47 protein-coding genes (1 of these 47 running past the window's edge) are annotated in these 57,671 nt (G+C 74.2%); 31 read left to right on the top strand and 16 right to left on the bottom strand.

Going from position 1 to position 57,671, the window contains the following annotated elements; all coding sequences use genetic code 11:
• Positions 1-738, top strand: the 3' portion of a protein-coding gene (gene mdh / locus ACI79G_RS18925; RefSeq protein ID WP_091213256.1) for a malate dehydrogenase. The gene continues 216 nt to the left of window position 1, outside the view; 738 of the gene's 954 nt are visible here — the last part of the coding sequence; its start codon lies beyond the left edge, outside the window; it ends in the stop codon at positions 736-738.
• Between the two features lie 38 nt (positions 739-776).
• Positions 777-1,991: an NADP-dependent isocitrate dehydrogenase gene (locus ACI79G_RS18920; RefSeq protein WP_456882646.1), complete on the top strand. Its 1,215-nt coding sequence runs from the start codon at positions 777-779 to the stop codon at positions 1,989-1,991.
• Between the two features lie 163 nt (positions 1,992-2,154).
• Here ACI79G_RS18920 and ACI79G_RS18915 read toward each other — a convergent pair whose 3' ends face one another.
• Positions 2,155-4,545, bottom strand: a complete 2,391-nt coding sequence (locus ACI79G_RS18915) for an ATP-binding cassette domain-containing protein (RefSeq protein ID WP_456882645.1) — start codon at positions 4,543-4,545, stop codon at positions 2,155-2,157.
• 211 nt (positions 4,546-4,756) lie between these two features.
• Positions 4,757-5,584: a CAP domain-containing protein gene (locus tag ACI79G_RS18910; protein ID WP_456882644.1), complete on the bottom strand. Its 828-nt coding sequence runs from the start codon at positions 5,582-5,584 to the stop codon at positions 4,757-4,759.
• A 287-nt stretch (positions 5,585-5,871) separates the two neighbouring features.
• On the opposite strand from ACI79G_RS18910, the gene ACI79G_RS18905 reads away from it, so the two are divergent.
• Entirely contained in the window at positions 5,872-7,206 is a 1,335-nt protein-coding gene (locus ACI79G_RS18905) for a hemolysin family protein (protein ID WP_456882643.1), read from the top strand.
• A gap of 91 nt (positions 7,207-7,297) precedes the next feature.
• Here ACI79G_RS18905 and galE read toward each other — a convergent pair whose 3' ends face one another.
• On the bottom strand, positions 7,298-8,254 hold the full coding sequence (galE, locus tag ACI79G_RS18900) for a UDP-glucose 4-epimerase GalE (protein WP_456882642.1): 957 nt from the start codon (positions 8,252-8,254) through the stop codon (positions 7,298-7,300).
• A gap of 69 nt (positions 8,255-8,323) precedes the next feature.
• Between galE and hisC the strand changes: the two genes are divergently transcribed.
• From hisC to ACI79G_RS18880, 4 genes are all read left to right on the top strand, one after another.
• Positions 8,324-9,436 carry a histidinol-phosphate transaminase gene (gene hisC / locus ACI79G_RS18895; RefSeq protein ID WP_456882641.1) on the top strand — a complete coding sequence of 371 codons (1,113 nt, stop codon included), beginning with the start codon at positions 8,324-8,326 and terminating at the stop codon, positions 9,434-9,436.
• Between the two features lie 60 nt (positions 9,437-9,496).
• Positions 9,497-10,519, top strand: a complete 1,023-nt coding sequence (gene trpS, locus ACI79G_RS18890) for a tryptophan--tRNA ligase (RefSeq protein WP_456882640.1) — start codon at positions 9,497-9,499, stop codon at positions 10,517-10,519.
• The gene (locus ACI79G_RS18885; RefSeq protein WP_456882639.1) at positions 10,516-11,082 is read left to right on the top strand and encodes a 2'-5' RNA ligase family protein; all 567 of its coding nucleotides are present in this window, start codon (positions 10,516-10,518) and stop codon (positions 11,080-11,082) included. The genes trpS and ACI79G_RS18885 overlap by 4 nt, the downstream gene beginning before the upstream one ends.
• Before the next feature lie 170 nt (positions 11,083-11,252).
• A complete protein-coding gene (locus ACI79G_RS18880; RefSeq protein WP_456882638.1) occupies positions 11,253-12,284 on the top strand; it encodes a YihY/virulence factor BrkB family protein in 1,032 nt (343 codons plus the stop codon).
• Here the strand turns inward: ACI79G_RS18880 and ACI79G_RS18875 are convergent.
• Positions 12,166-13,485 (bottom strand): D-alanyl-D-alanine carboxypeptidase family protein, encoded by a 1,320-nt coding sequence (locus ACI79G_RS18875; protein WP_456882637.1) that lies wholly within the window; start codon positions 13,483-13,485, stop codon positions 12,166-12,168. The two genes, ACI79G_RS18880 and ACI79G_RS18875, sit on opposite strands and share 119 nt — an antisense overlap.
• Positions 13,486-13,730: 245 nt before the next feature.
• On the opposite strand from ACI79G_RS18875, the gene ACI79G_RS18870 reads away from it, so the two are divergent.
• From ACI79G_RS18870 to ACI79G_RS18825, 10 genes are all read left to right on the top strand, one after another.
• Positions 13,731-14,795 carry a BMP family lipoprotein gene (locus ACI79G_RS18870; RefSeq protein ID WP_456882636.1) on the top strand — a complete coding sequence of 355 codons (1,065 nt, stop codon included), beginning with the start codon at positions 13,731-13,733 and terminating at the stop codon, positions 14,793-14,795.
• 242 nt (positions 14,796-15,037) lie between these two features.
• Positions 15,038-16,603: an ABC transporter ATP-binding protein gene (locus tag ACI79G_RS18865; RefSeq protein WP_456882635.1), complete on the top strand. Its 1,566-nt coding sequence runs from the start codon at positions 15,038-15,040 to the stop codon at positions 16,601-16,603.
• Entirely contained in the window at positions 16,600-17,811 is a 1,212-nt protein-coding gene (locus ACI79G_RS18860; RefSeq protein ID WP_456882634.1) for an ABC transporter permease, read from the top strand. The genes ACI79G_RS18865 and ACI79G_RS18860 overlap by 4 nt, the downstream gene beginning before the upstream one ends.
• A 55-nt stretch (positions 17,812-17,866) precedes the next feature.
• Entirely contained in the window at positions 17,867-19,144 is a 1,278-nt protein-coding gene (locus tag ACI79G_RS18855; protein ID WP_456882633.1) for an ABC transporter permease, read from the top strand.
• Positions 19,144-19,578, top strand: coding sequence for a cytidine deaminase (locus tag ACI79G_RS18850; RefSeq protein ID WP_456882632.1), 435 nt, complete (start codon positions 19,144-19,146; stop codon positions 19,576-19,578). Before ACI79G_RS18855 ends, ACI79G_RS18850 begins: the two co-directional genes overlap by 1 nt.
• Positions 19,575-20,858: a thymidine phosphorylase gene (locus tag ACI79G_RS18845; RefSeq protein ID WP_456882631.1), complete on the top strand. Its 1,284-nt coding sequence runs from the start codon at positions 19,575-19,577 to the stop codon at positions 20,856-20,858. Before ACI79G_RS18850 ends, ACI79G_RS18845 begins: the two co-directional genes overlap by 4 nt.
• 70 nt (positions 20,859-20,928) lie before the next feature.
• The gene (locus ACI79G_RS18840) at positions 20,929-21,834 is read left to right on the top strand and encodes an ABC transporter ATP-binding protein (protein WP_456882630.1); all 906 of its coding nucleotides are present in this window, start codon (positions 20,929-20,931) and stop codon (positions 21,832-21,834) included.
• The gene (locus tag ACI79G_RS18835; RefSeq protein ID WP_456882629.1) at positions 21,831-22,649 is read left to right on the top strand and encodes an ABC transporter permease; all 819 of its coding nucleotides are present in this window, start codon (positions 21,831-21,833) and stop codon (positions 22,647-22,649) included. The genes ACI79G_RS18840 and ACI79G_RS18835 overlap by 4 nt, the downstream gene beginning before the upstream one ends.
• 44 nt (positions 22,650-22,693) lie before the next feature.
• On the top strand, positions 22,694-23,770 hold the full coding sequence (locus ACI79G_RS18830) for an adenosine deaminase (protein ID WP_456882628.1): 1,077 nt from the start codon (positions 22,694-22,696) through the stop codon (positions 23,768-23,770).
• 212 nt (positions 23,771-23,982) lie between these two features.
• Positions 23,983-25,500 (top strand): DEAD/DEAH box helicase, encoded by a 1,518-nt coding sequence (locus ACI79G_RS18825; RefSeq protein ID WP_456882627.1) that lies wholly within the window; start codon positions 23,983-23,985, stop codon positions 25,498-25,500.
• Between the two features lie 255 nt (positions 25,501-25,755).
• On the opposite strand, the gene ACI79G_RS18820 is transcribed toward ACI79G_RS18825, so the two are convergent.
• The 5 genes from ACI79G_RS18820 to ACI79G_RS18800 form a co-directional block, all read right to left on the bottom strand.
• Positions 25,756-27,171: a hypothetical protein gene (locus ACI79G_RS18820; RefSeq protein ID WP_456882626.1), complete on the bottom strand. Its 1,416-nt coding sequence runs from the start codon at positions 27,169-27,171 to the stop codon at positions 25,756-25,758.
• A gap of 126 nt (positions 27,172-27,297) precedes the next feature.
• Positions 27,298-28,164, bottom strand: coding sequence for an aldehyde dehydrogenase family protein (locus tag ACI79G_RS18815; protein WP_456882625.1), 867 nt, complete (start codon positions 28,162-28,164; stop codon positions 27,298-27,300).
• Complete coding sequence (locus ACI79G_RS18810; protein ID WP_456882624.1) at positions 28,161-29,603, bottom strand: aldehyde dehydrogenase family protein; 1,443 nt, start codon at positions 29,601-29,603, stop codon at positions 28,161-28,163. The genes ACI79G_RS18815 and ACI79G_RS18810 overlap by 4 nt, the downstream gene beginning before the upstream one ends.
• A 2-nt stretch (positions 29,604-29,605) precedes the next feature.
• Positions 29,606-31,369: a deoxyribose-phosphate aldolase gene (gene deoC, locus ACI79G_RS18805; RefSeq protein ID WP_456882623.1), complete on the bottom strand. Its 1,764-nt coding sequence runs from the start codon at positions 31,367-31,369 to the stop codon at positions 29,606-29,608.
• The gene (locus tag ACI79G_RS18800) at positions 31,366-31,827 is read right to left on the bottom strand and encodes a GNAT family N-acetyltransferase (RefSeq protein WP_456882622.1); all 462 of its coding nucleotides are present in this window, start codon (positions 31,825-31,827) and stop codon (positions 31,366-31,368) included. The genes deoC and ACI79G_RS18800 overlap by 4 nt, the downstream gene beginning before the upstream one ends.
• 168 nt (positions 31,828-31,995) lie before the next feature.
• Between ACI79G_RS18800 and upp the strand changes: the two genes are divergently transcribed.
• From upp to ACI79G_RS18785, 3 genes are all read left to right on the top strand, one after another.
• A complete protein-coding gene (upp, locus tag ACI79G_RS18795; protein WP_456882621.1) occupies positions 31,996-32,619 on the top strand; it encodes a uracil phosphoribosyltransferase in 624 nt (207 codons plus the stop codon).
• 2 nt (positions 32,620-32,621) lie between these two features.
• Positions 32,622-33,512 carry a Gfo/Idh/MocA family protein gene (locus ACI79G_RS18790; protein ID WP_456882620.1) on the top strand — a complete coding sequence of 297 codons (891 nt, stop codon included), beginning with the start codon at positions 32,622-32,624 and terminating at the stop codon, positions 33,510-33,512.
• Positions 33,513-33,615: 103 nt separating this feature from the next.
• A complete protein-coding gene (locus tag ACI79G_RS18785; RefSeq protein WP_456882619.1) occupies positions 33,616-34,017 on the top strand; it encodes a DUF805 domain-containing protein in 402 nt (133 codons plus the stop codon).
• A 173-nt stretch (positions 34,018-34,190) separates the two neighbouring features.
• Here the strand turns inward: ACI79G_RS18785 and ACI79G_RS18780 are convergent, their stop codons facing one another.
• The 6 genes from ACI79G_RS18780 to ACI79G_RS18755 form a co-directional block, all read right to left on the bottom strand.
• Positions 34,191-34,679, bottom strand: a complete 489-nt coding sequence (locus ACI79G_RS18780; RefSeq protein ID WP_456882618.1) for a hypothetical protein — start codon at positions 34,677-34,679, stop codon at positions 34,191-34,193.
• A 422-nt stretch (positions 34,680-35,101) separates the two neighbouring features.
• Positions 35,102-35,653 carry a DUF6318 family protein gene (locus tag ACI79G_RS18775; RefSeq protein ID WP_456882617.1) on the bottom strand — a complete coding sequence of 184 codons (552 nt, stop codon included), beginning with the start codon at positions 35,651-35,653 and terminating at the stop codon, positions 35,102-35,104.
• 195 nt (positions 35,654-35,848) lie between these two features.
• Positions 35,849-36,541, bottom strand: a complete 693-nt coding sequence (locus ACI79G_RS18770; RefSeq protein ID WP_456882616.1) for a haloacid dehalogenase type II — start codon at positions 36,539-36,541, stop codon at positions 35,849-35,851.
• Entirely contained in the window at positions 36,541-38,166 is a 1,626-nt protein-coding gene (locus ACI79G_RS18765) for a phospho-sugar mutase (protein ID WP_456882615.1), read from the bottom strand. Before ACI79G_RS18765 ends, ACI79G_RS18770 begins: the two co-directional genes overlap by 1 nt.
• On the bottom strand, positions 38,163-38,987 hold the full coding sequence (locus ACI79G_RS18760; RefSeq protein ID WP_456882614.1) for an NAD-dependent epimerase/dehydratase family protein: 825 nt from the start codon (positions 38,985-38,987) through the stop codon (positions 38,163-38,165). The genes ACI79G_RS18765 and ACI79G_RS18760 overlap by 4 nt, the downstream gene beginning before the upstream one ends.
• The gene (locus tag ACI79G_RS18755) at positions 38,984-39,793 is read right to left on the bottom strand and encodes a purine-nucleoside phosphorylase (protein WP_456882613.1); all 810 of its coding nucleotides are present in this window, start codon (positions 39,791-39,793) and stop codon (positions 38,984-38,986) included. The genes ACI79G_RS18760 and ACI79G_RS18755 overlap by 4 nt, the downstream gene beginning before the upstream one ends.
• A 130-nt stretch (positions 39,794-39,923) precedes the next feature.
• On the opposite strand from ACI79G_RS18755, the gene ACI79G_RS18750 reads away from it, so the two are divergent.
• The 8 genes from ACI79G_RS18750 (at position 39,924) to ACI79G_RS18715 (ending at position 51,708) form a co-directional block, all read left to right on the top strand.
• Entirely contained in the window at positions 39,924-41,444 is a 1,521-nt protein-coding gene (locus tag ACI79G_RS18750; RefSeq protein ID WP_456882612.1) for a hypothetical protein, read from the top strand.
• A 99-nt stretch (positions 41,445-41,543) separates the two neighbouring features.
• Positions 41,544-42,749 (top strand): glutamate--cysteine ligase, encoded by a 1,206-nt coding sequence (locus ACI79G_RS18745; RefSeq protein WP_456882611.1) that lies wholly within the window; start codon positions 41,544-41,546, stop codon positions 42,747-42,749.
• A 64-nt stretch (positions 42,750-42,813) separates the two neighbouring features.
• A complete protein-coding gene (locus ACI79G_RS18740; RefSeq protein ID WP_456882610.1) occupies positions 42,814-44,061 on the top strand; it encodes an amidohydrolase in 1,248 nt (415 codons plus the stop codon).
• A 111-nt stretch (positions 44,062-44,172) separates the two neighbouring features.
• The gene (locus ACI79G_RS18735; RefSeq protein ID WP_456882609.1) at positions 44,173-46,071 is read left to right on the top strand and encodes a methylmalonyl-CoA mutase subunit beta; all 1,899 of its coding nucleotides are present in this window, start codon (positions 44,173-44,175) and stop codon (positions 46,069-46,071) included.
• On the top strand, positions 46,068-48,278 hold the full coding sequence (scpA, locus tag ACI79G_RS18730; protein WP_456882608.1) for a methylmalonyl-CoA mutase: 2,211 nt from the start codon (positions 46,068-46,070) through the stop codon (positions 48,276-48,278). The genes ACI79G_RS18735 and scpA overlap by 4 nt, the downstream gene beginning before the upstream one ends.
• 151 nt (positions 48,279-48,429) lie before the next feature.
• Positions 48,430-49,422: a methylmalonyl Co-A mutase-associated GTPase MeaB gene (meaB, locus tag ACI79G_RS18725; protein WP_456882607.1), complete on the top strand. Its 993-nt coding sequence runs from the start codon at positions 48,430-48,432 to the stop codon at positions 49,420-49,422.
• A gap of 88 nt (positions 49,423-49,510) precedes the next feature.
• Complete coding sequence (locus ACI79G_RS18720; protein ID WP_456882606.1) at positions 49,511-50,566, top strand: alpha/beta fold hydrolase; 1,056 nt, start codon at positions 49,511-49,513, stop codon at positions 50,564-50,566.
• 233 nt (positions 50,567-50,799) lie between these two features.
• Positions 50,800-51,708: a hypothetical protein gene (locus ACI79G_RS18715; RefSeq protein WP_456882605.1), complete on the top strand. Its 909-nt coding sequence runs from the start codon at positions 50,800-50,802 to the stop codon at positions 51,706-51,708.
• Between the two features lie 129 nt (positions 51,709-51,837).
• On the opposite strand, the gene ACI79G_RS18710 is transcribed toward ACI79G_RS18715, so the two are convergent.
• Entirely contained in the window at positions 51,838-52,311 is a 474-nt protein-coding gene (locus ACI79G_RS18710; RefSeq protein WP_456882604.1) for a gamma-glutamylcyclotransferase, read from the bottom strand.
• A 116-nt stretch (positions 52,312-52,427) separates the two neighbouring features.
• Here ACI79G_RS18710 and ACI79G_RS18705 point away from each other — a divergent pair, with 116 nt between their 5' ends.
• The 3 genes from ACI79G_RS18705 to ACI79G_RS18695 all read left to right on the top strand — a co-directional run.
• Positions 52,428-53,831: an NAD(P)H-quinone dehydrogenase gene (locus ACI79G_RS18705; RefSeq protein ID WP_456882603.1), complete on the top strand. Its 1,404-nt coding sequence runs from the start codon at positions 52,428-52,430 to the stop codon at positions 53,829-53,831.
• A 135-nt stretch (positions 53,832-53,966) separates the two neighbouring features.
• Positions 53,967-55,703 (top strand): reprolysin-like metallopeptidase, encoded by a 1,737-nt coding sequence (locus tag ACI79G_RS18700; protein ID WP_456882602.1) that lies wholly within the window; start codon positions 53,967-53,969, stop codon positions 55,701-55,703.
• A gap of 68 nt (positions 55,704-55,771) precedes the next feature.
• Positions 55,772-57,671 (top strand): reprolysin-like metallopeptidase (locus ACI79G_RS18695; protein ID WP_456882601.1); only part of this gene is annotated, 1,900 nt, incomplete at its 3' end.

Genomic DNA, 57,671 nt, shown 5'->3' with positions numbered 1-57,671 from the left:
TACGAGGGCACCGAGGGCTCCGACGTCGTCGTCATCACCGCGGGCCTGCCCCGCAAGCCCGGCATGAGCCGGATGGACCTCATCGAGACCAACGCCAAGATCGTGCGCCAGGTCGCGGAGAACATCGCGCAGACCTCGCCGGACGCCGTGGTCATCGTCGTGTCCAACCCGCTGGACGAGATGACCGCGCTGGCCCAGCTGGCCACCGGCTTCCCCAAGAACCGGGTGATGGGCCAGGCCGGCATGCTCGACACCGCCCGGTTCACCAACAACGTCGCCGAGGAGCTCGGCGTCCCGGTGGGTTCGGTGCGCACCCTGACCCTCGGCTCGCACGGCGACACGATGGTGCCGGTGCCCTCGCGCTGCACCGTCGACGGCAAGCCGCTGTCCGACGTCCTGCCGGCCGACCGCATCGAGCACCTCGTGGACCGGACCCGCAACGGCGGGGCCGAGGTCGTGGCGCTGCTCAAGACCGGCTCGGCCTACTACGCCCCGTCCGCGGCCGCTGCGCGCATGGCCCGTGCGGTCATGGACGACTCCGGTGCGGTCATGCCGGTGTGTGCCTGGGTCGACGGCGAGTACGGCATCTCCGGGGTCTACCTCGGGGTCGAGGCCGAGATCGGCCGCGAGGGCGTGCGCCGGGTGGTCGAGGGCGACCTGACCGAGAGCGAACTGGCCGGGCTGCGCGAGGCGGCCGAGGCCGTGCGCGCCAAGCAGGCCGATGTAGCCGACCTCTGAGCCGAACCGGCTCGGAGCATGTAGAGAGGGACCCGCACGTGGCAAAGATCAAGGTCGAGGGCACCGTCGTCGAGCTCGACGGCGACGAGATGACCCGGATCATCTGGCAGTTCATCAAGGACCAGCTGATCCTCCCGTACCTCGACGTCAACCTCGAGTACTACGACCTGGGCATCGAGAAGCGCGACGAGACCGACGACCAGATCACCGTCGACGCCGCCAACGCGATCAAGCGGCACGGCGTCGGGGTCAAGTGCGCGACCATCACCCCGGACGAGGCCCGCGTCGAGGAGTTCGGCCTCAAGAAGATGTGGCGGTCCCCCAACGGGACGATCCGCAACATCCTCGGCGGCGTCATCTTCCGCGAGCCGATCATCATGCAGAACGTGCCGCGGCTGGTGCCGGGCTGGACCAAGCCGATCGTCGTCGGCCGTCACGCCTTCGGTGACCAGTACCGCGCCACCGACTTCCGCTTCCCCGGCGAGGGCACCCTGACGGTGACCTTCACGCCCAAGGACGGCTCCGCGCCGATCGAGCACGAGGTCTTCCAGGCGCCCGGCGCCGGTGTCGCGCTGGCGATGTACAACCTCGACGAGTCGATCCGCGACTTCGCCCGGGCCTCGATGAACTACGGCCTGCAGCGCGGCTACCCGGTCTACCTCTCCACCAAGAACACGATCCTCAAGGCCTACGACGGCCGGTTCAAGGACCTGTTCGCCGAGGTCTTCGAGGCGGAGTTCAAGGACCAGTTCGAGCAGGCCGGCATCACCTACGAGCACCGGCTCATCGACGACATGGTCGCCGCGTCCCTCAAGTGGGAGGGCGGCTACGTCTGGGCCTGCAAGAACTACGACGGCGACGTCCAGTCCGACACCGTGGCGCAGGGCTTCGGCTCGCTGGGCCTGATGACCTCGGTGCTGATGAGCCCCGACGGGCGCACCGTCGAGGCCGAGGCCGCCCACGGCACGGTGACCCGCCACTTCCGGCAGCACCAGCAGGGCAAGGAGACGTCGACCAACCCGATCGCGTCGATCTTCGCCTGGACCCGGGGTCTGGCCCACCGCGGCAAGCTGGACGACACGCCCGAGGTGACCCGCTTCGCGGAGACCCTGGAGAAGGTCTGCATCGACACCGTCGAGAGCGGCCAGATGACCAAGGACCTCGCGCTGCTCATCTCCAAGGACCAGCCGTGGCTGACCACCCAGGACTTCTTGGCGGCCATCGACGGCAACCTGCAGAAGGCCATGGGGTAAGTACCCCGTCCTCCTCACCGTGGGAGGACCCCGTCCTCCCCACCCCTCGCTCCGCTCGGGGCGGTGCCCTGGACGGGGCCGGCGGTGAGCCTCTGGGCGGGCCAGCCCCGGGACGAGGCCTGACGACGGCCCCCTCACCTCGCGGTGAGGGGGCCGTCGTCCGTCAGGCGACGTAGGCCGCGAGGTGCTCGCCGGTGAGGGTGGAGCGGGCGGCGACGAGGTCGGCGGGTGTGCCCTCGAAGACGACCCGGCCGCCGTCGTGACCGGCGCCGGGGCCCAGGTCGATGATCCAGTCGGCATGCGCCATGACCGCCTGGTGGTGCTCGATGACGACGACCGACTTCCCGGAGTCGACGAGCCGGTCGAGCAGGCCGAGCAGGTTCTCGACGTCGGCGAGGTGGAGGCCCGTCGTGGGCTCGTCGAGCACGTAGACGCTGCCCTTCTCGGCCATCTGGGCGGCCAGCTTCAGGCGCTGCCGCTCACCGCCGGACAGCGTCGTCAGCGGCTGACCCAGGCTGAGGTAGCCGAGCCCGACGTCGGCGAGCCGGTCGAGGATCGCGTGCGCGGCCGGCGTGCGCGCCTCGCCGGCTCCGAAGAACTCCTCCGCCTCGGCGACCGACATCGCGAGCACCTCGGCGATGGTGCGGCCACCCAGCGTGTACTCCAGGACCGCGGCCTGGAACCGCCTGCCCTCGCACTCCTCGCACGGCGACTCGACCGTGGCCATGACGCCCAGCTCGGTGTAGATGACACCGGCGCCGTTGCACGTCGGGCAGGCGCCCTCCGAGTTCGAGCTGAACAGCGCGGGTTTCACGCCGTTGGCCTTGGCGAACGCCTTGCGGATGGGCTCGAGCAGTCCGGTGTAGGTCGCCGGGTTGCTCCGCCGCGAGCCGCGGATGGCCCCCTGGTCGACCACCACCACGCCGTCCCGGGGCGCCACCGAACCGTGGATCAACGAGCTCTTCCCGGAGCCGGCGACGCCGGTGAGCACCACCAGCACGCCGAGCGGGATGTCGACGTCGACGTCCCGGAGGTTGTGGGTGGCCGCGCCGCGCACCGGGAGGGCTGCGGAGGGGGTGCGCACCGACGGTTTCAGGGACACCCGGTGGTCGAGGTGCCGGCCGGTCGTGGTGCCGCTCCCGCGCAGCCCGTCGACGGTGCCCTCGAACACCACCTCCCCACCGCCGGTCCCGGCACCCGGGCCCAGGTCGACGACGTGGTCGGCGATCGCGATCGTCTCCGGCTTGTGCTCCACGACGAGCACCGTGTTGCCCTTGTCCCGCAGCTGCCGCAGCAGGTCGTTCATGCGCTCGATGTCGTGGGGGTGCAGTCCGATCGTGGGCTCGTCGAAGACGTAGGTGACGTCGGTGAGCGCCGAGCCGAGGTGGCGGATCATCTTCGTGCGCTGCGCCTCGCCGCCCGACAGCGTGCCCGCCGGCCGGTCGAGCGAGAGGTAGCCGAGCCCGATCTCCCGGAACGAGTCGAGCAGGTTCTGGAGGCCGGTGAGCAGCGGCGCCACCGACGGCTCGCTCAGCTCGCGCACCCAGTCGGCCAGGTCGCTGATCTGCATCGCGCAGAGGTCGGCGATGTTCCTGCCCCGGATCTTCGACGACAGGGCCTCCGGGGTGAGCCGCGTTCCGTCGCACTCGGGGCAGGTCTGGAACGTGATCACCCGCTCCACGAAGCGCCGGACGTGCGGCTGCAGCGCGTCGACGTCCTTGGAGAGCATGGACTTCTGGACCTTGGGGATCACGCCCTCGTAGGTGAGGTTGATGCCCTCGACCTTGATCTTCGTCGGCTCCTTGTAGAGGAGGTCGTCCATCTCCTTCTTCGTGTACTTCCCGATCGGCTTGTCCAGGTCCAGGCCGATGCCTTGGAAGAGGCGGCCGTACCACCCGTCCATGCTGTAGCCCGGGACCATCAGGCCGCCCTCGTTCAGCGACTTCGACTCGTCGTAGAGGGCCGCGAGGTCGAAGTCGGAGACCGAGCCCATGCCCTCGCACCGCGGACACATGCCGCCCATGTAGACGGCGTCGCGCACCACGTTCTTCTCGACGCGGCCGCCGGCCTTCTCCCGGCTCATCACCCCGCTCGCCTTGCGCGTGGGGACGTTGAAGGAGAACGCGGTCGGCGGACCGATGTGCGGCTGCCCGAGCCGGCTGAACAGGATGCGCAGCATCGCGTTGGCGTCGGTGGCGGTGCCGACGGTGGAGCGGGGGTTGGCGCCCATCCGCTCCTGGTCGACGATGATCGCCGTCGTCAGCCCTTCGAGCAGGTCGACCTCGGGCCGGGCCAGCGTCGGCATGAAGCCCTGCACGAAGGCGCTGTAGGTCTCGTTGATCAGCCGCTGCGACTCCGCGGCGATCGTGCCGAACACCAGCGAGCTCTTGCCCGAGCCGGAGACGCCGGTGAACACCGTCAGCCGGCGCTTCGGGATCTCGACGCTGACGTCCTTGAGGTTGTTCTCGCGGGCACCCTGCACGCGGATCAGGTCGTGGCTGTCGGCGGCGTGCAGTGCCGGCGGCTGCGTGTCCGTCCTCGTGGCCGAGCTCATCGTGTCTCCGTCCTTCGGGCGAGGCCGCCTCCTCGATCGCGGCGACGGTCTGCTGTCTACCGGATCGACGGAGCCGGCCGGCCCGGGGTGACACCCGTTCGGCGGACACCCACCCCCGACCCCGCCGCGAGCCTGCAGGTGGCCGGGGGAGAGGGCGGCCCCCACAGGGACCGCCCGAGCTCGCGAGGGGTGGGGGAGGGGTGGCCCTCCCTCAGACGCCGAAGAGCTGGGTCCACCAGGGGCCGCCGGGGCCCTCGGCGACGCCCACACCGAGCTTCGTCAGCTCGCAGTCGAGGATGTTCGCGCGGTGGCCCGGGCTCTCCAGCCAGGCCTCCATCACCGCGGCCGCGTCGGCCTGGCCGAAGGCGATGTTCTCCGCGCGCGAGTAGTCGACGCCGGCCTGCTCGGCCCGGTCGAAGGGGGACAGGCCCTCCGGGCTGGTGTGCGAGAAGTAGTCGCGGTCGCGCATGTCCGCACTGTGCGCCCGCGCCACCGCGGCCAGCGCCGGGTCGGCGGTCAGGGCACCGCAGCCGGCGTCGACCCGGGCCTCGTTGACCAGCGCGAGCACCGCGGCCTCCGCGGTGGGGTCCGCGGGGACGGCGGCCCGGGCCACCGGCGCCGGCTCGGTCTCCGCCTCGACGGCGGGCGCCTCGGACCCGGACCCGGCCTCCGCCTCGGACTCGGCCGCCGGCTCCTCGACGGGGACGGCGCGCTCCGACGCCTCGGCCGCCGCGGACCCGGTCGCGGGCGCCGACGTGCTCGCCGGGGACGGCGCTTCGACCGACGACGGAGCGGCGGGCGCCGCGGCCGGGGTCTGCGGTGCCGGGGCGCCGTCGACGCCCATCCGCACGAGCGGGTCGTCCACCCACCCGCCGGAGGACGACGACCCGCCCGAGCCGACCGCGTCGGGGGCGCTGCCGGCGGCGGTCGGGGTCGACTCGAGCGCCACCGGGTCGGTGAAGCTGGTCACGGCGCCGGACACCACGGGTGCCCCGACCGTCACGACGGCGACGGCGCCGACCACGAGGAGCAGGGGCACCAGGCGCGGGAGGCGGAGGAGGCGAGCCCACCGGGAGAGTGCTGCGGCGATGCGGGAGGAGAGCGGCGGACCCGCCGGCATGTGGTGCACGAGTGGTGGTCCTCACCAGGTGCTAGATCACGAATCGTTACTCTGGCAAGAGTAGCCGTACGCGCAGCGTGATCGGCAGTGGGAGGTGACCGAGGTCACTGTGGGCCGGCCGACCCCGCTGGGGTGGTGCTCTCCGGAGGACGAGCGGGCAGCATGGACGTCGTCCCACTGCCCCGTCCGACAGGAGCACGCCGCCGGTGAGCGACGTCTGGCTCAACATCGTGATGGTCGTCGTCTTCGTCCTGATCGGCGGCGCCTTCTCGGGGGCGGAGATCGCGCTCGTCTCGCTCCGCGAGTCCCAGGTGCGGGCGATGGGCGAGAACGGCGGACGGCGCGGCAAGGCCGTGCAGCGCCTGCTCAGCGACCCCAACCGCTTCCTCGCCGCCGTCCAGGTCGGGGTCACCCTGGCCGGTTTCTTCTCCGCCGCGTTCGGTGCCAGCACCCTCTCCCAGCCGTTCGCCGACTGGCTGGTCGACCTGGGCATGCGGGAGGGCCTCGCCGGCACGCTGGCCTTCGTGCTGGTCACCATCGCGATCAGCTACCTGTCCCTGGTGGTCGGCGAGTTGACCCCCAAGCGCCTGGCGCTGCAGCGGGCCGAGGGCTTCTCCCTGCTGGTCGCCGCACCCCTCAACGCGATCGCCAAGCTCTCCCGCCCGGTCATCTGGCTGCTGTCGAAGTCGACCAACCTGCTGGTCCGGCTGCTCGGCGGCGACCCGGCGGCCAGCGGCGAGTCGATCAGCCAGGAGGAGCTGCGCGACCTCGTGACCGCGCACGAGTCGCTGAGCTCCGACGAGCGCCGCCTCATCGGGGAGGTCTTCCGGGCCGGCGACCGCGAGGTCCGCGAGGTCATGACGCCGCGCACCGAGGTCGACTTCCTCGAGGCGTCGATGACCGCGAGCCGCGCGGCCAAGCAGGTCTCCGACTCCAGCCACTCGCGCTACCCGGTCGTCGGCCGCGACGAGGACGACGTCCTGGGCTTCGTGCACGTCCGCGACCTGTTCCTGCCCAACCACCCGGCCGGCCGCGCCGCGACCGTCGGCGACCTGGTCCGCGAGGTCAAACGGCTCCCGGGCACCGCCGGCGTCCTCACCGCCCTGTCGGTGATGCGGCGGGAGAACCACCACCTCGCGATCGTCGTCGACGAGTACGGCGGCACCGACGGCATCGTCACCCTCGAGGACCTCATCGAGGAGGTCATCGGGGAGATCTACGACGAGTACGACGAGGACGTCGCCGGCGAGGGGGAGGAGCGCCCGGACGGCCCGCACGAGGTCGACGGGCTGCTCAACCTCGACGACTTCCGCGAGGTGACCGGGCTGCAGCTGCCCGAGGGCCCCTACGAGACCGTGGCCGGCTACGTGCTCGCCGAGCTCGGCCGGCTGCCCGATGTCGGCGACAGCGTCGAGGTCGAGGGGCGCACGCTGACGGTCCTCGAGCTCGACGGACGGCGGATCGCGCGGATCTCGGTCAGCCGCGCGCCGGAGCCCGAGATCGACCCCGCGCAGGTGCCGACCAGCACGATCGGCACCTGAAGGACCCCTGCAGGGACCCGCCGCGTGCTGTCGGCCCTCCTGCAGGGGCCCGCCACGAGCTCGCGAGTGGTGGGGGCAGAGGGGTCCTCTCTCAGCCCCGCTTCTGGGCGGTCTCCCAGGCGTCGCGGACGATGCCGGCCAGGTCGGTGTGCTTCGGCGTCCAGCCCAGGTCGCCGCGGATCCTGTCACTGGAGGCGACCAGCTGCGCCGGGTCCCCGGCCCGTCGCTGGCCGACCTCGACCGGCACCGGGTGGCCGGTGACCTCGCGGACGGCGTCGATCACCTGCTGCACCGAGAAGCCCGTGCCGTTGCCCAGGTTGTAGATGCGGTGCTCGCCGGGGGACGGGGCGGTCAGCGCCAGCAGGTGGGCGTCGCTGAGGTCCTCGACGTGGATGTAGTCGCGGATGCAGGTGCCGTCGGGCGTGGGGTAGTCCTCGCCGTAGATCGTCAGGTGGTCCCGCTGGCCGGCCACCACCTGCAGCGCGATCGGGATGAGGTGGGTCTCGGTGGTGTGCCGCTCGCCGAGGCCGTAGGCGGCACCGGCCACGTTGAAGTAGCGCAGGCTCACCGCCGCGAAGTCGTACGCGGCCGCGTAGGAGGTCAGCATCGCGTCGACGGCGAGCTTGGTGGCGCCGTAGGTGTTGGTGGGCCGGGTGGGGGCGTCCTCGCGGATCGGCACCTGCTCGGGCTCGCCGTAGGTGGCCGCGGTGGAGGAGAAGACGATCCGGCGGCAGTCGGCCGCGCGCATGGCCTCCAGCAGCGCCAGCGTGCCGGAGACGTTGGTGTCCCAGTAGATCTCCGGCTTGACCTGCGACTCGCCGACCAGGCTCTTGGCCGCGAAGTGCAGCACCGCCTCGGGGCGGACCTCGGCCAGGACCGGCGCGGAGTCGTGCAGCGAGGCCTGCACGAACCTCGCACCCGAGGGGACGGCGTCGGCGTGGCCGGTCGACAGGTCGTCGAGGACGGTCACCTCGTGCCCGCCCTCCAGGAGGGCCGCCGTGACTACGCTGCCGATGTAGCCGGCTCCACCGGCGACGAGAACGCGCATGCGCCCACCCTAGATCCGCGCGCGGCCACCCAGCGTCGCGACGCGGAGCCGTGGTCAGGAGGTCCCGACGTGGTCAGCGCACGACCGGCGGTGCAGCAGCTGCCCGCCTACCGGCCGGGGCGCAACCCCGCCGACCTCGCGCGGGAGATCGGCGTCGAGCGGGCGGTCAAGCTGGCCAGCAACGAGGTGGCGTTCCCGCCGCTGCCGGCCGTCGTCGAGGCGCTCGCGGCCGCGGCGGCGGAGACCAACCGCTACCCCGACAACGGCGCCGTCGTCCTCACGGCCGCCCTGGCCGAGCGCTACGGCGTCGACCCCGCCCAGGTGGTGACCGGGTGCGGCGCGGTCATGCTCTGCCAGCAGCTGGCGCAGTCGTTCAACGACCCCGGCACGAGCATCGCCTTCGCCTGGCGGTCGTTCGAGATGTACCCGCTGCTGGCGCAGGTGGCCGGCGCCCGGTCGATCCAGGTGCCGCTGGTGCCCGGCCGCGCGGGCGGCCCGGCCGACACCCACGACCTCGAGGCGCTGGCCGCTGCGGTCGACGACAGCACCCGGGTGGTCTTCGTCTGCAACCCGAACAACCCCACCGGGACGGCGGTCCGCCGGGCGGAGCTCGAGCGCTTCCTCGACACCGTCCCCGCCGACACGCTCGTCGTCCTCGACGAGGCCTACCGGGAGTTCGTCACCGACCCCGACGTCCCCGACGGGGTGGAGCTGATGCGCGGGCGGCCCCACGTCGCCGTGCTGCGCACCTTCTCCAAGGCCTGGGGACTGGCCGGGCTGCGGGTCGGCTACCTCGTCGCCGAGGACCCCTCGGTCGCCGACGCGGTGCGCCGGACGCACGTGCCGTTCAGCGTCAACACCCTCGCCCAGGCCGCCGCGGTCGCCGCGCTGGCCAGCGAGGACGAGGTCCGCCGGCGCTGTGCCGCGGTCACCGCCGAGCGGGCGCGGCTCACCGCGGCGCTGCGCGAGCGCGGCCTCGAGGTGTCCGACAGCCAGGCCAACTTCGTCTGGCTGCCGGTGGGGGAGGAGGCCGCCGGGCTGGCGGCCGCGCTGGAGGCCCGGGCGGTCATCACCCGGCCGTTCGCCGGGGAGGGGATCCGGGTGACCGTCGGCACGCCCGAGGAGGACGACGTCCTGCTCGCCGCGCTGGACGAGGTCCGGTCGACCGCTCCGGTCGCGTGACCCGCCGGTGACGAGGACGTTCGGGACGTGCGGCGCCACGCCCCGGGATCGGCTGGTTTGATGGCCGACGTGCCTCTTCCCCGTGTGCTCTCCGGCATCCAGCCGACGGCGGGCTCGTTCCACCTCGGCAACCACCTGGGTGCGCTGCGGCAGTGGGTGCGGCTGCAGGAGGACACCGAGGCCTTCTACTGCGTCGTCGACCTGCACGCGATCACCGTCGCCCAGGACCCGGCGGAGCTGCGGCGCAACACCCTCGTCTCCGCGGCCCAGCTGCTGGCCCTCGGCGTCGACCCGGAGCGCAGCACGCTCTTCGTGCAGAGCCACGTGCCCGAGCACCTGCAGCTGTCCTGGGTGCTGGAGTGCCTGACCGGGTTCGGCGAGGCCAGCCGGATGACGCAGTTCAAGGACAAGAGCCAGCGCGAGGGCACCTCCGGCACCTCGGTGGGGCTGTTCACCTACCCGGTGCTCATGGCCGCCGACATCCTCGTCTACCAGGCCGACCAGGTGCCCGTCGGGGACGACCAGCGCCAGCACCTGGAGCTCACCCGCGACCTCGCGACCCGGTTCAACGGCCGCTTCGGCGACACCTTCCCGCTGCCCGAGGGGATCATCCCGGCGGGGGCGGCGCGGGTCATGGACCTGCAGTCCCCGGACAAGAAGATGAGCAAGAGCCTCCCGCCGGCCGGCTGCGTCTTCCTCCTCGACGACCCCAAGGTGACCGCCAAGAAGATCCGCTCGGCGGTCACCGACACCGGCCGCGAGGTCGTGGCCGACCCGGTGGAGAAGCCGGGGATCACCAACCTGCTGACCATCCACAGCGCGCTGTCGGGCACGTCGATCCCCGAGCTGGAGGAGCGGTTCGCCGGCCGCGGCTACGGCGACCTCAAGAAGGAGCTGGCCGAGGTCGTCGTCGACTTCGTGACGCCGGTCCGCCGGCGCACCCAGGAGCTGCTCGACGACCCCGCGGAGCTGCAGCGCACCCTGGCGCAGGGCGCGGCCCGAGCCCGCGAGGTCGCCGTCCGCACGGTCGCCGACGTCTACGACAAGGTCGGCTTCCTGCCACCCGCAGGAGCGCCCGCGTGAACGACGACACCTTCGTCCCGCGCAGCCGCAGCGCCGCGCGGACCGCCGTCCTCGGCGTCGTCGTCCCCATCCCGGAGCCGTGGTCGCAGCTGTTCGTCGACTGGCGGGCCAAGGTCGGGGACCCGCAGGCCACCTCGGTGCCGCCGCACGTCACGCTGCTGCCGCCGACCGAGGTGCCGCTGGCCGACCGGCCGGTGATCAGCGCCCACCTGGCCGAGGTCGCGGCCAACCACCCGCCGTTCGACATGCACCTGTCGGGCACCGGGACGTTCGCGCCGGTCTCGGCGGTGGTGTTCGTGGCCGTGGCCCGTGGCATCGGCAACTGCGAGCTGATCGCCAACGACGTCCGCCGCGGGCCGCTGGCGCGTTCGCTGTCCTACCCGTACCACCCGCACGTGACCGTGGCGCACGACGTCCCGCCGGACATGCTCGACCTCGCCTACAGCGGCCTGGCCGACCTCTCGGCGGAGTTCCGCGTCGAGCACTTCACCGAGTTCGAGCAGACGCCCGACGGCACCTGGGTGATCGCCCGCGAGTACCCCCTCACCGGCCCGCCGCACTGAGAGAGGACCACCCTTCCCCCCACGCCTCGGAGAAGGACCCCGTCCTCCCCACCCTTCGCAGGCTCAGGGCGGGACCCGGGACGGGGCCGGCGGGCCCCTGCAGCGGGGCCGTTCCAGCACGTCACCAGGCCGGGGCGCGGGCGGGGCGGTCTGCCCGCAGACTGGGGCGGGTGAGTGCCACCCGGACCGAGCGGCCCGCCCCCGCGCCCGTGGGGGACCAGCCTCCCGGCGGCCGCTGGTCGCGGGTCACCCAGCTGCCCGGACGCTGGCAGGACCGGGTCACCCGGCTGCGCCGCCGCCTCCCGTGGTTCGACCACCTGGCCCGTGCCGGCGGCCGCTACCAGCGCACCCAGGGCGACCTCATGGCCGCGGGAGTCACCTACTTCGTCTTCCTCGGCCTGGTGCCGGTGCTGCTGCTCGTCGCGTCGGTCATCGGGCTGGTCCTCGCCGGCAACGAGCTGCTGCAGCAGGAGCTCTACGCCACCATCCGCGAGAGCTTCCCCGGCCCGACGGGCTCGGAGATCGTGGGCGAGCTGCGCGGCGCGGTCGGGTCGGCCGGGGTCGTCGGCGCCATCGGGCTCGTCGGCTTCCTCTACGCCGGGCTGCGCGCCATGGACAAGCTGCGCCTGGGCATGGAGCGGATCTGGAAGGGCCGCGTCGACGACCCGGAGTTCCTCCGCGACAACCTGCAGGACCTGGTGGCGCTGGCCGCCTTCGGCCTCGCCGGGCTGCTCAGCCTCGGCCTCACCGGCGGGGTCACCCGGGCCACGTCCTGGACGCTGGAGGCGCTGGGCCTCGAGCGCGCCCCCGGTCTGTTCCTGCTCACCGCCGTGCTCGGGCTGGGCCTGGCCCTCCTCACCGACGTCGTCGTCTTCCTGTGGCTGCTGCGGGTCGTGCCCTCCATCTCCTACCCGCTGCGCCGGCTGCTGCCCGGGGCGCTGTTCGGCGCCGTCGGCTTCGAGGTGCTCAAGCTGGTGGGCAGCCTCTACCTGTCGCTGATCTCGGGCAGCGTGACGGCGTCGGCGTTCGGCGGCGCCGTCGGCATCCTGATCTGGATCAACGTCGTCTGCCGGTTCGCCTTCTTCACGGCCGCGTGGACGGCGACCCTGCCCCAGGTGCAGGGGGACGCGCGCGTGGTGGCCGAGGGCCGCGAGCCGGTGGTCCCGGCCGCCGAGGGCCGGGGCGCTCCGGCGCCCGGCTGACCGGCGCGGGCACCACCTCGATCGCCCGGCGGACGCCGATCACCGTGGCGACGACGATGCCCGCGGCGGTCACGGCCAGCGCCACCGGCACCAGCACGGACTGCCCGTCGTCCGCGGCCGCGGGCGCCGGCGCCACGGCCACCCCGGCCGGTCCAGGGAGCGGGGAGGCGAGCAGCGGGGAGAGCTCGGCAGCGGAGTCGACCAGCCGGCCCACGCCCGCGGTCCCCGCCGGGACGGCGAAGCCCCAGTCCAGCAGCAGCGCGGCCTGGTCGGCGGCGCGCAGCGGCACGTTCTCGGTGCGCATCACGCTGACGACCAGCCGCCGGCCGTCGCGCTCGGCGGCGGTGACGAAGGTGTGCCGGGCGGCGTCGGTGAAGCCGGTCTTGCCACCGAGGTTGCCGGGTGTGCCGGCCAGCGGGTTCTGGTTGTGGATCTGGTAGCCGGGGTAGCGGCCCTCGACCGCGGGCATCTCGGCGAGCCTCGTCCGCAGCAGCGCCACCGTGTCCGGGTCCTCGACCAGTCGGCGGAAGACCAGGGCGAGGTCGTAGGGCGAGGACGACTGGCCGGCCACGTCCAGCCCGGACGGCGTCCCCGCGACGGTGTCGTAGGCGCCGATCGACTCGGCCATCTCGTTCATGGCGCGCACGGTGACGTCGGTGCCGCCCGCGGCGCGGGCGAGGGCGTTGGCCGCGTCGTTGCCCGACTGCATCACGAGCGCCTGGTAGAGCAGCGACACCCGGTAGCGCCCACCGGCGACCATGCCGACCCGGCTGCCCTCCACCGCCTCGTCCTCGACCGTGCCCTCGACGACCTCGGCGGGGTCCAGCAGCGGCAGGAGGGTCAGCAGGGTCAGGGTCTTGAGCGTGCTGGCGGGGTAGTAGCGGCCGTGCGGGTCGCGGGCGGCCAGCACCGCCCCGCTGCCGGCGTCGGCCACCAGCCAGCCGGGAGCGACCACCTCGTCCGGCAGCGGGGCAGCCCCGTCGACCACGACGGTGCCGCGGGTGTCGAGCTCCTCGCCGCCGACGGTCACCCCGCCGGGCCCGCTGCCCTGGGGTGGCCCGCCGGGCGGGGGTGCGGTGGGCGTCGGCGCGGACGGGTCGGCGGTGGGCCGGGCGTCCTCCGCCACCGCGGGCCCCGCGCCGCCCACCAGCAGCCCCGTCGCCAGCACCGCGGCGGCCAGCCGCGCCCCCGGTCGTCGCATGGCGGGCACGCTAGCCCTCGATCGGTGCCGGCGGCGCGCGTGGCGCGGACCACTGCCTCAGGCGGCGTTGGCAACGATCCCGTCTCGGTCTCTCCGGCGGGGTTCGGTGCGGCTGCGGGGCGCGGTTAGCGTGCCGTCGTCGCGTGCTGTGGGAACCGGCGCCCGCCGGCAGCCACGCACGGACCCGACCCACCGGGACCGGCCGCCTCGTCCGTGCGGTCCGTCCCCCCAGAGAGGAGATCGTCTTGCGCCGAGCGCGGAGGATGAAGGCCGCGGCTCTGCTGCTGGCCGGCAGCATGGCCCTGGCGGCCTGTGCCAGCGACGAGCCCACCGGGAGCGGGGGCGGCGAGGGCGGTGGCGGCACCACCGCCGAGGAGCTGCGCGTCGGCCTGGCCTACGACACCGGCGGCCGCGGTGACCAGTCGTTCAACGACTCGGCCTACGCCGGTGCGGCCGCGGCCGTCGACGCCCTCGGCGGCGAGCTGCAGGAGCTCAGCCCCAACGAGGACGCCTCCAACCGCGTCCAGCTGCTGACCCAGCTGGCCGAGCAGGGCTTCAACCCGGTCATCGCGGTCGGCTTCGCCTACGACGACGTCATCGGCGAGGTGGCCCCGCAGTTCCCCGACACCACGTTCGCGCAGGTCGACGGTTCCAACACCGACGGCGCCAAGGGCGACAACGTCACCGGGCTGGTCTTCGCCGAGGAGCAGGGCTCGTTCCTGGCCGGCGTCGCCGCGGCGCTGAAGAGCGAGGCCGGCCACATCGGCTTCGTCGGCGGCGTGCAGAGCCCGCTGATCGAGAAGTTCGAGGCCGGCTACGTGGCCGGTGCCCAGGCCGTGAACCCGCAGATCACCATCGACCGGCAGTACATCTCCCCGGCAGGTGACGTCTCGGGCTTCGGTGACCCCGCCCGCGGCCAGATCGTCGCCCAGGGCATGTACGACGCCGGAGCGGACATCGTCTACCACGCCGCGGGTGGCTCGGGCATCGGCGTCTTCCAGGCCGCCGCCGCCTCCGGCAAACGGGCGATCGGCGTCGACTCCGACCAGTACCTGACCGTCGGACCGGAGCTGCAGCCGGTGGTCATGACCTCGATGCTCAAGCGGGTCGACAACGCGGTGGAGCAGTTCATCAACGACTACTCCGAGGGCAACGTGCAGGGGGCCACCGACGTCCTCAACGACCTGTCCACCGAGGGTGTCGGCCTGGCCAGGTCGGGCGGCTTCATCGACGACATCCAGGGCGAGATCGACCAGTACCGGCAGCAGATCGTCGACGGCACCATCACGGTCCCGACGACGGTCGAGTGACACCCGTGCGGGTGGTCCCGCACGACTGATCCACCCTGCGACGCGGGCCCGGGCGGCGGACGCCCGGGCCCGCGCTGCTCCGGCCCGCCCCGGGCTCGGACGGAACCCGGCGGGTGGGGCACCATACCCACGGCCCCCGGGCTCCCGGGCCCAGGCCCCGGCGGAGCGGCTGATCCCGCTCGCCGGTGCCGTCCGTAGCGACCTCCCGCCCACCGGCGGGCCCAGAGCGAGGAGATGCCGGCATGGCCCCAGCAGGCTCGCCCGCAGACGGCTCCGCGGCGGGCGACGTCCCCCTCGCCGTCGAGCTGCGCGGGATCACCAAGCGCTTCCCGGGCGTGGTGGCGAACAAGGACATCGAGCTGCGGGTCCGCCGCGGCGAGGTGCACGCCATCGTGGGCGAGAACGGCGCCGGCAAGTCGACGCTGATGAAGACCCTCTACGGCGAGCACCGCCCGGACGAGGGCGAGATCCTCATCGACGGCCGCCCGGTCCAGTTCCGCAGCCCGTCGGACGCCATCGCCGCCGGCATCGGCATGGTCCACCAGCACTTCATGCTGGCCGACAACTTCACCGTCCTGGAGAACGTGATCCTGGGCAGCGAGCCCACCCGGCATGGCCGGCTGGACCGGGCCGCGGCGCGCCGCCGCATCGAGGAGATCTCCGAGCGCTACGACCTGGGCCTGCAGCCCGACGCGCTCGTCGAGGACCTCGGCGTCGGCGACCGGCAGCGCGTGGAGATCGCCAAGGTGCTCTACCGCGACGCCCGCATCCTGATCCTCGACGAGCCGACCGCCGTCCTCGTGCCGCAGGAGGTCGACGAGCTGTTCGGCAACCTCGCCGAGCTCAAGCGCGAGGGCCTGACGGTCATCTTCATCTCGCACAAGCTCGACGAGGTGCGCCGGGTCGCCGACTCGATCACCGTCATCCGGCGCGGCACCACCGTCGGCACCGCCGACCCGCGGACGACGACGGCCAAGCAGCTGGCCGAGCTGATGGTCGGCGCCGAGCTGCCCACGCCGGAGACCCGCGAGTCCACCGTGCGCGACACCCCGGTGCTGCAGCTGGTCGGCGTGACGGTCACCGACGGCGGCCAGCGCCCCGTGGTGGACGACGTCACGCTGACCGTGCGCGAGGGCGAGGTCGTGGGCATCGCCGGCGTCGAGGGCAACGGCCAGGCCGAGCTCGTGGACGCGATCATGGGCCTGCGCCCGCTGGCCGCCGGGTCGGTGCTGCTCGGCGGGGAGGACGTCACCGCCTGGAGCACCCGCGCCCGGCGGGAGAGCGGCGTGGGCTTCATCCCCGAGGACCGGCACCGGCAGGGCATGCTGCTCGACGCGCCGCTGTGGGAGAACCGCATCCTCGGCCACCAGACCCGCCCGCCGGCGGTGAAGGGCCCCTTCATCGACCGCCGCGGCGCCCGCGCCGACACCGCCCGCATCATGCGCGAGTACGACGTCCGCGCCCCCGGGCCGGACACCCTCGCCGTCGCCCTCTCCGGTGGCAACCAGCAGAAGCTGATCGTCGGGCGCGAGATGAGCGCCCGGCCCCGGCTGCTCGTCGCCGCCCACCCGACCCGGGGAGTCGACGTCGGAGCCCAGGCGGTGATCTGGGAGCTGCTCAAGGACGCCCGCGCCGAGGGCCTGGGCATCGTGCTCATCTCCGCCGACCTCGACGAGCTGATCGGCCTGTCGGACACGCTGCACGTCATGCTGCGCAGCCGGCTGGTGGCCACCCTGGACCCGCGGCGGGTGACCCCCGAGGAGCTGGGCGGGCACATGACCGGCGCGCGGACGGCGGGTGCGGCGTGAACGGCCTCGTCCGCCGGGTGGGGCTGGCCCTGCTCGGCCCGGTGCTCGCCGTCCTCGTCGCGCTGGTGATCTCCGCGGCGGTCGTCGCCCTCATCGGTGAGGACCCGGTGGCGGCGTTCCGGGTGATGGTCGACCTCGGCGACAGCCCCTCGCAGCAGGTGCAGTCGATCGTCGTGATCCTCAACCGGGCGGTGCCGCTGTTCCTCGCCGGCCTGGCCGTGGCGGTCGCGTTCCGGATGGGCCTGTTCAACATCGGCGTCGAGGGCCAGTACCGGCTGGCCACCATCCTGGCCGCTGCGGTGGGCGCGGCCGTCGTCCTGCCCGGTCCGCTGCACGTGCTGCTGGTCGTCGTCGTGGCGATGGCGGTCGGCGCGTCGTGGGCCGGCATCGTCGGCGTGCTCAAGGTGACCCGCGGCGTCAGCGAGGTCATCAGCTCGATCATGCTGAACTTCATCGCGCTGGGCCTGGCGTCGTTCCTGCTCACCGGCCCGCTGCGCGGCAGCCCGCCGGGGGCCTCGATCGTCACCACCGCCGAGATCCCCGAGTCCGGCCGGGTGCCCAGCCTCAACGGGCTGCTCACCGCGCTGGGCCTGGCCACGCCGCGCAGCGGCCTGTACGGCTTCCTGCTGGTGGCGCTCGTGGTGGGCGTCGTCGTCGCCGTCCTGCTCAAGCGCACCCGCTTCGGGTTCGACCTGCGCGCCACCGGCCTGTCGCCCTCGGCGGCCACCGCCAGCGGCGTCGACGCCCGCGGCATGGTCGTGAAGACGATGCTCATCTCCGGCGGCATCGCCGGGCTGATCGGCCTGCCCGACCTGCTCGGCGCGCAGTACGACTACGGCACCGAGTTCACCGCCGGGCTGGGCTTTCTCGGCATCGCCGTCGCGCTGCTGGGCCGCAGCACCCCGCTCGGCATCGCGCTGGCCGCGCTGCTGTTCGCCTTCCTCGACCGGGCCGCGCTGCCGCTGCAGTTCGCCGACATCCCGTCCTCGGTCGTGACGATCATCCAGGGCACGATCGTGCTCGCCGTCGTCGTCGCCAACGAGATCGCCCGCCGCCTGGCGCTGCGCTCGGCCGAGCGGGCCGGCGCGGCGGCCGGCCCCGGCCCGCGGGCCGACGGGGACGACGGCGTCCCACCGCCCACCGCTCCGGACGGCGGACAGCGGGTCCACACCGGCGTGCCGGGCGACCAGCAGGGAGTGCAGGCATGAACCAACCCCACGACGACGCTCCGCTGGCGCTCCACGTCTCCGCGGGGGCCCCGGTATGAGCACCTCCGCAGCGACCCGCACCGACCGGCCCAGCCGCGGCCCCCTGACCGACCTGCTCACCGGCGGCGGCCGCGCGCGGCGGGTGCTCTGGCTGCTCGTCGGCCTGTGGGTGCTGTTCTCGCTGGTCCGGGTCATCTCGGGCGAGCAGGAGCTCACCTCGTCGTCCACCCTCTCGGCGGCCCTGCTGCTCGCCGTCCCCATCGGCCTGGCTGCCCTCGGCGGGCTGTGGTCCGAGCGCGCGGGCGTGGTGAACATCGGCCTCGAGGGCATGATGGTCCTCGGCACCTGGGGCGCCGGCTGGGCCGGCTACCAGTGGGGGTGGGTCGGCGCGGTCGTCGGCGGCATGGTCTTCGGCGCGGCCGGCGGCCTGCTGCACGCGATCGCCACGGTCACCTTCGGCGTCGACCACGTGGTCTCCGGTGTGGCGATCAACATCCTCGCCGAGGGCGTCGTCCGCTTCCTCTCCGAGCTGCTGTTCACCGAGGACACCGGCGGTGGCCCCACGCAGTCGCCGTCGCTGGCCAGCGACCCGCCGTCCTTCTCGCTGCCGGTGCTGTCCTCCGGGCCGGACCTGCTCGGGGGCCTGGAACGCCAGCACTGGTTCCTCGTCAGCGACCTGGCCGGGCTGCTGCGCGGGCTGACCAGCGGCGTCGGCCTGCTCACCCTGCTGGCGGTGCTGCTGGTCCCGGTGTCCTACCTGCTGCTGTGGCGCACCGCGTTCGGCCTGCGGCTGCGCGCCTGCGGTGAGAACCCGGCCGCGGCGGACTCGCTCGGCGTCCCGGTCTACCGGCTCAAGTACCTCGCCGTGGTGGTCTCCGGCGCGCTGGCCGGCCTCGGCGGCGTCTTCCTGGTGTTCGTCGCCGGCATCTACCGCGAGGGCCAGACCGGCGGCCGCGGGTTCATCGGCCTGGCGGCGCTGATCTTCGGCAACTGGCGGCCCGGGGGGCTGGCGGCCGGCGCGGGCCTGTTCGGGTTCGCCGACGCGCTGCAGTTGCGCAGCCAGACCGCCGTGGTGGCCCTGCTGCTGCTCATCGCCCTCCTGCTGGCCGGTGTCGCGGTGTACCAGGGAGTGCGCCGCAAGCTGGTGCAGGCCGTGCTGGCCGGCGTCTTCGCCGTGGCCGCGCTGGTCGGCTTCCTCACCATCGACCGGCTGCCCGAGGGCATCGTCTTCTTCACCCCGCACCTGACCACGCTGCTCGTGCTGTCGCTGGCCTCCCAACGCCTGCGGATGCCGAAGGCCGACGGGTTGGTCTACCGACGAGGAGAGCACTAGTGCAGGTGGACTGGGACGGGCTGCGGGCGGCCGCCCGGGAGGCGATGACGCACGCCTACGCCCCGTACTCGCGGTTCCCCGTGGGCGTGGCCGGGCTGGTGGACGACGGCCGCGTCGTGACCGGCTGCAACGTGGAGAACGCCTCCTACGGGCTGGGGCTGTGCGCCGAGTGCGGCATGGTCAGCGACCTCGCCCGCACCGGCGGCGGCCGGCTGGTCGCGGTGGCCTGCGTCGGCGGCGACGGGCAGCCGCTCATGCCCTGCGGCCGGTGCCGGCAACTGCTGTGGGAGCACGGTGGCCCGGAGATGCTCATCGAGACGGTGTCCAAGTCCTCGCCCACCACGACCCGGATCGTGCCGATGCGCGAGGTGCTGCCCGACGCGTTCGGCCCGGACGACCTGGCGCAGGCGGCGGTGCGGGAGGGCAGGTCGTGAGCGCCTTCGACGCGATCGACGTCATCCGCACCAAGCGGGACGGCGGGCAGCTCGGCCCGGAGCAGATCCGCTGGGTGATCGACGCCTACACCCGTGGCGTGGTGCCCGACGAGCAGGTCAGCGCGCTGCTCATGGCGGTGTTCTTCCGCGGGATGGCGCCCGAGGAGCTCGCCGTCTGGACGCAGGCGATGATCGACTCGGGCGAGCGCAAGGACCTCTCCTCGCTGGGCCGGCCGACCGCCGACAAGCACTCCACCGGCGGGGTCGGCGACAAGACCACGCTGCCGCTCGCGCCCCTGGTCGCGGCCTGCGGGGTGGCGGTGCCGCAGCTGTCCGGCCGGGGCCTGGGGCACACCGGCGGCACGCTGGACAAGCTGGAGTCGATCCCGGGCTGGCGGGCCGACGTGCACGAGGATGCCTACCTGGCGCAGCTGCGCGATGTGGGCGCGGTGATCTGCGCGGCCGGCAACGACCTCGCCCCCGCGGACAAGAAGCTCTACGCGCTGCGCGACGTCACCGGCACCGTCGAGTCGATCCCGCTGATCGCCAGCTCGATCATGAGCAAGAAGATCGCCGAGGGCGCCGACGCGCTGGTGCTCGACGTCAAGACCGGCTCGGGCGCGTTCATGAAGGACCCCGGGGCCTCCCGCGAGCTGGCCCGCACGATGGTCGGCCTCGGGGAGGCAGCCGGCGTGCACACCGTGGCCCTGGTGACGGCGATGGACCGCCCGCTGGGCCGCGCCGCCGGCAACGCCGTCGAGGTGGCCGAGTCGGTGGAGGTGCTCGCCGGCGGCGGCCCGGCCGACGTCGTCGAGCTGACCCTGGCGCTGGCGCGGGAGATGCTCGCCGGCGTCGGGCGGGCGGACGTCGACCCGGCCGACGCGCTCCGCGACGGGCGGGCCATGGACGTGTGGCGGCGGATGATCAGCATCCAGGGTGGCGACCCCGACGCCCCGCTGCCGCAGCCGGCCGAGAAGCACGTGGTGACCGCACCGGCCACCGGCACGCTCACCCGGCTGGACGCCTACGCGTTCGGCGTCGCCGCCTGGCGGCTGGGCGCCGGCCGGGCGCGCAAGGAGGACCCGGTGTCGCCGGCCGCCGGCATCACCTGGACCGCCGGGGTGGGGGAGCAGGTGGTGGCCGGTCAGCCGCTGCTGGAGCTGCACACCGACGACGCCGCGCGCCTCCCGCGGGCGCTGGAGGCGCTGGAGGGCGCGGTCGGCGTCGACACCGGCGAGCAGCCGCTGCCCCTGGTGCTGGACCGCATCACCGCGTCCTGACCCACCGCGCCATGGTCGTCGGGGGAGCAGGCCGACGGCGGTGCGGCCCGAAGGGGGAGACTGTCTCCTCGTGACGAGTACGTCCGCGCCCGTGGTGGCCGACACCCGGCCCCGGCCCGGCGACCCGCTGGACCCGGACGCCGCCATCTCGGTCCGCGGCCTGGTCAAGCGGTACGGCGACCGCACCGCCGTCGACGCCCTGGACCTCGACATCCGCCGCGGCGAGATCTTCGCGCTGCTGGGCCCCAACGGCGCCGGGAAGACCACCACCGTCGAGGTGCTGGAGGGCTACCGGAAGCGCGACGGCGGCGAGGTGCGCGTCCTGGGCACCGACCCGGCGCGGGGCGGACGGCGCTGGAAGGCCCAGCTGGGCATCGTGCTGCAGTCCGGCGCGGGGGACAGCCAGCTGTCGGTGCGCGAGCTGCTCGTGGCGCGGGCGTCGTACCACGCCGAGCCGCGCGACCCCGACGAGGTGCTCGAGCTGGTCGGCCTGACCGAGCAGGCGGGCGCGCGCGGACGCACCCTCTCGGGCGGCCAGCGCCGACGGCTGGACGTCGCCCTCGGGATCATCGGCCGGCCGCGCCTGCTGTTCCTCGACGAGCCGACCACCGGCTTCGACCCCGAGGCCCGGCGGCAGTTCTGGGCGCTGATCCGATCGCTGCGCGACCTGGGCACCACGATGCTGCTGACCACGCACTACCTCGACGAGGCCGAGGCGCTGGCCGACCGGGTCGGCGTCCTCGCCCGCGGCCAGCTCGCCGAGGTCGCCGTCCCCGCCGCCCTGGGTGGGCGGGGCACCGCACCCGCCGTCGTCCGCTGGACCGAGGACGGCGTCCGGCGCACCGCCGAGACCACCGCGCCGACCGCGTTCGTGCGGGAGCTGGCCGCCCGCTTCCCCGGCGAGGTGCCCGACCTGACGGTCGCCCGCCCCACGCTCGAGGACGTCTACCTGAAGATGATCGGGGACAACTCGTGACCACCGCCGCCCCGGAGCGCACCGCGCTGCCCCCGCTGGGCCGGGTCTACCTCACCCGCGCCGGCGTCGAGCTCAAGGAGTTCTTCCGCCAGCGCGAGTCGGTCGTCTTCACGCTCGTCTTCCCGGTGATCCTGCTGCTGGGCCTGGGCGCGGTGCTCGACTACGACCTCGGCGCCGGCGTCGACTTCCCGCAGTACTTCATGGCCGGGGTCATCACCGCGGGCATCGTCGGGTCCAGCCTGCAGAACATGGCGATCCACATCGCCGGGGAGCGCTCGGACGGCACGCTCAAGAGCCTCCGCGGCACGCCCATGCCGGCCAGCGCCTACTTCGTCGGCAAGGTCGTGCAGGTGCTGGCGGTGGCGGTGGCGACCATCGTGCTGCTGCTCCTGGTCGGCGTCCTCGTGTACGGCATCGACCTGCCCTCGGGCGCCGACTGGCTGACCTTCGCCTGGGTGGCGGTGCTGGGTGCGGCGGCGTGCACGCTGCTGGGCATCGTCGTCTCGACGCTGGCCCGCAACGGCCGGTCGGCGTCGGCGACGGTCACCCCGATCGCGCTGGTGCTCGAGTTCATCTCCGGCGTCTTCATGCCCTTCGACCAGGTGCCCGCCTGGCTGCAGGACGTCGCCGCGGTCTTCCCGGTGAAGTGGCTGGCCCAGGGCCTACGCTCGGTGTTCCTCCCCGACGCGCTGGCCGCCCGCGAGCCGGCCGGCTCGTGGGAGCTCGGCACCGTCGCGCTGGTGCTCGGCCTGTGGTGCGTGGCCGGGCTGGTGCTCTGCGCGTCCACCTTCCGCTGGCAGGACCGCGAGGGCTGACTCCCCGGCTCGAGCGGGCGGACCCCGCTGACGAGAATGGGAGGGTGCCCGCACCGCTGAACGCCGACTCGATCCGCCGCGCTCCCAAGGTCCTGCTGCACGACCACCTGGACGGCGGGCTGCGGCCGCAGACGGTGCTCGAGCTCGCCGACGAGGTCGGCTACCGGGACCTCCCCGCCGGCGACCCGGAGGCGCTGGGCCGCTGGTTCCGGCAGGCCGCCGACTCCGGCTCGCTCGTGCGGTACCTGGAGACCTTCGCGCACACCGTCGCGGTGGTGCAGCGTCCCGAGGCGGTCAGCCGGGTGGCGCGGGAGTGCGCGCTCGACCTGGCCGCCGACGGCGTCGTGTACGCCGAGGTGCGCATGGCCCCCGAGCTGCTGACGGCGCAGGGCACCCCGATCGAGGAGGCGGTCGAGGCGATGCTCGACGGCTTCGCCAAGGGCAGCGCCGAGGCCGCCGGGGCGGGGACACCGATCACGGTCGGCACCCTGCTGTGCGCCATGCGGCAGGCCGACCGGTGGGACGAGGTGGCCGACCTGGTGGTGCGCCACCGGGACGACGGCGTGGTCGGTTTCGACCTGGCCGGCCCCGAGATCGGCTTCCCGCCCGACCGGCACCCCTCGGCCATCGCGCTGCTCGACCGCGCCGGGGCGCACCGCACCGTGCACGCCGGCGAGGCCGCCGGCACCGACAGCATCCTCGCCGCCCTGGACGGCGCCCACGCCGAGCGGCTCGGGCACGGCGTGCGCATCGCCGACGAGGTCGCCGAGGACGGCACCCTCGGCCCGGTGGCGCAGCGGGTCCTCGACGCGCAGGTGCCGCTGGAGGTCGCGCCGTCGTCCAACGTGCAGACCGGCGCCTACCCGTCCCTGGCCGCGCACCCGGTCGGCCGGCTGCACCGGCTCGGCTTCGCGGTGACCATCAACACCGACAACCGGCTGATGAGCGGCGTCTCGGTCACCAGCGAGCTCACCGACGTGGCGCGGACCTCCGGCTGGGGCTGGGACGACGTCCAGACGGTGACCGAGCGGGCCCTGGCCGCCGCGTTCCTGCCCGACGAGGAGCGGGCGCGGCTGCTCGCCGACGTCGTCCGCCCGGGGTACGCCGCACTGCGAGCCTGATCACCGCCGGAATGCCCCAGCGGTCCGCGCTGCTAGATTGGGTGCACCGGCACTCGCCGGTCATCCTCCCGGACGGTCCGTCCGGGCATGAGCGCATCCGTGCAGATCCGCAGCGTCCCCTGACGCAGTGATCGCCAGTGAGGACGCCGGTCGACGGTGTCCGCGCACCACCACGGGACGCGCGCCGAGAAGCATCGGAGTCCCACACCCGCATGACCACGTTCGACACTGTCGACGTCCAGACCACCCCTGAGACCCCCGAGGTCGAGGCCCCGGCCGAGCAGGCCGGCCCGACCTTCGCCCAGCTGGGCCTGCCCCAGCAGCTGGTGACCGCGCTCGAGCGGCGCGACATCCGCACCCCCTTCGCCATCCAGGCCTCCGCGCTGCCCGACGCCCTCGCCGGGCGCGACGTGCTCGGCAAGGCCGCCACCGGCTCGGGCAAGACGCTGGCCTTCGGCCTGCCGATGCTCGCCCGCCTCGGTGCCGACGTCCGCCGGGGCCGCCGTGCCCCGCGCGGGCTGATCCTGGTGCCGACCCGCGAGCTGGCCCAGCAGGTGTTCGACAACCTCGCGCCCCTCGGGCAGTCGATCGGCGTCCAGCTGACCACCGTGTACGGCGGCGCCTCGATGTACCGGCAGATCCAGCAGCTGCGCCGCGGCGTGGACGCGGTCATCGCCACCCCGGGCCGGCTGCAGGACCTGATCGGCCAGGGCGAGGCGACCCTCGACGAGGTCGAGGTCACCGTCATCGACGAGGCCGACTTCATGTCCGACCTCGGCTTCCTGCCGGTCGTGCAGGAGCTGCTCGACCAGACCCGCCCCGACGCCCAGCGGCTGCTGTTCTCGGCCACGCTGGACGGCGAGGTCGACACCCTGGTCCGCCGCTACCTGAAGGACCCGGCCCGGCACGAGGTCAAGCGCGCCGGGGACGACGCCCCGCCGGCCGAGCACCTGGCCTACAGCGTCGCCTTCCGCGACAAGGTGCCGGTGACCGAGCAGCTGGCCGCCCGGCCGGGCCGCACGATCGTCTTCGTGCGCACCCAGCTCGGCGCCGACCGGCTGGCCGGCAACCTGCAGGCCGCCGGCATCAAGGCCGAGGCGATCCACGGCGGGCTGCCGCAGGGTGCCCGCCGCCGGGCCCTGGAGGCGTTCACCGACGCCCGCAGCCCGGTGCTGGTCGCCACCGACGTCGCCGCCCGCGGCATCCACGTCGACGACGTCTCGCTGGTGCTGCACTACGACCCGCCGGCGGACCACAAGACCTACCTGCACCGCTCGGGCCGCACCGCCCGCGCCGGCGCCGCCGGTGTCGTGGTCTCGCTGCTGCTGCCCGACCAGGTGGGCCAGGCCAAGCGCCGGTTCCGCCAGGCCAAGGTCGAGCCGGTCGTCTCCCGGATCCGCCCGGGCGACACCCCGATCGCCGAGCTCGTCGCCAGCGGCGTGCACGTCGAGCCGGTGGAGCGCCCGGTGCGCGAGTCCCGGCGTCCCTCCGGGGGCCCCGCCTCTGGTGGTCATGGTGGCCGGCGTCCCCGACGCGACGGCGACCGTCCGCGCCGCGACGGCGACCGGCCGCGCCGTCCCCACGGGGAGCGGCCGCGCCGGGACGGCGACCGCCCGGCGTACGGCGAGCGTTCCCGCGGCACCGGCGAGCGCTCCTACGGCGAGCGCGGGGAGCGGCGGTCCAGCCCGTACCGCGGCCAGGGCCGTCGGCCCGAGCGCTCGGCGGACTGAGGGAGGACCATCCTCCCCACGCCTCGCAGACTCGGCGCGGGACCCTGCAGGGGGCCGTACACAGCAGCGGCCGGTTCCGGTTCTCCGGGGCCGGCCGCTGCCGTGCGTGGAAGGGGGCCTCAGCCGCCTCTGCCTGCACCGCTGTCGATGATGGGGGCGTTGCCGATCGACACGCGGGCTGTCGGCGTGCTCAGCGACGACAACCCCATGATCAACTCGAGCGGTGAGCGTGGCCGGTGGGGAGGGGGTCCTCCGTCAGTCGCGGAAGACCAGCGCGCTGCTGACCTCGGTGACGACCTCGTCCCAGGCCGGGCGCAGCGCGGCGGCGTCCTCGGCGCGCAGCGGGGTGTCCGGGACCCGCTCGGCCTGGGCGACGGCGCGGCCGAGCGGCGCGTCGGGGCGCAGCAGCTCCTCGATCCGGCTGAGCCCGGCGTACTCGGCGATGTCGCGCACGCCCTCGACCTGCTGGGCGAGCACCCGGTGGTCGACGAGCCCGGCCGCGCCGCCGGCGACCTCGGCCAGCACCTCGCTGGTCTCGGTGAGGTCGTAGCGGTCCTGGTCGGCGGGCAGCGGCGGGGTGGTGGTGTCGGCCACCTCGGGCCAGGAGGCGATCTCGGTGAGGTCGTGGGCCTCGCTGCCGCGGCAGAAGCGGGTGAGGTCCTCGGGGGAGCCGAAGAGGAAGACCTCGCCGTCGCGGCCGAGGAAGCGCGCCCGGTCCTCGACGTAGCAGCGCAGCGTGAGGCCGGCGCCCTCGGGCACGACGACCTCCACCGGCAGGATGCCGACGGCCTCCCAGAACTCGGCGGCCTTCGCGACCTCCGCGGGCGGCGCGGTGATGCGTCCCGGGCGGGCGATGGTGCTCACACCGGCCGCGGCCGCTGCGGTCACGCCGCCCGCCGGGCGGGTAGCCGCCGCTGCGTCGTCCTCTAGGTCGTCCTCGTCCTCGTCGGCCTCCGCCGCAGAGGGGTAGTCGTCGAGGGAGACGGTGCCGCCGCCGGTCCAGTCCAGGTGCGTGCCGAGCTCGTCGAGGACGTCCTCCCAGAGGTCGTCGAGGGCGCTGCCGACGCCAATCCAGGCGTCCTCGCCGGAGCGGCCGACGAAGGCCTCGACGCCCAGCCCCAGCGAGCCGATCTCGGGGCGGGAGACGAGCTCGGCGAGCGCGCCGAACTCCCCGCCGCGGGCGACGGCGCCGTCGGCCCGGCGCTCGAGCTCGATGTCGTCGTCGACGTCCGGCTCGTCGTCGGTGTCGGTCAGCTCGTCGTCGTCGGCGTCGTCGTCCTCCACGTCGAGGCACTCCGCCAGCCGGGTGACGATGTCGATGGTCGCGGCCAGCTCCTCGACCGCCCACCGGTCGGGGCTCTCGGCGGCGATGTCGTAGACGCCGTCGAGGTCGTAGCGGTGGTCGTCGTCGGGGGTGAGGTCCGCCGCGCCCAGCCCGACCACGACCGGCCAGACCGGGTGGTCGGCGAGGTCGTGGTCGGTGCGGGTGCGGCAGAACGCGGCCAGCGCGTCCGGGGTCGGGAAGAGGTGCACGCGCGCCCGGTCGTCCTCGGAGGTGCCGAGGAAGGCCTGCCACTCCTCACCGTCCTCCTCCCACGGCGGAGCCCACAGGGTGAAGCCGGTGCGGTCGTCGACGGTGAGGGCGATGGGGACGATGCTGGGCCGGGCCACGCGCCCATCCTGCCCGCTCCCCTGGGAGCGCGCCCCGGGGTTCTCGAGCCCCATGGGGTGCCAGGACGAGGACCCCGTCCTCCCCACCCTCCGCGAGCTCGGCGTGGGACCCGGGACCGGGGCCGTTCACAGGCCCATGGGGTGCCATACCGTCTTCGTCTCCAGGAACGGGGTCAGCCGGGTCAGGCCCGGGTCGGCCGACCAGTCCGGCTCCTCGGCCGGCGGCCGCACGACCCGCTTGACGCTGCCCGCGGCGAGGCGCTCGAGCTCCATCGCGCAGCCGGCGGGGGCACCGGTGAGGTCGACGGCGTCGACGTCGTCGTGCTCGGCCAGCCACGGGCCGATCTCCTCGGCGTCCCCGGTGAGCAGGTTGACCACCCCGGCCGGGACGTCGCTGGTGGCCAGCACCTCGCCGAGGGTGACCGCGGGCAGCGGACGGGCCCGCGACGTGACGACGACGGCGGTGTTGCCGCCGGCCAGCACGGGTGCGAGGACGCTGACCAGGCCCAGGAGCGAGGAGCGCTGCGGCGCGAGGACGGCGACGACGCCGGTGGGCTCGGGCACCGAGAAGTCGAAGTACGGCCCGGCGACCGGGTTGGCCGCACCGAGGACGGCGCCGAGCTTGTCGGTCCACCCGGCGTACCAGACCCAGCGGTCGATGGCGGCGTCGACGGCGGCCCGCGCCCTGGACGACGACAGGCCCTCCCCGGCCGCGACCTCCTCGCAGAACTGGGCGTGCCGGCCCTCCATCACCTCGGCCACCCGGTACAGCACCTGGCCGCGGTTGTAGGCGGTGGCGCCCGACCACGCCGCGGAGGCGGCGCGGGCGGCGACGACGGCGTCCCGGGCGTCCTTGCGCGAAGCCCATGCCGCGTTGGCGAGGAACGCGCCCTTGGCGTCGGTGACCGCGTATGTGCGGCCGGACTCCGAGCGCGGGAAGGCGCCGTTCAGGTACAGCTTGTACGTCTTGCGGACGGCCAACCGGTCGCTCACTGGGCACCCTCCAGGTACGCGGCCAGCCCGTGGCGGCCGCCCTCGCGGCCGTAGCCGGACTGCTTGTAGCCCCCGAAGGGCGACGTCGGGTCGAACCTGTTGAACGTGTTGGCCCACACCACGCCGGCGCGCAGCCGGTCGGCGATGGCGAGGATCCGCGAGCCCTTCTCGGACCAGATGCCGGCCGAGAGCCCGTACGTGGTGTTGTTCGCCTTGGCCACGGCCTCGTCGGGCGTGCGGAAGGTGAGCACGCTCAGCACCGGGCCGAAGACCTCGTCGCGGGCGATGCGGTGGGCGGGGGACACGTCGGTGAACACCGTCGGCGGGAACCAGTAGCCGCGCTCGGGCAGCTCGCACGCCGGCTGCCACCTCGACGCGCCCTCGGCCTCGCCGACGTCGGACAGCTCCCGGATGCGGGCCAGCTGCTCGGCGGAGTTGATCGCGCCGATGTCGGTGTTCTTGTCCAGCGGGTCGCCCAGGCGCAGCGTGCCGATCCGCCGCTGCAGCGAGGCGATGACCTCGTCGTGCACCGACTCCTGCACCAGCAGCCGGCTGCCGGCGCAGCACACGTGGCCCTGGTTGGAGAAGATGCCCTGCACGATGCCCTCGACGGCCTGGTCGATCGGGGCGTCGTCGAAGACGATGTTGGCCGCCTTGCCGCCGAGCTCGAGGGTCAGCCTCTTGCGGGTGCCGGCGACGGCGCGGGCGATCGACCGGCCGACCTCCGTGGAGCCGGTGAACGCGACCTTGTCGACGTCCTCGTGCTCCACGACGGCCCGGCCGGTGTCGCCGGCACCGGTCACGATGTTGACCACGCCGGGCGGCAGGTCGGCCTGGCGGCACACCTCGGCGAACAGCAGCGCGGTCAGCGGGGTCGTCTCGGCCGGCTTGAGGACGACGGTGTTGCCGGTGGCCAGCGCGGGGGCGACCTTCCAGGCCAGCATGAGCAGCGGGAAGTTCCACGGGATGACCTGACCGGCCACGCCCAGCGGCCGCGGGCCGGGTCCCAGGCCCGCCCAGTCCAGCTTGTCGGCCCAGCCCGCGTGGTAGAAGAAGTGCGCCGCGGCCAGGGGGACGTCGACGTCGCGGGACTCCCGGATCGGCTTGCCGTTGTCCAGCGACTCCAGGACGGCGAACTCGCGGGCCCGCTCCTGCAGCAGCCGGGCGATGCGGAACAGGTACTTGCCGCGGTCGGCCGGCCGCATCGGCCCCCACACGCGGGTGAACGCGCGGCGGGCGGCGCGGACGGCGCGGTCGACGTCGGCGTCGGTGGCGCTGGCGACCTCGGAGAGCACCTCCTCCGTCGCCGGGTTCAACGTCTTGAAGGGGGTGCCGGAGCCGTCGACGAACTCGCCGTCGACGAACAGTCCGTAGGACGGCGCGACGTCGACGATCGAGCGCGACTCGGGCGCGGGGGCGTACTCGAACAGGCTGGTCATGGTCAGTCGACGCTCACGTGGTCGGGGCCGGAGTAGTGGCCGGTGCGCAGTTTCTGCCGCTGCAGGAGCAGGTCGCCCAGCAGGCTGGAGGCGCCGAAGCGGAACCGGTCGGGGGAGAGCCAGTCGGGCCCGGCGACCTCGTTGACGAGGACCAGGTGCTTGATCGCGTCCTTGGTCGTCCGGATGCCGCCGGCGGGCTTGACGCCGACCTGGCGGCCGGTGGCGGCGCGGAAGTCGCGGACCGCCTCGAGCATCACCAGGCAGACCGGCAGGGTGGCCGCGGGGGAGACCTTGCCGGTGGAGGTCTTGATGAAGTCACCGCCGGCGAGCATCGCCAGCCAGGAGGCGCGGCGCACGTTGTCGAGGGTGACCAGCTCGCCGGTCTCGAGGATGACCTTGAGGTGCGCTGGGTCCTTGCCCGGGCGCGCACAAGCCTCCTTCACCGCCACGATCTCGTCGTAGACGTCGAGGTACCGGCCGGCGAGGAAGGCGCCGCGGTCGATGACCATGTCGATCTCGTCGGCGCCGTTGGCCACGGCGTCCCGCACGTCGGCGAGCTTGACCGCCCGGCTGGCCCGGCCGCTGGGGAAGGCGGTGGCGACGGCGGCGACGTGGATGCCGGTGCCCGTCAGGGCCTCCCGGGCGACGCCGGCCAGGTCGCCGTAGACGCAGACCGCGGCGACCTGCGGTGTCGTCGGGTCGGTGGGGTCGGGACGGCGGGCCTTGGCCGCCAGGCTGCGCACTTTCCCGGGGGTGTCGGAGCCCTCGAGGGTCGTCAGGTCGACCATCGAGATGGCGGTGTCGAGAGCCCAGGCCTTCGCGGTCGTCTTGATCGACCGGGTGCCCAGGAGGGCGACCCGCGACTCGGCGCCGACCTGGTCCACGCCGGGCAGCCCGTGCAGGAAGGCCCGGAAGGCGGCGTCGGAGCGGGTCACGTCGCGGTACGGCGCCAGGGGCTCGCGCCGCGGCGGGATCGCCGACGCCGGCGCATCGGGGTCGAGCACGTGGGTCATGGGCGCATTCTCCCTCCCGCGCCCGACGCCCCCGCGCCCCGCACACCCCGTGCGGGTGGGGGCCGACCGGAGGCGCAGCATGTTGCGCGCGCCGCGCTGGAACTCGTAGGGGACATCCCGGACCTCCGCCTGCACGCCGGCCTCGCCGAGCTCGGCCACCACGGAGGCGAGCAGGCCGGGCAGCTCCCGGCCGGCCTGGTCGACCAGGGGGTAGACGCGCACCTCGGTGCCCACGCGGGTCATCTCGCGCAGGGCGGCGACGTGGAACCCGGCGTCCAGCCGGTCGGCGTAGGTGAACAGCAGGTGCGAGGAGAGCACCAGGTCGAAGGCGCCGTCGGCGAACGGCAGGTGCGGCAGGGCGGCCGCCACGTGGCGGCCCGGGCACGCGGCGAGGTCGCGCGCGAAGGCCGCCGCCGACTCCGCCCGGAGCCGCGCATGGCCGGCGGGGTCGCCGTAGTGGTCCCAGACGTAGCGCTCGGCGTTGGCGGTGGCCCAGGCGCTGCCGCGGGCCAGCTCCGTGTCGAGACGGGCCACGAGCTCCCGCGGTGGGCTGGCGTAGACGGGGTCCACCGCGAACGCCTCGGTGCCGCGGGCCCGGGCCGCCGCGGTGAACGAGGCGCCACCGCCGGGGCAGTCGAGGACCCGGCCGTGCAGGTCGGCGTCGGTCAGGGCGAACATCGCGCGGTACTCGTCGAACGACCGGGCGCTGACCAGGAAGTCCCCGATGTCGGTCGCGCCGCGCAGCTCGCTCACCGCAGCTCCTCGACCAGGTGCACGAGCTCCGGGCCGGGGCGCACGGTCTCGCGGTGGGCGTCCGCGTAGCCGTGCCGGCGGTGGAGCCGCAGGTCGGCGGTGCTGCGTGCGCCGGTGAACAGGGTCGCCCGGGCGAGTGGCGTCGTCCGCTCCGCGGCCAGCAGCAGCCGCGTGCCGATGCCGTGTCCCTGCAGGTCCGGGACGACGGCGAGCCGGCCGACGTGCAGGACGCCGTCCCGCTCGTGGGTGCGCACCGCACCGACCAGCCGGCTGCCCGCGAGTGCTGCCGGGCGGCTGCTGCGCGTGAGCTCGTCGGCCAGCTCGACCGGGGTCTGGACGAGCGCCGGCAGCCGGACGTCGTCGTACCGCTGGGTCTCGGGGACGCAGGCGGCGCGCCGCAGGGTGAGCAGTTCGCCGGCCGCGCCGGGCGGCAGGGGTCCGAGCTCGATGGGGGGCACGGGCGGTCTCCTCGGGCGGAGGTGGACCGGTGCGCGGCCCACCGGGGACGGGTGGGCCGGACGACCAGGGCAGCCACCTACGGGCGGCGCCACCCCCGCGTCGTCGTCACGGCGGGGATGGTGCCAGCGCCGGCAGCCGGGGTCCACCGGGCCGCTACCGTGTCGCGCGTGCAGCTCACCGTCGTGGACCACCCGCTGGCCCGTGCCCGTCTGACCCGCATGCGCGACGAGCGGACCGACAACGCGGCGTTCCGCGCGGCCCTGGCGGAGCTGACCCAGATGCTGGTCTACGAGGCCACCCGCGACCTGCCCGTCGCCGAGGAGCAGATCACCACACCGGTCACCGACACCACCGGCTACCGGCTGGCCGCGCCGCCGTTGATCGTGCCGGTGCTGCGCGCCGGGCTCGGGATGGCCGACACCGCGCACGGGATGCTGCCGGAGTCGCAGATGGGCTTCGTCGGCCTGGCCCGCAACGAGGTGACCTTCCAGCCCGAGGCGTACATGGCCTCGCTGCCGGCGTCCCTGGTCGACCGGGAGGTCTTCGTGCTCGACCCGATGCTGGCCACCGGCGGGTCGCTGGTGCACTGCTGCGGGTTGCTGACCGAGCGCGGCGCCACCTCGATCACCGTGTTGTGCGCGCTGGCCGCCCCCGAGGGCCTGCGCCGGCTGGAGGGGAGCGGGCTGCCGCTGCGGGTGTTCACCGCCTCGGTCGACGAGGGGCTCAACGACAAGGCCTACATCGTCCCGGGCCTCGGGGACGCCGGCGACCGTCAGTTCGGGGCGGTCTGACCGTGCGCTTCGGGGTGCTGGGCACCGGCCACTGGGCGCGGACGGTCCACGCGGCCGCCCTGGCCGGGCACCCGAGCGCCGAGCTGGTGGGCGTCTGGGGCCGCGACCTGTCCAAGGCCAAGGCGATCGGCGCGGAGTTCGACGTCCCCGGGTTCTCGGACCTGGCCGCGCTGCTCGACCGGGTCGACGCCGTGGCGGTCGCCGTCCCGCCGTCGGTGCAGGTCGGGCTGGCCGAGCAGGCCGCGGCGGCCGGGAAGCACCTGCTGCTGGAGAAGCCCATCGGGCTCTCGCTCGACGAGGCCGACCGGGTGGTCGCCGCGGTGCGCTCCGCGGGGGTCGCCTCGGTCGTGTTCTTCACCTTCCGCTTCCAGGCCGGGACGTCGACCTGGATGGCCCAGGCCGCCCGCACCCGGCTCGCCGGTGGCGCCGGCTCGTGGCTGAGCGCGCTGGCCGGCAGCCCCTTCGACTCGGCCTGGCGGCGCGAGCACGGCGCGCTGTGGGACATCGGCCCGCACGCGCTGTCCCTGCTGCTGCCCACGCTGGGCCCGGTGGTGTCCGTGCAGGCCGGGGCCGGTGCGGGGGACACCGTGCACCTGGTGCTGCAGCACGCCACGCCCGGCGTCTCCTCGACGGTGACGCTCTCGCACACCGTGGCGCCGATGTCGACGGGCATCGAGTTCTTCGTGCACGGGGACGCCGGCCGGCTGGTGCTGCTGCCGGACACCGAGAGCCCGCTCGAGTCGTTCTCCGCGGCGGTCGACGAGCTGGAGGCGACCGTGGTGACCGGCGGGACGCACCCGTGCGACGTCGGTTTCGCGCGCGACGTCGTCGCGGTGCTGGCGACCGCCGCCCGCGCGCTGCAGTCCGGCTGCCGGGAGCCGGTCCCGTCCTGACCCCTCGTCGGGGTGAGCACACCGCCGCGGGTGCTGGGTGTGCGACCGTCAGGACGGCACCCTGCTTGCGGCGCCCCACCGTGGGGCGGGATACGGAGACGACGTGGGTCTCGGCGAGTGGTACGTGCGGCGTGGTCGGATCAACCGGACCACCTGGTGGCTGCACTACACGCTGCCGATCGCCGGGCTCAGCCTCCTCGCCAACATCGCGGACGCCTCGCTGGGCTACCCGGTCTTCTCCGCGACGGTCGACACCAGCAGCGCCTGGGCCTACCTCGGCGGTCCACTGACCACGGTGGTCTCGCTGCTGACGATCGTCCCGTCGATCAGCGCGTCGGTGACGCGGCTGCACGACCGCGGGCACTCGGCGTGGTGGCTGCTCTGGATGCTGGTGCCCCTCGTCGGGTGGCTCGTGCTGTTCATCCAGAACGGCTTCCTGGCCGGTCACCCGGTGCCCAACCGCTACGGGCCCCCGCCGGGCCAGCCGACGCCGCCGGCCTGGTGAGCGCCGGGCGCTCGACGCCCGAGCGGGCACCGTCGGCGTCCCTCGCGGGTTGCCGCCGCTGCAGCACCGGTACCGCACGGGCAACGCCGGCAATGGCCGCACTCCCGCGCTGTTCCTGAGGCCCCCGCGCTGCTGCAACGGCGCGGAACCGGGTGGAACCGCGCGACAGCGGGTCAGTCGAACGGGTTGGTCAGGACCGGGCTGGCCTGGAGCACCGTGAAGGTGGCCGGTGGGCCGTCGGTGGTCGTGGTGCCGGGGACGTCGACCGTCGCGCCGCCATCGACGCTGAAGGTGCCGCTCCAGGTGGTGGTCAGTGAGGCAGTGTAGGTGCCGCTGCGGTAGTCGTGGCTGATCGTGTGGTCGGGGTAGGGCGCACCTGGGTCGGTGGTCTGCAGGACCGTGCCGTCGCCGGTGTCCCAGGTGAAGGCGCTCGCGGTGGCGACGATGTCGACGGTGAAGCCGCGGATGTCGACGGTGAAGGTCTGGGTGGTCGGGCCGTCGGTGTAGAAGACGACGGGCAGGCCGGCCAGCGCGTTGCCCGGCGGCTGCTGCTGGGTGGGCAGGTCGGGCAGGGGCAGGGTCTGGAAGTAGCGGTAGACCTCACCCGGGGACGGCGGCGGGTTCAGCGCCGTGATGTCGACGCATCCGCGCCCCACATTCACCCAATCGCCAACCTGTGTTCCAGGAATTAGCCCCGGGTCTACAGGAAAATTGCCCGCCGCTGTTCCATCCGACAGAACGAGACGTCGTTGCTGGATTAGCAGGAAGTCGACCACGCGCTCAGGGGGACTTGGACATTCCCGGAAGTCCTGCCCGTTGCAACTGCCTGTCGTGGCATCGTTCGCGACGCATGGGTCGACGAGGCGGTAGGTGTAAGGATGCTCTACCGGTGCAGAGTTGCTGGCTGACCAGCTCGACCCGGCGTTCGAGGCCACATAGCTAGCGGTCAGCGTCCCGCTGTCGAAACCTACTTCAGGGTCCGAGCAGTGCCGGCGGCAATCAGCTCCTAGAGCAGGGAGGCTCGCCAGAGTGAGTGCAAGAGTCGCACCTGCGACTGTTGTCGTTAACCTGCGTATGGATCGACTCATCCGAGGGTTAGACCAGTCATGATCCAAGTTCGCTTATCCTCGACCCAGCGGATCGAGGCGCCCGAGGAAAGCTTCGGGTAAGCGGGAAAGCTCAACTCGGGGACTGCGGTCCCAGTCTGATCTATCACTTGTAGAGCGGCCTGGTCTACTGTGAAAGCAACTTCCGCTTCATCGGTCGGCTTGAACACTTCAAGCCACATGATCGCAAGCTGGCCACCCTTGTACCGATGCCCTGCTGAGGCATCCTCTTCCGTGTCTGCGGCGATTCGGTCGCAATCGAGGCAGCCGTCGCTGAACTCACGCAGGGAAGCGGCGTCCATGACGGTGGACGTCCGGTTGATGAGGTCGATGTAGTACCGGACGAAGGCCTCGGCACCGGCGGCGTCCTGGGTGCGGGCCTCGGCGGGCATGGGCAGGTCCGGTGGACCCAGGGGTGGCAGCGACTGCGACGCGCTGGGCGTGGCGTCCGCCTCGGGCAGCGTGTCGGCCGCCTCCTGCCGCTCTGAGCAGCCGCTCAGCACCACCGTGCCGGCCGCGAGGCCCGCCACGAGGCGCAGGGTCCAGCGCCGTGTCACCGTCGTCCACCCCCGTGTCGATCACCGATCGGCCGGGAGACTACGGACCACCGCCGCCCCGGGCACGCACCGCTGTGGACAACCACCCGAACGCATTGCCGGGCTTCCTGGTGGGTCGCCGGCGTTGCAGCACCGGCGACCCACGAGGAACACCGGCAGTCGCCCGTCTCACACCCCCAGGCGGTCAGCGAGCTCCTCGAACGAGGCCACCGACCAGTCGGCGTCCGGGTCCGAGGCAGGCGGCACGATCCGCCCGCCGAACTCGTCGGGCCGGTGCACGTACGCCGTCCGCAGCCCGCGCGCCCGCGCCGCGGCCAGGTCGTCGAGGTGCGCGGCCACCATGACCACCGACGACGGCGGCACCGCGAGCAGCTGCGGCGCGGAGTCGTAGACCTCCGGGTCGGGCTTGTAGTGCCGCACGACCTCGGCGCCCAGCACGCACTCCCACGGCAGCCCGGACCGCCGGGCGAGGTCCACCTGCAGCGCGATGTTGCCGTTCGACAGCGGCGCCAGGACGAACTCCCGCCGCAGCCTCCCCAACCCCGGTAGCACGTCCGGCCACGGGTCCAGCCGGTGCCAGGCGAGCACCAGCTCGTCACGCACCTCGGCCGGCACGGAAGCCATCCCGGCGTCCGCGAGCACCGAGGACAGCGACTCGCGGTGCAGCGCGTCCAGCGGCGTCCACGGCAGCTCGCCGGAACGCACCCGCTCCATCGACGGCACGTACCGCTCGCGCCAGTCGTCGGCCAGCACGGCCGCGTCCACCGCCGGGCCCAGCAGCCGGGACACCTCGCGGGCGACGCCGCCGCGCCAGTCGACCACCGTCCCGAACACGTCGAAGACCAGCGCGCGGACGTCCACTACAGCCCCAGGGCCGCCGACATCTCGTCGCGCAGCCGGTCGAGCTCGTCGGCGCCCCGGCCGCGCGCGGCGATGATCCCGGCGTCATCGTGCACCGGGACGACCGTCTCCAGGTAGGCCTTGAGCTTCGGCTCGGTGCCGCTGGGCCGCACGATCACCCGGACACCGTCCCCGAGCAGCCGGACGGCGTCCACCGCAGGTGTCTCGTCGAGCAGGTCGGAGGCGACGACCTCCCGACCCAGCAGCCGGCGAGGCGGGTCCGACCGCAGCCGCGCCATCATCGCGCCGATCCGCGAGAGGTCCTCGACCCGTACAGACAGCTGCCCGGTCGCGAACAGCCCGTGCTCGAGGGCCAGCTCGTCGAGCCGGTCGGTCAGCGTCCGGCCGGTGGCCCTGAGCTCCGCAGCGAGCAGCGCGACCGCCAGCGCGGCGGAGATCCCGTCCTTGTCCTTGACGACGTCGGGCGCGACGGCGTAGCCCAGCGCCTCCTCGTAGCCGAAGACCAGCGGCTGCTCCGGGGTACCGGCGCGGACGATCCACTTGAACCCGGTCGGCGTCTCGGCGAACCGGACCCCGTGCGCCTCGGCCAGCGCGTGCAGCAGCGAGCCGCTGACCAGCGACGCGGCGTACGTGCCACGCACGCCGCGGCGGAGCAGCCAGTCGCCCAGCAGCCCGCCCACCTCGTCGCCGGTGAGCTGGCGCCCGCCGCAGACCACCGAGCAGCGGTCGGCGTCGGGGTCCTCGGCGATCGCCACGTCGGCGTCCACGTCCGCGGCCAGCGCCATCAGCAGGTCGACCGCGCCCGGCTCCTCCGGGTTGGGGAAGGTGACCGTCGGGAACGCCGGGTCGGGCTCGTCCTGCTCGGGCACGCTCACCGGCGGCGCGAGACCAGCGGCGGCGAACACCGCTCGCGTCGTGGCGGCGCCGACCCCGTGCATCGCGGTGTAGGCGACGGTCAGCCCCTGCCGCACGATCACCGGCACCGTGGAGGGGTCCAGGGCCCGAACGACGGCACCCACGTAGTCGGTTTCGACGTCGTCCCCGAGGGTCAGCCAGTCGTCGGACGTCGGCACCTCGCGCGCCGGTCCGACGGCGGCGATCGCGGCCTCGATCTCCCGGTCGGCCGGCGGCACCAGCTGCGCGCCGTCGTCCAGGTAGACCTTGTAGCCGTTGTCGTCGGGCGGGTTGTGGCTGGCGGTGACCATCACCCCGGCCACGCACCCCAGGTGCCGGACGGCGAAGGAGAGCACCGGCGTCGGCAGCGGCCGCGGCAGCACCTGGACGGCGAACCCCGCGCCGGCCAGCACCGCGGCTGAGACCCGTGCGAACTCGTCGGAGCGCCGGCGCGCGTCGAAGCCGATGACCACGCCGCCGCCCGCGTGCCCGGCGTCGGCCAGCCAGCGGCCCAGGCCGGCGGCCGCGCGGGTGACCACGGCGGCGTTCATCCCGGCCGGCCCGGCGCGCAGCGGGCCGCGCAGCCCGGCGGTGCCGAAGGTCAGCGGCCCGGCGAAGCGGCGCTCCAGCTCCGTCCGGTTCTCTGCCTCGATCAGCGCCTCGATCTCCGCGCGGTCGCCGTCGTGCGGGTCGGCGTCGGCCCAGGCGCGGGCGGTCTCGAGCAGACTCACGCACCCTCCTCGAAGTGCTCGGCGTCGAAGTCGGCCGTCGTGAACTCGCCGCCGACGCGGCCGTGCACCGGGTCGGCGGGATCGGGCTCGCCGTGCACCGCGACGAGCGCCGCCGCGTACGCCTCGGCGTCGTCGGCCGGCTCGTAGCCCAGCGCCCGGGCGGCGGTGAGGTCCCACCAGCCGCGGGTGTTGGCCGAGACGCCCCACACCACGGCGAACCCGGGGGAGGGCGCCCGCAGCGCGGCGTCGACCAGCGACACCTGGTCGCGGGGGGAGAGCCACGTCGACAGGTGACGGGTGGTCGTCGGCTCGGGGGCGGCGGTGCCGATCCGCAGGCAGACGACGTCCAGGCCGTACCGGTCGGCGTAGAGGGCGCCGAGCGCCTCCACCGCCACCTTGGACACCCCGTAGAAGGTGTCCGGCCGCGCGAGGCCGTCGTCCTCCCGGAGCAGTCCGGACGCCGGCCGCGGGGTGAAGCCGGTGGCGTGGTTGCTCGACGCCAGAACCACCCGGGGGACCCCGGCCCGCCGCGCCGCCTCCAGCACGCAGTGGGTGCCGTCGATGTTGGCGTGGGAGATCGCCGCCCACGTCGACTCACCGGAGACGCCGGCCAGGTGGACGACGGCGGAGGCGCCGGAGACGGCCTCCGCCATCGCGGCCGGATCGGTGACGTCGGCGACCACGTGCTCCTCGCCGGGACGGGGATCGGGGACCGGGACGACGTCGAGCGAGCGCACCGCCCAGCCGCGCTCAGGCAGCCCGCCGCGCAGCACCGCGCCGATCCGCCCGACCGCACCGGTGAGCAGCACCGGACCGCTCACGGCAGCCGCCCGGTGAACTCGACGAGGAACTCGCCCAGCCGACCGGCCGCTGCCTTCCCGGCGGCGAGCACCTCCTCGTGGTCGAGCTTCTCGCCGGTGATGCCGGCCGCGGCGTTGGTGACCATCGACAGCCCCAGCACCTCGAGCCCCGCGGCCCGGGCCGCGATCGCCTCGAGCGCCGTCGACATGCCCACCAGGTCCGCGCCGAGCGTGCGCAGCATCCGGATCTCGGCCGGCGTCTCGTAGTGGGGCCCCGGCAGTGCTGCGTAGACGCCCTCGGCCAGCGACGGGTCCAGCTCGCGGGCCAGCGACCGCAGCCGTGCCGAGTACAGGTCGGTGAGGTCGACGAACGTGGCGCCGACCAGCGGGGAGCGGGCGGTGAGGTTGAGGTGGTCGCTGATGAGCACCGCCTGGCCGACCCGGTGCTCGGGGGCCAGCCCCCCGGCGGCGTTGGTGAGGACGACGGTGCGCACTCCCGCCGCAGCCGCCGTCCGGACGCCGTGCACCACGGGCTCGACGCCCCGGCCCTCGTACAGGTGGGTGCGGCCGAGGAAGAGCAGTGCCCTGCGGTCGCCCACCCGCACCGAGCGGACCTCGCCGCCGTGGCCCACCGCGGTGGGTGCGGCGAACCCGGGCAGCTCCCCGATGGCGACGCTGCCCTCGACGGTGCCGAAGGCGTCCGCGGCCGGCGCCCAGCCCGACCCCATGACGACGGCCACCTCGTGGCCGCTGCCGAGCGCGCTGGTCAGGTCGCCGGCCGCGCGGGCGGCCAGGGCGGCGGGGTCCGTGGCGGGGGGTGCACTCACGCAGGAACGCTAGCCCAGCGCTCGGACGCTGACCCAGGGCCCGCGTCGGTGACGGGGCACACGTGTCCCAGCTGTCCCGCTGCGGGCGTGTCCGCTGGAGGCGGGCGACCGGGAGGCCGAGTGTGTCGGGGTGCAGCGCATCGACATCGACGGCGTCCCCGTCTTCACCGCCGACGGCCCGGCGCGGACCACCGCCGCCCTCGTCTTCGGAGTCGGGCTCCGCGACGAGACGTTCGCGACCATCGAGGTCACCCACCTCGTCGAGCACCTCGCGATGGGTGCACTGCCCAAGTCGCACCTGCGGTGCAACGCGGTGACCGACGTCGACACCACGACCTTCTACGCGACCGGCCGTCCGGAGGCCGTGGGCGCGTTCCTCGAGGGCATCTGCCGGGCACTGGCCGACCTGCCGACCGAGCGAATGGACCTCGAGGTCGGCGTCCTGCAGGCGGAGAACTGCTCCACCGCCCACTCCACCCTCGGCGCGCTGTGGGCCGCCCGCTTCGGCCTGACCGGCCCGGGCCTGGCCGTCGCCGACGGACCGGGCCCGGAGTACCTCACCGAGGAGACCGTGCGAACGCACGCCCGCCGCTGGTTCGTCCGCGACAACGCGGCGCTGTGGTGCGCCGGGCCGCTGCCCGCCGGACTGCGGCTGCCGCTCCCGGCCGGCCCCCGTCCCGAGCGCCCCGCCCCGGCGCCGCGGCCGCAGACCGGGCCGGTGTGGACCAAGGGCCACGGCACCGGCGTCGGCCTGCTGCTGTCCGCGGGCGGCGCGGGCGACCCCGCGCTGACCATCGGCATCGAGGTGCTCAAGGAGCGCCTGCGCGACACCGCCCGCCTCGCCCGCGGGCTGAGCTACTCCGTCGACTCGATGGCCCTGGACATCGCGGTCGACCGGCGGGAGGTGGCCGTCGTCCTCGACGCCCGGGAGGGACAGGAGGCGGCCGTCGCCGGCCTGCTCTGGCAGGCCTACACGGAGCTGTGCGCGTCCGGCCCGACCGCCGCCGAGCTCGCGCACGCGGTGGCCGGCTTCGAGGAGGAGCTGGACGCCGACGAGCGTGCCGTCGTGGAGTCCGAGCTCGCCGACGCCGCCTACTGCGCGGTGAGCGGCCTGCCGTTCCGCCCGGTGCAGGACGTGCTGGCGGCCTGGCGGACGACGCCCGGCGAGCGGGTGGCGGCGGCGCTGCAGGGCGCCCGGCCGACGGCGATCCTGTACGTGCCCGAGGAGGTCGACTACGCCGGCCCGGGCGGGCCGGTCGAGCGCCGCTACGTGTGCAACCTGCAGGACCGGCTGCCGGTGGGGGAGACCTTCCGGCCCTCGGCGCTGGCCCGGCTGTTCTCCCGGGAGAGCCGGGTCGCCCTCGTCGTCGGCGAGCGCGAGCTGGCCCACCGCGACAGCGACGGCGACGTCCACAGCATCCCGTGGGAGCTGGTCGAGGCCGCGCTGCCGACCCAGGACGGCCGGGCCGTCTTCGTCGTCGGGCGCAACCTGTGCAGCGCCGTCGTGGACGAGGAGCGGTTCGGACGGCGGGCGGTGGCGGCCGTGCAGGCGCGGGTGCCCGCCGCCCGCTGGCTGCCGCGGCCGAGGACCGCGGGGGACGACCTGGTCGGGGCCGCTCCCCCGGCGGCCACGGCCGCGGCCCGCCTCTAGGGGCCCTTACACGGTGGGGGGCAGGCGGCGGCCACCTCTCAGGGGCCCGCGCCGAGCTCGCGAGGCGTGGGGGAGAGGTGGTCCTTCTAGACTCCCCGCGTGGAGATCCCCTTCCGGTCCTCCGAGCGAGCCAGCCTCGGCGTCGAGTGGGAGCTGCAGCTCGTCGACCTGCGGACGCGGCAGCTGACCGCGGGGGCCGTGGAGATCCTCGAGGAAATCCGGCCCGAGGGTGCCGAGGAGCACCCCAAGGCCAAGCACGAGCTGCTGCAGTCGACCGTCGAGATCATCACCGGCGTCTGCGGCACCGTCGCCGAGGCCAAGGCCGACCTCGCCGGCACGCTCGCCGAGGTGCGGGCCGCAGCCGAGCGCCGCGGGCTGGGCGTGATGTGCGCCGGCACCCACCCGATCACCGACTGGCAGACGCAGCAGATCTCGCCCAAGGAGCGCTACCTGCAGCTGGTCGAGAAGATGCAGTGGCTGGCCCGCCGGCTGCAGATCTTCGGCGTCCACGTGCACGTCGGCGTGCGGGCGCCGGAGAAGGCGATCCCCATCGTCAACGCGCTCACCCAGTACGTGCCGCACTTCCTGGCGCTCTCGGCGTCCTCCCCCTTCTGGGTCGGCTGCGACACCGGGCTGGCCTCGGCCCGCTCCAAGGTCTTCGAGGGGATGCCGACCGCCGGCCTGCCCTACCAGCTGTCGGGCTGGGACCGCTTCGAGGAGTACATGGAGACGCTGATCTCCACGCACGCCATCGAGAGCGTCCGCGAGGTGTGGTGGGACATCCGCCCGCACCCGGACTTCGGCACCGTCGAGCTGCGCATCTGCGACGGGCTGCCCACCCTGGACGAGGTCGGCGCGGTGGCGGCGCTCTCGCAGTGCCTGGTCGAGCAGTTCGACACCCAGCTCGACCGCGGCTACACCCTGCCGGTGCCGGCCTCCTGGGTGCTGCAGGAGAACAAGTGGCGCGCGGCGCGCTACGGGCTGGACGCCGACATCGTCGTCGACGAGAAGGGCACCGTGCGGCCGGTGCGCCAGGCGATCACCGACCTGGTCGAGGAGCTCGTGCCCACCGCCCGCCGGCTGGGCTGCGAGGCCGAGCTGGCCGACGTCGAGCGGATCCTGGCCGTCGGCGCCTCCTACCAGCGGCAGCGCGCGGTCGCCGCGGCGCACGACGGCGACCTGACCGCCGTCGTCGACAGCCTGCAGGCCGAGCTGCGGAACGGCCTGCCCGCCAGCGGTCCCGCCGGGCTCCCGCCCGGGCCGGTGCCCGGCCCGGCCCGGTGCACCGGGGGCCATGCGGCATGAGGAGCGCTGGGGCATGAGGAGCGCTGGGGCATGAGGGGCACTGCGGCATGAGCAGCGCTGCCGCATGACCCAGTTCCCCGAGGAGCTGGGGACGGCGGTCGACGCGTGGGTCGCCGAGAAGCAGCCGCAGCTGGTCGCCGTGCGCCGGCACCTGCACGCCCACCCGGAGCTGGCCTTCGCCGAGTTCGAGACGACGTCCTTCCTCGAGCAGCGGCTGCGCAGCGCCGGCCTGGAGCCCAAGCGGCTGCCCACCGGGACCGGGCTGGTGGTCGAGGTCGGCTCCGGGGACCCGACGGTGGTGCTGCGCGCCGACATCGACGCGCTGCCGCTGGCCGACCTCAAGGACGTCCCGTACGCCTCGACCCGCGAGAACACCTGCCACGCCTGCGGGCACGACGTGCACACCACCGTCGCCCTCGGCGCCGTGCTGGCGCTGGCCGCGCTCGACGACCTGCCCGGCACCGTGCGCTGCGTCTTCCAGCCGGCCGAGGAGACCGTGCCCGGCGGCGCCACCGAGGTGGTCGCGGCCGGCGTGCTCGAGGGCGCCTCCCGGGCCTTCGCCCTGCACTGCGACCCCTCCCTCCCGGCCGGCACCGTCGGCCTGCGCACCGGAGCGATCACCGCCGCCTGCGACCGGATGGACGTCACCCTCACCGGCCCGGGCGGGCACACCGCCCGGCCCCAGCTGACCGTCGACCTGGTCGACGCCCTCGGCCGGCTGATCACCGACCTGCCGGCGCTGCTGTCCCGGCAGGTCGACCCGCGCGCCGGCATGTCGCTGGTCTGGGGCGCGGTCGACGCCGGGGTCGCGGCCAACGCCATCCCGCAGCGCGGTCACCTGCGCGGCACGGTGCGCGTGCTCGACCGCGACACCTGGCAGGACGCCGAGGCGCTGCTGCGCTCGCTGGTCGAGCGGGTCGCCGCCACCACCGGGGCCGACGTCGACGTCGACTACGTGCGCGGGGTGCCGCCCGTGGTGAACGACCCGCGGGCCGTGGCGCTGCTGCGCTCGGCGGCGCTGGAGACGGTCGGCAGCGAGGGGCTGCGGCTGTCCCCGCAGAGCATGGGCGGTGAGGACTTCGGCTGGTTCGCCGACGTCCTGCCCATCGCGCTGGCCCGGCTGGGCACCCACGGTGGCGGCGCGCCGCTGGACCTGCACCGGGGCACCTTCGACGTCGACGAGCGGGCGATCTCGGTCGGCGTGCGGCTCATGGCCCGCACCGCGCTGCACGCGCTGTCCGCCGACGCGGGCGCCCCGCCGCCCGGCCCGTCGCCGCACCCCAGCGGTTCCGGTCCGGGTGCGCGACGGTAGACACTGACGCTGATCGACCGACGATGCCGGGAGCCCGATCGTGAGCGAGCTTGCGAGCGAACCGCAGCAGTTCGAGCGAACGCGGGCGACGAGTGCCACCGAGGAGGCCTCGTGAGTAGCTCCGACCAGCAGGCAGCAGCACCCGCCGACGCCGAGGTCCCGGCCGAGCACGAGGTCCCCGACGACCTCCGGCTCGCCGCCGGGTTCCCGGCCGCGACCCGGGAGGCCTGGCGCGAGCTGGTCGCCGCGGTGCTGCGCAAGGCCGGGCGCGAGGACCTGCCCGACCCGGTCGAGGACGCGCTGCGGGTACCGGTCGCCACCGGCGTCAGCGTCGCCCCGCTCTACACCGCCGAGGACGCCGGCGACCTGCCCACCGCGGTCGGCGTCCCGGGGCTGGCCCCCTTCGTGCGGGGCTCACGGCCCGGTGCGACCGGCGAGGTGCCCGGCGGCTGGGACGTCCGCCAGCGGCACGCCCACCCCGACGTCGCGGTGACGAAGGAGGCGATCGCCGCCGACCTGGAGAACGGCGTCACCTCGCTGTGGCTGGAGCTCGGTGAGGGAGCGGTCCCGGTCGACGCGCTCGGCGACGTCCTGGCCGACGTCTACCTCGACCTCGCGCCGGTGTCGGTCTCCGGCGGGCGTTCGGCGGGCGAGGCGCAGGCGATCGCGGAGGCCCTGCTCGCCCACGTCGCCGGCCGCACCGACCTCGCCCCCGGCGGCTCGCTGGGCCTGGACCCGCTCGGCGTGCAGGCCGCCTCGGGGGAGGAGCAGGACCTCACCGGGCTGGCCGACGTCGCCCGCCGGGCCCCCGCGGGCTGGCGCACCGTCGTCGTGGACGCCACCGTCTTCCACGACGCCGGGGCCTCCGCCGTCGAGGAGCTCGGCTGCTCGCTGGCCGCGGGGGTGGCCTACCTGCGGGCGCTGACCGACGGCGGGCTCTCCACCGACGAGGCCTTCGCCGCGCTCGAGTTCCGCTACGCGGCCAGCGCGGACCAGTTCACGACGATCGCCGCCCTGCGCGCCGCCCGCCGGCTGTGGGACCGGGTCGGTGACGTCAGCGGGGCCTCACCCGACGTGCGGGCCCAGCGGCAGCACGCCGTCACCTCCTCGGTGATGACCACCAGGCGCGACCCGTGGGTCAACATGCTGCGGACGACGGTCGCCTGCTTCGCCGCCGGCGTGGGCGGGGCCGACGTCGTCACCGTGCAGCCCTTCGACGCTGCCCTCGGCCTGCCCGACGCCTTCTCCCGCCGGATCGCCCGCAACACCCAGAACCTGCTGGTCGAGGAGGCGCACCTCGCCCGCGTGCTCGACCCGGCCGGCGGCTCGTGGTACGTCGAGGCGCTCACCGACGCCCTGGCCGAGGCCGCCTGGAGCTGGTTCACCGAGATCGAGCGGGCCGGCGGACTGGCCGCCGCCCTGGGCTCGGGCCTGGTCCGCGACCGGATCGCCGCCGCGTGGGACGCCCGCGCCGAGCGGCTGGCCCACCGCACCGACGCCATCACCGGCGTCAGCGAGTTCCCCAACCTCACCGAGAAGCTCCCCGAACGGCAGCCCGCCGCGGACCTGCACCCGACCGGGGGGCTGCCGCGGGTGCGGGCGGCGCAGGCGTTCGAGGAGCTGCGCGACCGCGCCGACGCCGCCCGGCGGGCGGGGTCGGAGCCGAGGGTCTACCTCGCCACCATCGGCTCGATCGCCCGCCACACCGCGCGCGCCACCTTCGCCGGCAACCTGTTCCAGGCCGGGGGAGTGGCGACGCCCTCGGGGGACGGGGCCTCCGGCCTCGCCGACGCGGGGACGACGGTCGCCTGCATCTGCGGCACCGACAAGGACTACGCGGAGTCCGCGGCGGCACTCGCCGCGGAGCTGCGCGCCGCCGGGGCCACCGCGGTGTGGCTGGCCGGCAAGCCGTCGCTCGCGGTCGAGGGCGTCGACGGGTACGTGTACGCCGGGTGCGACGCGCTCGACGTCCTGCAGCGAGTCCACGAGCAGCTGGGAGTGCCGGCATGAGCGTCATCCCCGACTTCGGCGGCGTCGAGCTGGGCCGCCCCGCGGCGGCCGCATCGGTCGACGACTGGGCCAAGACCTTCAAGGAGACGACCGGCCGCGGCGTGGAGGAGGCCGCCTGGGAGACCCCCGAGGGCATCGCCGTCCCGCCGCTGTTCACCCCCGCGGACCTGCGGGGTCTGGACTTCCTGGAGACCTACCCCGGCATCGCGCCGTACCTGCGCGGGCCCTACCCGACGATGTACACGACGCAGCCGTGGACGGTCCGCCAGTACGCGGGCTTCTCCACCGCCGCGGAGTCCAACGCCTTCTACCGGCGCAACCTCGCCGCGGGGCAGAAGGGCCTGTCGATCGCCTTCGACCTGCCCACCCACCGGGGCTACGACTCCGACCACCCGCGCGTGGTGGGCGACGTCGGCATGGCCGGGGTGGCGGTCGACTCGATCCTGGACATGCGGCAGCTCTTCGACGGCATCCCGCTGGACCGGATGAGCGTCTCGATGACCATGAACGGCGCCGTCCTGCCGGTGCTGGCGCTCTACATCGTCGCCGCCGAGGAGCAGGGGGTGGAGCACGGTCAGCTGACCGGGACCATCCAGAACGACATCCTCAAGGAGTTCATGGTCCGCAACACCTACATCTACCCGCCCAAGCCGTCGATGCAGATCATCAGCGACATCTTCGCGTTCACCTCGCAGGAGATGCCGCGGTTCAACTCGATCTCCATCTCCGGCTACCACATCCAGGAGGCCGGGGCGACGGCCGACCTGGAGCTGGCCTACACGCTGGCCGACGGCGTGGAGTACCTCAGGGCGGGCAAGGACGCCGGGCTCGACGTCGACGCGTTCGCGCCGCGGCTGAGCTTCTTCTGGGCGATCGGCATGAACTTCTTCATGGAGGTCGCCAAGCTGCGGGCCGGGCGGCTGCTGTGGGCGCGGCTGGTCAAGGAGGCCGGCGCGCAGAGGGACAAGTCGCTGTCGCTGCGCACCCACTCGCAGACCTCCGGCTGGTCGCTGACCGCGCAGGACGTCTACAACAACGTCGTCCGCACCTGCCTGGAGGCGATGGCCGCCACCCAGGGGCACACCCAGTCGCTGCACACCAACGCCCTCGACGAGGCGCTGGCGCTGCCCACCGACTTCTCCGCGCGGATCGCCCGCAACACCCAGCTGCTGCTGCAGCAGGAGTCGGGGACGACGCGGGTCATCGACCCGTGGGGCGGCTCGGCGTACGTGGAGCGGCTGACCTACGACCTGGCCCGGCGCGCCTGGGCACACATCGAGGAGGTCGCCGAGCACGGCGGCATGGCCCAGGCCATCGACGACGGCATCCCGAAGCTGCGCATCGAGGAGGCCGCCGCCCGCACCCAGGCGCGCATCGACTCCGGCCGGCAGCCGGTCATCGGCGTCAACAAGTACCGGGTCGACGCCGACGAGGCGATCGAGGTCCTGCGGGTCGACAACGCCGACGTGCTGGCCCAGCAGAAGGCCAAGCTGGAGGAGCTGCGCGCCTCCCGGGACGACGGCGCGGTCCGCGAGGCGCTCTCCCGGCTCACCGACGCCGCGCGGGCGGCGGCCGAGGGACGGCGGGACCGCTCGCTGGACTCGAACCTGTTGAAGCTCGCCGTCGACGCGGCCCGGGCCAAGGCGACCGTCGGGGAGATCTCCGACGCGCTCGAGGAGGTCTACGGGCGGCACGCCGGCCAGGTGCGCACCATCTCCGGCGTCTACCGCGACGAGGCAGGAGCATCCGGCCCCATGGAGGAGACCCGCCGACTGGCCGAGGCGTTCGAGGAGGCCGAGGGACGCCGTCCCCGCATCCTGGTCGCCAAGATGGGCCAGGACGGCCACGACCGCGGCCAGAAGGTCATCGCGACCGCGTTCGCCGACCTCGGCTTCGACGTCGACGTCGGCCCGCTGTTCCAGACCCCCGAGGAGGTCGCCCGGCAGGCGGTGGAGGCCGACGTGCACGTCGTCGGCGTCTCGTCGCTCGCGGCGGGCCACCTGACGCTGGTGCCGGCGCTCAAGCAGGCACTGGCCGACCTCGGGGCCGAGGACGTCGTCATCGTGGTCGGCGGGGTCATCCCGCCCGACGACGTGCCGACGCTCAAGGAGATGGGCGCGGCCGAGGTGTTCCTGCCCGGCACGGTGGTCGCCGAGGCGGCGCAGCGGCTGCTGCGGACGCTGTCCTCGAACCTCGGGCACGGCTGAGCGGACAGGCGCGTGAGCATCGCAGCGAGCGACGGAGCCGACAGGGAGTGAGCATCGCAGCGAGCTCTGCGAGCGAGGAGCGGAGCGACCGCGGAGGCGACGTGGGTCAGAGCGAGCGAGGAGCGGAGCGCGCCGCGGAAGCGAAGGAGCGATGACGGCCCGTCCCGTCGACGTCCCGGCGCTGGTCGAGGGCGTGCTGGCCGGTGACCGGCGGGCCGTGGCCCGGGCGATCACGCTCGTCGAGTCCCACCGCGCCGACCACCGGGAGCGCGCGCAGGAGCTGCTGGTCGAGCTGCTGCCGCACGCCGGGTCGGCGCGGCGGGTCGGCATCAGCGGCGTCCCCGGGGTGGGGAAGTCGACGTTCATCGACCAGCTCGGCGTGACCCTGACGGCGGCCGGGTCGAAGGTCGCGGTGCTGGCCGTCGACCCGTCGTCCGCACGGTCCGGCGGGTCGATCCTCGGGGACAAGACCCGGATGGCGCGGCTGTCGGTGGACCCGAACGCCTTCATCCGGCCCTCGCCGACCTCGGGGACCCTCGGCGGGGTCGCGCAGGCCACGCGGGAGTCGATGGTCGTCGTCGAGGCGGCCGGGTACGACGTCGTGCTGGTGGAGACCGTCGGCGTCGGGCAGTCGGAGATCACCGTCGCCGAGATGGTCGACTCGTTCCTGTTCCTGACGCTGGCCCGCACCGGCGACCAGCTGCAGGGGATCAAGCGCGGCATCCTCGAGATCGCCGACGTGATCGCGGTGAACAAGGCCGACGGGCCCGGTGCCCCGGACGCGCGCAAGGCCGCCCGCCAGCTGGCCGGGGCGATCCGCATGCTGCGCGGGCACGACGAGGAGTGGCAGGTGCCGGTGCTGACCTGCGCCGGGCTGACCGGCGAGGGCCTGGACGAGGTGTGGGCCAAGCTGGTCGAGCACCAGGACCGGCGCAGGGCCTCGGGTGCCTTCGACGAGCGCCGGCGCAGCCAGCAGGTGCGCTGGACCCGGCAGCTGGTGCGCGACGGCCTGGAGCACCGGCTGCGCGCCCACCCCGGCGTCCGGGCGGCCGCGCCGGAGCTGGAGAAGGCGGTGCTGGCCGGCGAGCTGACCCCGGCGCTGGCCGCACAGCAGCTCCTGGAGACCTTCCTCCACAACTCCTGAACTCGACGGGTGAGCCAGGTCACGGAACGCTAGCGTCCGGGCAGGGCCGTGCCCGCGGTCCGTCCCCGCTGCCGAGACGAGGCCGGCCATGCCGATCGACAACCCGTACTACTCCGCTGCGGTCCACGGCGACTTCGAGCTCGCCGACATCGGCGACCTGGTGCTGGAGGAGGGGGCCACCCTCCGCGGCTGCCAGCTGGCCTACCAGACCCTGGGCACGCTCAACGCGGCGAAGGACAACGCCGTCCTGATCCCGACCTGGTACTCGGGCAACCACTCGATCATGCGGGACACCTACGTCGGGTCGGGCCGGGCGATCGACCCCGCGGAGCACTTCGTCGTCCTGGTCAACCAGATCGGCAGCGGGCTGGGCACCTCGCCGCACAACCTGGCCGGCGCCTACGGCCGGGGCCGCTTCCCGCGGGTGCGCATCGGGGACGACGTAGTCGCCCAGGAGCGGCTGCTGCGCGAGGTGCTCGGCGTCGAGGAGCTGGCGCTGGTCTTCGGCGGGTCGATGGGCGCCCAGCAGACCTACGAGTGGGCGGTCCGGTTCCCCGACCGGGTCAAGCGGGCCGCGCCGCTGGCCGGCACCGCGCGGATGTACCAGCACTGCGTCGTCTGGGCGCAGACGCTGGTCGACGCCCTCACCTCCGACCCCGGGTACGCCGGGGGCTGGTACCGCGACCCCGCCGACGTCCGAGGCGGGCTGCAGCGGCACGCCGGGCTGTTCGCGCTGCACGTGCTGTCCAACGAGTTCTGGACCCGCGAGCACTGGCGGGCGCTGGGCTTCAGCTCGCCGGAGGACTTCGTGGTCGGCTTCCTGGAGGCGTACTTCGAGCCCATGGACGCCGGTGACCTGCTGACCCAGGCCTGGAAGTGGCAGCACGGCGACGTCAGCCGGCACACGGCCGGGGACCTCGCCGCCGCGCTGGGCCGGATCACCGCGAGGACGGTGGTCATGCCCATCAGCACCGACAAGTTCTTCCCGCCCGAGGACTGCGCCGCCGAGCAGGCGCTCGTCCCCGACAGCCAGTTCCGCGTCATCGAGGACGTGCACGGCCACGCCTCGCTGTTCGGGCTCACGCCGCCCTACCTCGAGCAGGTCGACGACGCACTGCGCAAGCTGCTGGAGACGCCGGCCTGAGCGGGGTCGGGGCCGCGATCATGCTCGCCGGCTCTCCTCCGCGCCGGCCCTCCGCGGTGATCCCTCCGCGCCGGCCCTCCGCGGTGATCATGAAGTCCCGGTGGGGACACGCCGGGTGCTCAGGGCGTGTCGCCACCGGAACTCCATGATCACCGGGATCCACAGCGCTGCTCGCCGTCCACACATCGACCGCCGGTCCGCACGGGACGGTGCCCCGGTCCGAGCGTCGGAGCATGGACTTCGCGCTCTACCGGACGATCGCCCGCCAGGGCGGCGTCTTCACCACCGCTCAGGCCCGTGACCGCTACAGCGACTGGGAGACCCGCCGGCTGGTGCGGTCCGGCCGGTGGCGCCGGACCCGGTGGCGAGGAGTGCTGGCGGACGCCGAGCTGCCCGACTCCCCGGTGCTCCAGGTCCGGGCGGCCGCGCTGGCGGTCGGCCCGGACCTCGTCGCGTGCCACTCGACCGCCGCCCTGCTCTGGGGCTTCGACGTCCTGGGACCGGACGTGCTGCACTTCCTCGGGCCGCCGCAGCTGGTCAACCGGCGACTCCCCGGGGTCCAGGTGCACCCGTCGAGCCTCGGCACGGACGACGCCGTGCTGGTCGACGGCGTCTGGTGCACCTCAGCGGCCCGGACGGCGTGCGACGTCGTGCGCCTGGCCGCGCCCGTCCACGGTCTGGCCGTCCTCGACGCGGCGCTGCGGTCGGCCTGGTGCACGCGGGACCAGCTGGCGGCCGCTGCAGCGGAACAGGCCGGACTGCGTGGGGTCGTGCGCCTGAGGGAGCTGCTGCCGCACGCGTCGGCGGGTGCGGAGTCGCCGATGGAGTCGCGGATGCGGTGGCGCTTCATCGACGGCGGTCTGCCGGCACCGGACGTCCAGGTGCGGGTCGTCGACGACGGGCGCAGCCACCACCTCGACACCGGCTGGCGGGACGCGCGCGTGGGGGCCGAGTTCGACGGCCTCGAGGCGCACATGACCCGGCAGCAGCTCGCCGCGGACCGGGACCGCCACAACTGGCTCACCGAGCGGCGCTGGACCCTGCTGCACTTCACGGCCGTCGACGTGTACCGGCGGTACGAGCGGATGGTGGACACCGTCGCCCGACACCTCGGCATCTCCACCCAACCGAGACGATCATGAAGTCGCGGTGGGGACGCGCCGGCGAGAGGTGGTGTGTCGCCACCGCGACTTCATGATCACCGGGAAGAGAGGGCGGATGCCGGGGAAGAGGGGCGGACGCCGCAGGACGATTGCGGAGGGGGCAGCCGGTCAGACGCCGGTGGAGCGGCACTCGCGGGCGCGGAGCTCCTCGAGGTAGTCGTCCGGGGCGCCGGCGGCCTCGGCGGCGTCGGCGAGCGCGCCCAGGTACCGCGCCGACGGCAGCCCGCCCTCGAAGGCGTCGAGCACGTAGACCCAGGCCACCTGGTCGCCGGTGAGCGTGTGCACCCGCAGGTGCAGCTTCCGGTAGAGGCCCTGGTCGGCGCCCTCCCAGGCGTCGAGCGCCTTCTCGTCGGCCTCGGTGAGGTCGTAGAGGGCGACGAAGACGCCGGGGGTGAGCGACTCGCCCGGTGCGGTGTCGTCGGGGACGAGGGTGGCCAGGGCCCCCTCCCAGCCGTACTCCTCGGCCCCGAAGGTCAGCCGCCAGCCCTTGATCCAGCCGGTGCCGGTGTGCGGGGAGGAGGGGCAGCGCCGGAGCATCTGTGCGGGATCCATGTTCGACCCGTAGGCGGCGTAGAGGCCCATCACCGGCAGCCTACGACCGTGTGGCGCGCCCCTCGGTGGGAGATGAGCCACGTCGTCACCCGGAACGAGGAGAATGGTGCACCGCACGTGTCCACAGCGCACCGAGAAGGACTCCCATGACCCGCATCGTGATCATCGGCGGCGGTCCGGCCGGCTACGAGGCCGCGCTGGTCGCGGCATCCCTCGGTGCGCAGGTCACCGTGGTCGAGCGGGACGGCGTCGGTGGGGCGAGCGTGCTCACCGACTGCGTCCCCTCCAAGACCTTCATCGCCTCGGCCGGCGCGATGACCAACGTGCGCGACTCGGCCGCACTCGGCGTGCAGGGCGCCGAGCTGGCCACCGTCGGCATCGACCTCCCCGCGGTCAACCAGCGGGTCAAGGGGCTCGCCGTGGCGCAGTCCGCCGACATCCGGGCCCGGCTGGTCGCCGAGGGCGTGCGGGTCGTCGCCGGGCAGGGCCGGCTCTCCGACGAGGTCCGCGGCCTGGTGGAGCACCGGGTCGAGGTGCTGGACGGCGACGGCGCGGTCACCGAGACGCTGGAGTGCGACGTCGTCCTGGTCTCGACCGGGGCCGATCCGCGCGTGCTGCCCGGCGCCGAGCCCGACCACGAGCGGATCCTCGACTGGCGCGACGTCTACGACATCCAGGACATGCCCGAGCACCTGGTCGTCGTCGGCTCCGGCGTGACCGGCGCCGAGTTCGCCTCCGGCTACCTGGAGGCCGGTGTGCCGGTGACGCTGGTGTCCTCACGCGACCGGGTGCTGCCCGGGGAGGACTCCGACGCCGCCGAGGTGCTCGAGGAGGTCTTCCAGTCCCGCGGCGGCCGGCTCGAGCGCGGCCGGGCCGGGGCGGTGCGGCGCACCGAGAAGGGCGTCGTCGTCGAGCTCACCGACGGGCGCACCGTCGAGGGCTCGCACGCGCTGATGACCGTCGGCACCGTGCCCAACACCGCCGGGCTCAACCTGGAGCAGTGCGGGGTCGAGCTCGCGCCGTCCGGGCACGTCGTCGTCGACCGCGTCTCGCGCACGAGCGTGCCGGGCATCTACGCCGCCGGTGACGTCACCGGCGTGTTCCAGCTGGCGTCGGTCGCGGCGATGCAGGGCCGGATCGCCATGTGGCACGCGCTCGGCGAGGCGGTCACCCCGATCCGGCTCAAGACGGTCTCGGCGAACGTCTTCACCCACCCCGAGATCGCCACGGTGGGCGTGCAGGAGAAGACGCTGCCCGAGGGCGCCGACATCGAGGTCGTGCGGCTGCCGCTGGCCACCAACGCGCGGGCCAAGATGGCCGACCTGCGGGACGGCTTCGTGAAGCTGTTCGCCCGGCAGGCGACCGGCGTGGTCGTCGGCGGGGTCGTCGTCGCGCCGGGGGCCTCCGAGCTGATCCTGCCGATCGCCCTGGCGGTCACCAAGGGGCTGACGGTGAGCGACCTGGCGCACACCTTCGCGATCTACCCGTCGCTGTCCGGCTCGATCACCGAGGCCGGCCGGCGGCTGATGAGGGCCGACGCGCTGGCGTAGCAGGTGGGGCGCGTGAGGCGTCCATGCCGGGACGCCGGGGGTGCGGGGGAGCCCTGAGCCGGATGTGACGGCGGGTTCGACTGGATCCCCGGCGTCCGGTGCCGACGCGCGCGCGGGCTGCCGAGGACAGGGGGGATGCGCCTCCACCGGAACACCCCCGCCCCCCGCCGCCGCCCGCTCCGGGCGCTGGCCGGTGCGGCGACCGCGCTGGCCCTCTCCCTGACGCTGCCGGCGACGCCGGCCCGGGCCGAGGAGGCCGCGGCGCGGTCCACCGTCGTCGGCGAGATCGTGCAGGCCTGGCCCGAGGCCGGACCGGCCGGCTCCGCCGCGGAGGCCGAGCACGCCGAGGCCCCGCTGACCTGGGTCGAGAGCCCCACCGGTGAGGCGGTCCGCGTGCCGACCGGGGCGGTGGCCGGCCTGGCGGTCGGCTCCACCGTCGAGGTCACGGTGGGCGCGCACGTCTCCGACGCCGCCGGTCAGGAGGGCTTCGAGCCCGCCCGCGACGTGCTCGGCGCGCAGCTGCTGCAGGAGGCGCCCGAGGCCCGCGCCGCGCGGGCGGCCGGGCTGACCAACCAGGTCACCGTGGCGATGGTGGTCCCGGCCGGCGGGCAGCGGGACGGCGCGACGCTGCCCCAGCTCGTCGCCGCCGTCGACGGGCCGGTCGCGGAGTTCTGGGCGGGGGAGACCGACGGCGCCGTCCGGCTCGGCGTGACCGCCGCGCACGACTGGCTGCAGACCACCGCCGGGTGCGCCGACCCCACCGCCCTGTGGAACGAGGTCGCCGACCGCACCGGCTTCGTGCCCGGCCCCGGCCGGCACCTGGTCGTCTACGTCAGCAGCCGGCCGCGCGACCTGCCCGGCTGCTCCTACGCGCTGGGCCAGGTCGGCGCCGGCGTCGGCGCGGGCGGGCGGGTCTACGTCCGCGACCTGCTGCCCTCGGTCATCGCCCACGAGCTGGGCCACAACTTCGGCCTCGGGCACTCCTCGGGGCACCAGTGCGACGCCGCGATGGAGACCGGCGCCTGCCGCACCGCTCCCTACCGCGACTACTACGACGTCATGGGCGCCTCGTGGCGTGAGACCGGGTCGCTCAACGCCCCGCAGGCCGCGCAGCTGGGCGTGCTGCCCCCCTCGGCGCAGCTGCCGGTCGAGGCGGCCGGCCCGGCCACGACGGTCACCCTCGCCCCGCTGGGGTCGCGGGCCGGCACCCGCGCGGTGCGGCTGACCGACGCAGCGGGCAGCACCTACTGGCTGGAGCTGCGCGCCGCGGTCGGACGCGATGCCTGGCTCGGCGCGACCGGCAACCGCTTCGGCCTCGACTCCGGCGTCCTGCTGCACCGCACCGGCCGGATGCCCGACACCGCGCTGCTGCTCGACGGCAGCCCGTCGCCGGCCGCCGGCTGGGACGACGACCTGCGGGCCGCGCTGCCCGTCGGCGTGCCGGTGCCGGTCGCCGGTGGCGCGTTCACCGTCACCGTGGACGCCGTCACCGCGACCGGGGCGACGCTGACCGTCGTCCCCGCCGCCGGTGCCGCCGTCCCGGTGACCCCGCTCCCGGAGGCCGACGCCGCGCCGCAGGTGCTGGCCGCCACGCCGGTCGCCTCGGCCCCTGACCCCGTCGCCGCCGCTCCGGCCGCCCCGGCCGAGGTGGCCGCGCCGGCGCCCGTCGTCGCCGCTGCCCCGGCGGCCCGGGAGGTCCCGGCCGCTCCGGTCGCCACCGGGATGCAGCTCATCGAGCCGGTGCCGGCCGCGGTCCGGACCGCCTCCCGCGCGGGCTGGACCGCCCCGGCCGCCGCGGTCGCGGGCCTGGGGGTCCTGGTGCTCGCCGGTTGGGGTGTCACCCGGAAGCGGGGCGTGCGCGCCGAGGACTGAGTCCCGCCTGTAAGCACCGGCCCGACCTGCCGATGAGGGGACCGGCCCCTCTCGCTTGGAGACCCTCCGTGCCCCCAGTGCGCTCCACCCGGCTGCTGGCGCTCGCCGTCGCGGCCGCCACCGTCCTCCCCGTGCTGGTCGCACCACCCGCCACCGCCGAGGAGCTGCCGGCTCCGGCCGCGCCCGCGGATCCGGCAGCGCCGGAGGCCTCGGCCCCCGGGGACACCGTCGTCGGCGAACTGGTCCAGGGCTACGTGGACCCCTCGCCGACGGCGGCCCTCGAGACCGAGGAGGACCACGCCGACAGCCTGGTCAGCTGGATCCAGACCGACTCGGGCGATGCGGTGCGGGTGCCGACGGAGGACGTCGAGGACATCGACACCGGCTCCACCGTCGAGGTGACCCTGGGCGAGGCCGTGGAGGACGAGGTGGCCGCGGCCGACCTCGCCCCGGCGCAGGAGGTCCTCGCCGCCGAGGTGCTCGCGGCCCCAGCCGAGGCCACCGCACCGGCCGAAGGCATGGTCAACCACCAGGTCACCGTGGTCATGCTGCAGCCGGCCGGTGCCGTCCGGGACGGCACGAGCCTCGCCCAGGTGGTCGACACGGTCAACGGGCCGGTCGCCTCCTTCTGGGCCGAGCAGACCGGTGGCGCGGTCCGGCTCGGCGTGGGACCCGCCCTCGACTGGACGACCCAGTCCTCCCTCACCTGCGAGGACCCGTTCGCGCTCTGGGCAGAGGCCGCCACCCGCGCCGGGTGGCAGACGGCTCCCGGCCGACACCTGCTCGTGTACGTGCCGGCCGACTCACCGGGTTGCGGCTACGGCCTCGGCACGATCGGTACGGGGATCGGCTCGGGCGGCATGTCCTACGTGCAGGCGCCCGAGCTGTCGGTCATCGCGCACGAAATCGGGCACAACCTGGGACTGGGCCACGCCTCCGAGCTCCAGTGCGACGGCACGCTGGACCGGGGCACGTGCGCGGTGAGCCCCTATGACGACCTGTACGACGTCATGGGCGTCTCCTGGGGGCCGGTCGGCTCGCTCAACGCACCGCACGCAGCGCGCCTCGGGGTGCTGCCGTCGGGGGCGGCGCCCACGGTGAGGGTCGGGTCCGCACCCGTGCAGTACGCCCTGTCGCCGGTCGGCGCCCGCACCGGGACCCGGGCGCTGCGGTTGGTCGACACCAACGGCGAGGTCTACTGGCTCGAGTACCGGATGCCCACCGGCCGGGACAGCTGGCTGGAGACGGACGAGAACTGGGTGTACCTGTGGAATGGCGCCCAGGTCCGGCTGCAGAGCGGTGTCCAGGTGCGCCTGGCGGCCGAGGGGGACGACACCTCCCTGCTCCTCGACGGCACCCCGTCGCGGATGGGTAGGTGGGGCAACGACCCCTGGGTGACCCTCCCGGGTCTGGACTCGGTGTGGTTCGGCCTCGGGCCGTTCCGGGTCACCGTGCTCGAACACCGGGCGGACTTCGCCCGCGTGGAGGTCTCCACGAACGGCTCTTCCCCGCTGACCGCTATCGAGACGGCCTACATGGCGCACGGTGGGATGGCCGGCTGGCTGGGTGCCCCGACCGAGCAGGAGTTCTGCGGTCTGCCCTGGGGTGGCTGCCGGCGGACCTACCAAAACGGCTCCCTCTACTTGAACCCGCGGGCGGCGAGCGTGTCCGTGCTGAGCGCTCCGACGGCGGCTCGGTACGAGCAGGCCGGTGGTCCTGCTGCCCTCGGCTACCCGTACGCCGACGAGCGCGACGTCGTCGGCCCGTCGGGACCGGGCCGGATCACCTCCTTCCCGGGTGGCGCCGTCGTCTGGTCCCCCTCGATCGGCGCCCGGTTGGTACGGGGAGCGATCTTGGACATGTGGCGCCAGCTGGGCGCTCAGACCGGGCCGATGGGCTATCCGACGGGCGATGACGTCGCCGTGCCCGGCGGCTACAAGACGGTTTTCCAGAACGGGGCCATCTACT

The organism is Geodermatophilus sp. SYSU D00779 (genome assembly GCF_054050595.1).
This window is presented reverse-complemented; position numbering and strand designations above follow the sequence as displayed.

Coding starts and splice junctions, on each gene's coding strand:
- ACI79G_RS18710 (WP_456882604.1), bottom strand. CDS start 52,311: ATGGGCCTCTACGCCGCCTACGGGTCGAACATGGATCCCGCACAGATG.
- ACI79G_RS18740 (WP_456882610.1), top strand. CDS start 42,814: ATGACCCAGTTCCCCGAGGAGCTGGGGACGGCGGTCGACGCGTGGGTC.
- ACI79G_RS18700 (WP_456882602.1), top strand. CDS start 53,967: ATGCGCCTCCACCGGAACACCCCCGCCCCCCGCCGCCGCCCGCTCCGG.
- galE (WP_456882642.1), bottom strand. CDS start 8,254: ATGCGCGTTCTCGTCGCCGGTGGAGCCGGCTACATCGGCAGCGTAGTC.
- ACI79G_RS18720 (WP_456882606.1), top strand. CDS start 49,511: ATGCCGATCGACAACCCGTACTACTCCGCTGCGGTCCACGGCGACTTC.
- ACI79G_RS18705 (WP_456882603.1), top strand. CDS start 52,428: ATGACCCGCATCGTGATCATCGGCGGCGGTCCGGCCGGCTACGAGGCC.
- ACI79G_RS18825 (WP_456882627.1), top strand. CDS start 23,983: ATGACCACGTTCGACACTGTCGACGTCCAGACCACCCCTGAGACCCCC.
- ACI79G_RS18875 (WP_456882637.1), bottom strand. CDS start 13,485: ATGCGACGACCGGGGGCGCGGCTGGCCGCCGCGGTGCTGGCGACGGGG.
- meaB (WP_456882607.1), top strand. CDS start 48,430: ATGACGGCCCGTCCCGTCGACGTCCCGGCGCTGGTCGAGGGCGTGCTG.
- ACI79G_RS18865 (WP_456882635.1), top strand. CDS start 15,038: ATGGCCCCAGCAGGCTCGCCCGCAGACGGCTCCGCGGCGGGCGACGTC.
- ACI79G_RS18915 (WP_456882645.1), bottom strand. CDS start 4,545: ATGAGCTCGGCCACGAGGACGGACACGCAGCCGCCGGCACTGCACGCC.
- scpA (WP_456882608.1), top strand. CDS start 46,068: ATGAGCGTCATCCCCGACTTCGGCGGCGTCGAGCTGGGCCGCCCCGCG.
- ACI79G_RS18810 (WP_456882624.1), bottom strand. CDS start 29,603: ATGACCAGCCTGTTCGAGTACGCCCCCGCGCCCGAGTCGCGCTCGATC.
- ACI79G_RS18715 (WP_456882605.1), top strand. CDS start 50,800: ATGGACTTCGCGCTCTACCGGACGATCGCCCGCCAGGGCGGCGTCTTC.
- ACI79G_RS18855 (WP_456882633.1), top strand. CDS start 17,867: ATGAGCACCTCCGCAGCGACCCGCACCGACCGGCCCAGCCGCGGCCCC.
- trpS (WP_456882640.1), top strand. CDS start 9,497: ATGGCCGACGTGCCTCTTCCCCGTGTGCTCTCCGGCATCCAGCCGACG.